Source organism: Kribbella sp. CA-245084 (assembly GCF_050942355.1).
Classification (GTDB): Bacteria; Actinomycetota; Actinomycetes; order Propionibacteriales; family Kribbellaceae; genus Kribbella.
Map to the genome: position 1 here is coordinate 2,706,256 of NZ_CP192053.1, position 55,876 is coordinate 2,762,131.

The window sequence follows — 55,876 nt, forward strand, 5'->3', positions numbered from 1 at the left end:
GGCGGTGCCCGGTGATGCGTATCCGTACACCAGGCGTCATGCGCCGAGCTCGACGCTGCACTCGAACCTGGTCGAGTTGTCCCGCGGACTGATGGCGTACTTCGAGTCGGGTGCGACGCTCGACCTGATGTCCGAGCCAGTCGTGCAGGTGGGCAATCCTCCCTGGGGGGAGGCGATGGCGCTCGACTGGGCCGTGGGCAGCTATCTCGGGTATCGGACGTTGAGCCACAGCGGACTCGATCCCGGCTTCGGAGCGCGTCTCGTGCTCGTGCCTGATCGGCGTACCGGCGTCGTCGTCCTGGCCAACTCCAACACCGTCCCCGCCTCGTCGATCGCGAAGGCGGCACTCGACGTCGCACTCGGTGGCGGAGACCTGGGACTGACGGAGCTGCGCACCACCAAGCGCTCGATCGCAGGCCCCGTCGCCGAGGCCCTCGCAACGTCGGGTCCGGATGCCGCGCGGGCGGCGTACCACCAACTGCCAGCGGAAGAGTACGACCCCGACGACGAGGGATTCGATGACGCCGTGTGGGGAGCGATCGAGCTCCACCGCACCAACATGGTCTGGCCGCTCCTGCGCCTCTGGACCGACCTACGCCCAGACTCGCCCGCCGCCTGGACGATGACCGCCTGGGCCCACGAGCTGGACGACCACCCGGACCTCGCAACCACCGCCGCCCACCGCGCCCTCACCCTCGACCCCACGAACGACGACGCCGCGGACATCCTGAGCAGACTGCAGACCTAACGCTTCGCGGTGAAGCTGAGGTGGGTTATTCCGGTCGGGGTCGAGACGGGCTCGATGGTGTAGGTCTGTTCGAGGGAATCGAGGCCGTCCCAGAGGCGGACGCCGCGGCCCAGGAGGATGGGGACCTGGGCGACGTGCATGTAGTCGATCAGGCCTTCGGCGAGGAAGTCGCGGACCACGGTGGGGCCGCCGCCGATGCGTACGTCGGCGCCGGCGGCAGCCTCGCGGGCCTGGGCGACGGCTTCGGCCGGGGTGGTGTCGAGGAAGTGGAACGTGGTGCCGCCGTCCATCTCGATCGACGGGCGCGGGCGGTGGGTCAAGATGAAGACAGGTGTGTGGTACGGCGGATTCGGGCCCCACCAGCCCTTCCAGTCGGGGTCGTCCTGCCATCCGGGCGGGCCGAACTTGCCGGCGCCCATGATCTCGGCGCCGATGCCGGGGTTGTGCTGTTCGGCGAACGCGTTGTCCGCGCCCTGCGTGCCGCCGGACAGGTTGTCCTGCGCGCGGAAGAACTGTGTGCCGACGAACCACTCATGCAGCCGCTCACCGGCGTGCCCGAACGGGGCCTCCAGCGCCTGACCCTCGCCGGTCGCAAAACCGTCCAGCGAAATCGAAAGATTGTGAACTCTGACCTCGGACATGGTGTCGCTCCTTCAGCTCGTTGGGAGATGCTCACCAACTGGTCGGAGCCGACAGAGCCGCCTTGACATGACGAGAACGAATCACCGTTTCGAGGTGGTGCAGGTCAGGTGAGTCACCCGGGGCGACGCGACCGAACGCGTCTGGTCGAGCGCGATACGGTCCGGATCCACGTGGTCGAACAGACGGATCCCGGTGCCGAGCAGCACCGGCGAGAGGGAGATGGAGAACTCGTCGATCAGACCGCCGTCCAGGTACTGCTGGATCGCCTCGGCGCCGCCGGAGATCGGCTGCCAGGCCCTCATCGGTGGGTGAGCAATTAAAGGCCGTCGTGTAAAGCGTTATCAGGTATAGTGGTTCACAGAGCGGTCATTAAGATTGTAGGTGGAGTGATGGCGAGGCCGGTGTCGACTCGGGCTCGGTTGGGGGCCGAGAGGATTGGTGGGCATCTCGCGGCGTGGCGGAAGCTTGAAGGGCTGACTGCCGCGCAGGTTGCCGAGCGCGCGGGAATCTCGCGCGGGACGCTGCGCCGACTGGAGAACGGTGAGACGACTGTGGGGCTCGACGTTATGCTGAACGTGGCGCGGGCTCTCGGCGTGCTTGACCGCGTGGTCGACGCCTTCGATCCGTACGAGACAGATCTGGGGCGGGCGCGCGCGGACGAGGTGCTTCCGAAGCGAGTGCGGCGATGACTGGTTCACTCTTGGTCTCTGTCGACATCGACGGCGAGCCTGTCGAGGTCGGATCGGCGTACTTCAGTCGCCGTCGAGGTACGTCGTCGGCCTCGTTCCAATATGCTCCGAGCTATCTCGCCGACAGACGTGCCTATGCCATCGACCCTGTCCTCGGGTTGTTTGCCGGGCCTCAACAAACCGATGGGCTTCCGGGTGCGTTCGCAGATTGTTCGCCGGACCGGTGGGGCCGGGGTCTCATCACCAAGCGCCTTCAAGCGCTCGCGCTTCGGGAGGTGCGCACCGCGCCGTCGCTCGGCGATGCGGACTTCCTTGTCGGCGTCAGCGATCTGTCACGCCAAGGCGCGCTGCGGTTCAGAGCTATTGCCGACGGCCCCTTTCTCGATCCGGATCTGAACGTACCGAAGTTGGTCGAGTTGCCGCGCCTGCTGCAGGCCGTTGATCAAGTCGCCGGCGATGGTGATGACTTGGCCGCGGTAAAGGCGCTACTGGACGCGGGTTCGGGTTCACTCGGTGGGGCGCGACCAAAGGCATCGGTCCGCGATGGAGATCGCTTGCTGATCGCGAAGTTCCCGCACCGCGGTGATGACTGGGATGTGATGGCCTGGGAGAAGACAGCGCTGGACCTGGCGGAGCGGGCCGGGATCGAGGTTCCGGGGAGTGAGCTGCTAGAGATCGACGGTCGGCATGTCCTGGTGCTCGACCGGTTCGACCGTGACGGCGTACGGCGTCGCGGGTACATCAGCGCGATGACCTTGATCGAAGCACGCGACGGCGACGTACACGACTACGTCGAAGTCGCGGAGACGCTGACCGAGCATGGTGCGCGGGTCAAGACCGACCTCCACGAGTTGTGGCGGCGGATCGCTTTCTCGGTCGCGATCCACAACACCGACGATCACCTGCGCAATCACGGGTTCCTCCGTGAGGCAGGCGGATGGGGTCTGTCGCCGGTCTTCGACATCAACCCGAACCCGATCGTTTCCGAAGCACGTGTGACCGGAATCGGCGGCGCGCGCAGCCGAGCGGATGAGCTCACTGGACTGATGACGTACGCCGAAACCTTCGACCTGAGCGCGCGGGATGCGCAGCGGATCCTCCGCGAGGTCGGCGATGCGACGGGCGACTGGCGCAGAGTCGCTGCCGCACATGGGATTGGCGAGGCCGAGCGTCACCGCTTCGAGCCGGCATTCGACGGGCTCCGCGAGGAGCTCGCGACTGTCGCGAACGGCGCAGCGAGCGCCGACGGAGCGAGGCCTCGGGCGAGTGGCCAGCCCCGCGTGCAGAAGGGCTCGAGGCGTGGCGGTCAGTTCGCCGCCCGCCCCGAGCGAGAGCGCCCATCCTCGTAGCTGAGTCGAGGCGACCGAGGCGCCTTGCCGGCCACGAGCTCGCCGACGCTGCAAGGTGTCGTGCGCTGATATGGCGTGCCAGCGGCCTGTCCGGGCGGTGTCAGTGTCGCGTGCGCGGCCCGTGTCACGGTGAATGTGTGCCTCAGGCAACAAGCCGTGGAAGGGAGCAATTCATGTACGACGTAGTCATAGCTGGTGCCGGTCCGGTCGGGCTGTTCTTGGCGTGCGAGCTCGGTCTCGCGGGCTGTTCTGTGCTGGTGATCGAGCGCGATCCGGAAGGCCCGTCGCCGTGGCGGACCCAACCGCTCGGGATGCGGGGTCTGTCAGCGGCGTCGATCCAGGCGTTCTACCGCCGCGGGATGCTCGAGCCGTTGATGGACGGCAACGATGCCCCCGATCGTCCACGCATGGTCGGCCACTTCGCCGGCATGATGCTCGAGGCGGTCAACCTCGACGAGACCGCCTTTCCGTACCGGCTGCCCACCCCGGCGCCGGATGTCCTGCTGACAAGCCTCGAAACGGTCGAATCGCTCCTCGCCGAGCGGGCCGTCAAGCTCGGCGTCGACATCAAACGCAGTACGCCGGTCACAGGCATCACGCAGTACGACGAGGGCGTGGTCGTCCGCGCCGGCGACGAAGAGTACGCCGCGCGCTGGCTCGTCGGCTGCGACGGCGGGCGGAGCGCAGTACGCGGGCTCGCCGAGTTCGAGTTCGTCGGCACCGAGCCGGCGTTCACCGGCTACACCATGCACGTAGGCATCGCGGATCCCGAGAAGCTGAAGCCCGGCTTCAACCTCACGCCGACGGGCATGTACATCGAGATGATGTCCGCGGGCCACTACGGCATGTTCGACTTCGACGGCGGCGCGTTCGATCGCACGCAGGAGTCGACGCTCGACCACCTCCAAGAGGTACTGCGTCGCGTATCGGGCACCGACGTGACGTTGACCGACGTACACCTCGCGTCGAGTTTCACCGATCGCTCGATGCAGACGACGACGTACCGGAAGGGACGCGTCCTGCTCGCCGGCGATGCCGCGCACATCCACTCGCCCCTCGGCGGGCAGGGCCTCAACACCGGCCTCGGCGACGCGATCAACCTGGGCTGGAAGCTCGCCGCGACCGTGCGCGGGGACGCACCGGACGGACTGCTCGATACCTACACCAGCGAGCGTCATCCGATCGGCGCCTCGGTGCTCGACTGGACCCGGGCGCAGGTGGATGTGATGAGGCCGGGTCCGCAGTCCGAGGCGGTCCGCGGGCTGATCCGCGACCTGCTCGACACCCGCGACGGTACGACGTACGTCGTCGGCAAACTGTCCGGGTACTGGATCCGGTACGACCTCGGCGACGAGCACCCGCTGGTCGGCCGGCTCGCGCCGGATTTCTGCCTCGAGGACGGCACACGCCTCGGCGATCTGATGCAGGACGGCCGCGCCATCCTCCTCGACTTCACCGGAAGCCTGCGGGAACAACCCTGGGACCTCCAGTACGTCGCCGGCGCCGCTCGCAACGACCTCGGACTGCCGGCCGTCTTGATCCGCCCTGACGGCGTCGTCGCCTGGGTGGGTGATCCCGAGACGTTCGAAACCGCAGCCAGCCAGTGGTTCGCGCCTGGGCAGCTCGACAGGTAGTGCACCTCCGGGACGCTGTACGCACGCACCGATCCACGCTCAGGTGTACTACACGCCGGCAGACACATCCTGTCGAGCTGCCCACATCAGGCGCGACGGACGGTGATATTGCCGCCGTGAGTGCGGGCGCGTACGGCGATGGTGCGGTCGGTCGGCTCGGCGGCGTCCAACTCGTTGAACACGCGGCCGATCGAGGTGTGGGCATCCAGTTGGGCGGCGGTGCCGGCCGGTACTCCGACCGCGACGAAGCCGGTGGCGGTGTAGAGGTCGGCTGCACCGCTGCCGAGCTGCCCGACCTGGATGTCGCCGCTGGCGGTACGGGCGTTGACCGCGGCCCCGGCCACGTCGACGCTGATGTTGCCGGTGGCCGACTTGGCTCGCAGGTCGCCCACGACCTTGCCGACCTGGATGTCGCCGTTCGCGGTCTTCAGCTGGCAGGAGCCGACCTCACCCTCCACGACGTAGTCGCCCTTCGCCGTGTAGCCCTGGATGTCGGACCCGGTCGGCAGCTCGATCAGGACGGCCACCTCGCCGTACTTCTTCGCGAACAGTGTCCGCAGCTTCGGGTGCTTGACCTGCAGTTTCCCGTCGGTGAACTCGATGACGACCTGCTCGGCGGCCTGTACGTCGAGGTCCCAGGCCGGGTCAACCGGGCGGACCTCGACGACCGTGTCGGTTCGGTCGCCGGCCTTGACTGTGACGTTGCCGAAGATGATGTCGACGTCGGCGGAGATCGGCGCGGGAGTGGTGAAGGTCGGCATGATGGCTGTCCTTTGCGGGAGTCGGTGATGACAAGGACGACTCTCGCCGGGAGCCCTGACACCGCACCGCCATGAGCGCACGACGGGCAATGTCACGGGCGCTGACACGGTGTAGGCGGCGTGTCAGGTGCGTGTCAGGGCGGCTGCCGAAGGTAGTCCCATGACAACTTCGGCGATCGCGGTCTCAGGACTGCGCAAGACATTCGGCGACAAGATCGTGCTCGACGGCATCGACTTCGAAGTACCCGCGGGCACCGTCTTCTCGCTGCTCGGCCCGAACGGGGCCGGCAAGACGACAACGGTCAACGTGCTGACCACGTTGATCAAGGCCGACAGCGGCACGGTCCGGGTGGCCGGGCACGACGTCGCCGCCGACGCCAAGGCGGTCCGCTCGGCGATCGGGGTCACCGGCCAGTTCGCGGCGGTGGACGAGCTGCTGACCGGCCGGGAGAACCTCCAGTTGATGGTCGACCTGAGCCCGGTGCCGGCCAAGGACGGCAAGCGGATCGTGACCGATCTGCTCGAGCGCTTCGACCTGGTGGAGTCGGCCGACAAGTCCGCTGCGACGTACTCCGGAGGGATGCGGCGCAAGCTCGACCTGGCGATGACGCTGGTCGGCAACCCGCGGATCATCTTCCTGGACGAGCCGACCACGGGTCTGGACCCGCGCAGCCGGCGGACGATGTGGACGATCATCCGCGAACTGCTGGCCGACGGCGTGACGATCTTCCTCACCACGCAGTACCTGGACGAGGCCGACGAGCTCGCCGACCGGATCGCAGTACTGAACCAGGGCAAGTTGGTTGCCGAGGGCACCCCTGAGGAGCTCAAGCGGCAGATCCCCGGCACGCATGTCCGGTTCCGGTTCGCCAGCTTCGACGACCTCGACGTCGCCGCCGGAATCATGCCGGAATCGACCCGTGACGACGACGCGCTGACGCTGCGGGTGCCGAGCGACGGGGGTACCAAGTCGGTCCGCGCGCTGCTCGACCGCCTCGACGAGCACTCGCTCGACGCCGAGGAATTCTCCGTCCACACCCCTGATCTCGATGACGTTTTCCTGGCCCTGACCGGCCACGACACCGTGGAGGTAGTCGCGAAATGAAGAACCCCTCGATGGTGATGCTGCGCCGCAACTTCAAGCACATCGCCCGCAACCCAACCTCGGTCTTCAATGCGGTACTGATGCCGGTCGTGGTCATGCTGATGTTCGTCTACATGCTCGGCGACGCCTTCAGCGTCGGTGTTCCGTACGTCGATTACGCGACGCCCGGCATGCTCCTACTCGCGGTCTGCTACGGACTGGGATCAGTGGCCACGTCGGTGAACTCCGACATGACCAAGGGCATCATCAACCGGTTCAAGGTGATGGACGTACCGCGTGGCGCGGTGCTGACCTGTCACGTGATCGCCAGTCTGATGACGAACCTGATCGCGATCGCGGCGATCATCGGGGTGGCCTTCGCGCTCGGGTTCAACCCGTCGGCGAGCTTCGTCCAGTGGCTCGGTGTGATCGGCATCGTCGTACTGCTCGGTCTGGCGACCGGTTGGCTGACCGTCGCTCTCGGGCTGTTCGCGAAGACCCCGGAGACCGCGGGCCTGGCCTCGGTGCCGTTGATCATGCTGCCGTTCTTCAGCAGCGCGATCGTGCCGGCCGACAAGATGGGTCCGGGCGTGAAGCAGTTCGCGCAGTACCAGCCGTTCACGCCGATCATCGAGTCCCTGCGTGGACTGCTGAACGGCTCGGCGGCGACCGGCGACCTGCTCGCCGCACTCGCCTGGCTGGTCGGGATCGCGGTCGTCGGCTACATCTGGGCGACCTCGACCTTCAAGAAGCGAGCGTGACCCGGACCAACTCGGACCAGTCCGCCTGCCGTCCCTCTTCAGTCGCCTCGGTGAACCGCGTGTCACCGAGGCGACTGCGCGTTTCCTGCTCGATCCGGGTCAGGTCGGGGTTGGACAGGTCCGGCAGACCGCCGACGACGGCGCTCGCCGCGAGGAGCCGGGCGGCCTGCTCGTCCTGATCGGTGCGCAAGGCGAGATCCGCGATCCCGACCAGCACCTGCGCGATGCTCGGGATGTGGCCGGTCTCGGTCGCCGCCTGGACCGCGGCGCTGCGGTGCTCCCAGGACTCGTCGAGATCCTCGGCCAGGTAGCCGAGCACGTCGTGCCGGACGGTCCGCAGGCTGGCCCGCTCGGCCTCCTGTCCCAGCATCGTCGTCGCGACGGCGAGTTGGCGTCGCGCCTCGTCGTTGTTCCCACTCCAGCGCGCAAGCTCCGCCTTGCACAGCGCCAGCTCGACCAGCGCCTCCGGCCACGCGACCCGCTCCGCCTGCCGCTGTGCCTCCACCATCGCGGCGGCGCTCGACTCCAGGTCACCGGCCAGCCAGTACAGCTGCGCCTGCCGCGACCGCATCCGTACGACGTCCTCGGTGGCGCCGACCTCCGTGGCGACGGCGATCGCCTGTTCGCAGTACTCGCAGGCCTCGGTGAACTCGCCGCGGACGGCGACCCGGTCGGCCAGTTCGGTCAGCGCGAACGACATGCCCCACCGCTCGCCGATCGCGCGGAACTCGGCGAACCCGGCCTCGAGCAGGGCATCCGCCTCCGGGTCGCCGTCGCCGAGCATGATCCGCATCTTGCCGGTCTGCAGGCGAGCCAGTGCCCGTACCCAGGGATCGTCATCTTCGAGCAACGGCTCGAACGCCGACACGAACGCGCTCGGTCCGTCCAGCAGACGCTCCAGGGCGGTCGACAGCTTCACGGCCGGGTGCGGGTTCTGGACCCGGCGGCTGACGTCGGCGGCCTTCCGGATCCAGTCCTCCGCGTTGTACTGGTCGCGCCCTCGCCCGGACGTCATCAGGTTCGTGACGAACGCGTACACCACGGCCAGGGTCTCGTCGGCGACCTCACCCGGTACGGCGGGCGCAGCCATCAGGTACTCGTTGCCCTCGACCTTGTGTCCGGCGAACCACCAGTACCAGCCGGCCGCCGCGCCCAGCCGCATCGCTCCGTCGGCCTCCTGCGCCACGAGCGCGCCCCGCATCGCCGCGGCGATGTTGTCGTGCTCCGGCTCGAGAATGGCCAGCCATTCGAGCTGTTCGGCGCGGCGCAGATGCGGGTCCGCGGTCTCGGCGAGCTCGGTGAAGTACGCGAGATGCGTATGACGGGTCAGATCTGACTCGCCCGCTTCATCGAGACGCTGCTGCGCGTACTCCTTGATCGTGCCGAGCATGCGGTAGCGCGGAGCGCCCTCGTCCTTCGTGACCACGAGCGACTTCTCGGTCAAGGCAGTCAGCAGGTCGAGCACCTCCCACGACTCCACTTCGCCGCCGGCGCAGACCTGCTCGGCCGCCTCGAGGCTCGCGCCGCCGGCGAAGACCGAGAGTCTGCGCAGTACCGATCGCTCGGCGTCGGACAGCAGCTCCCAGCTCCAGTCGATCACCGCGCGCAACGTGCGATGCCGGGGGAGCGCCGTACGACTGCCGCCGGTCAGCAAGCGGAATCGGTCGTCGAGGCGGTTGGCGAGCTGCTCCAAGGACATCGTGCGCAAACGGGCTGCGGCAAGCTCGATGGCAAGCGGCATACCGTCCAAAGCCCTGCAAATACGGGCCATCGTGGCCAAGGTCTGCGCATCCGACGCGAGGTCTGCGCGTACTGCGCCGGCGCGATCCTGCAGGAGGCGAACGGCCGGCGATGAGTTGATCTCGCTGCCGTCCGCGGGGACGGCGAGCGGTGCGACCGGCCAGAGCGCCTCACCGGTGATGCCGAGCGGCTCGCGACTCGTTGCCAGGATCCGCAGCCGCGGGCATTCGCCGAGGACCCGGTGGGCGAACGCCGCCGCCGACTCGATCACGTGCTCGCAGTTGTCGAGAATCAGCAACATTGCCCGCTCGCGGACCGCGGCGATGACGCGGTCCGTCGGATCCGCCTCCGGTACGTCGCCGAGCAGCGCGTCCCGGAGCGCGAGCGCGGAGAGGGTCGCCTGCGCCACGTCGCCGTCGGGGCCTATCGCTGCGAGTTCGACCATCCAGGCTCCGTCGGGCAGGTCTTTGAGCAGGGTCCGCGCGGTCTCCGCGGACAGCCGGGTCTTGCCCGATCCGCCCGGCCCGATGAGCGTGGTGAGGCGGTGCTCGGCGATGAGATCGCGGACAGCGCTGACGTCGGCGTCTTTCCCGACGTACGTCGTGAGCTCTTCGCGCAGGTTGGTGTTGCGTCTCTCGTCCCGTCGTACGAGCTCGCCGCGGAGGAGGGCGACGTGGAGTGCGGACAGCTCGGGCGACGGGTCGACGCCGAGTTCGTCGGCGAGCGTTTCTCGGGTGCGCTCGTACACGCGGAGCGCTTCGGTGTCGCGGCCGGAGGCGACCAGGGCGCGCATCAACGCGGCGACGAGGCGTTCGCGGACCGGGTTCGCCGCGACCAGGTCGGTCAGCTCGGTGACCATCTCGGCGCCGCGGCCGAGCGTGATCTCGGCGTCGTACCGATCCTCCATCGCGGTCAGCCGGAGGCCGTCGAGCCGGGTCACAGCTGCGTCGAACGCACCGCTCTCAGTGAGACCGACGTCCTGCATCGCGGCACCGCGCCACAGCTCGAGTGCCTCGCGGAGCAGCCGCACGCCCTGCGGATCCTGGTCGGTGCGAGCCCGGGCAACAAGCCGTTCGAACCGTACGGCGTCCACCGCGTCGGGATCCACCTGCAGCCGGTAGCCGTCCGTGTGCCCTTCGACGGATCCTTCCGGGAGCACCTTTCGGAGCCGGGAAACCAAGCGCTGCAAGGCGTTCGCCGCGTCGGCCGGCGGCTGCTCACCCCAGATCCAGTCGACCAGCGTCGCCTTCTGCACCACGCGCCCCGGGTCGAGAGCCAGGGCAATCAGCAACGCGCGCAACCGCGCGCCCGGTACGTCGGCGATGCCGCCATCGTCCGCACGAACCTCGAATGGCCCCAACATCCCGATCTGCACCCGGCAGATTGTGCCACGCGACGCTAACCCGCCTTTGTCACCTGCTTCGCCCGGCTCGGGAGCGTGGCAAGGCCCGCCTCGATCAGCCGGGCCGCTCTCTCGACATCGCCGGCGGCGGCGTCGACTGCGTCCTGGACCGGCCGCTCTGGGCGCAGGTGAGTCCGAAGTGCGCGGAACTGGATCTTCCACAGGCCGAGCAGCGCGGCCGCCGCGACCTGGGGCTCCGGATCTCCGGGCTCGAGTCCGAACCGGGAGGCGAGTACCTCGGCGGCAACGTCGGCGAACCGCTCGGCGACGTCGCTCTGGTACGCCCGCAGCGACGGCGTCTCGTGAATGAGGTCCCCGAATTGTCGGTAGCGGGTCACAGCCTCGGCGGTGGTCAGGCTCGCGCTGATGCCCTGGAGCTCATCGTCCAGAACCTTGAGCATCGCGGCTACCGGGGGGATCGCCGGGTCGGCCAGGTGGGTGCGCAAGGCGTCGGCGGTCGGCTCCAGGCGGTCCAGGACCAGCGCCTCTTTGCTCGGGAAGTAGTTGAACACCGTCTTCTCGGAAACCCCGCAGGCCTCGGCGACATCAGCCACACGTACGGCGTCGTAGCCGCGCTCGAGGAACATCTGCGCGGCGGTGTCGGACAGCTGCTGACGCATCGCACGCTTCTTCCGCTCCCGCAGCCCCTCCATGCTCATGGCCGCAGACTACTACAGTCACCAGAAAAATACTGTTACTCTATTTTTCTAGTCACTGAATTTTCCATGGGAGGGCTGTCATGGCTGAGATCAAGATCGTGTGCGACTACCCCCATTCGCCGAGGAAGGTCTGGCAGGCAATGACCGACCCGGATCTGATTCCGTACTGGACCTCGACCGGCCAGGGCGGCCGCGCGGTCGGCTTCGAGCCCGTGGTCGGCAACCGGTTCCAGTTCGTCGCCAAGCCGGTGCCGGGCTGGCGGGGCATCGTCGACTGCGAGGTGCTGGAGGTCCGCGAGCAGGAGCTCCTGCGCTACACCTGGGTCGGCTCCGAGGGTGAGACCCCGAGCTACGTCACCTACCTACTGGAGCCGACGCCCGACGGCACCCGCTTCACCTACCACCACACAGGATTCGTCGGCGTCAGCGGCTTCGCGATGTCCAAACTCCTCGGTGCGGTCCGGAAGAAAATGCTAACCATCGGTCTGCCCGCCCTGCTTGCCAACTTGGACGAGACCGGCGTCCTGCGCAAGCCGTTAGCTGGTGCCTGAGGCAACTTCTTGGATGCATTCGGCAACCAGGTCGGGGCGATCGATGTGGAGATAGTGCCCGGAGTCAGGGACTACTTGGTGGCGGGCGCCGGACTGAGCGGCCAGGCAGTCCTGGACCGCGATCACCTGCGGAGTGAACTCCGCCGGCCTGCCCTTGGTGGCGGTGAGTACGACGATCGGGATCTTCGGCCAGACGGCTCGCGTACGGCGGGCGGCTAGCTCGTCGACGTGATCGAGGATCATCGGCAGCTCGTCGAGGTAGGTGAAGAGCTGGTCGTCGGTCTGCAGGTAGGAGCGGCAGGCCTCGGTCAGCAGGTGCTTCAGGCGCCGATCGGCCTTCACGCTGCGGGAGACGTCAGCAGCCAGTTCGTCGCCGAAGGCTAGGACATCTTTGGCTCGTGGGTCGTCCGCAGGCGGGCGGGTGCGGTCCGCGTGTGGTTCGGGCTCGGCGTCGCGCCAGAAGGTTTCGTGCGACGGGTCGAGGAGGACGAGCCCGGTGAGAAGATCGGGCCGGCTCCAAGTGGCCAGCTGGGCGAGCAGCCCGCCCCAGCTGTGCCCGACGACGGCGGCCGGCCCGACGTCTTCCAGTACGGCGATGAGGTCGTCGACCTGGAGCTCCAAGCTCAGGGGAGCGGGTTCGCTCGCGCCGTACCCGGCTCGGTCGTACGCGATCACGCGGAAGTCGGCGACCAGTTCCTGGACGACGGCCGCATACCCGACGACCGGCGACATCGCCCCCGCCTCGAGCACGACGCTCGGGCCTGCACCCGCCTCGATCCAGCGGAGTGCGCGACCTCCGCGGTCGAGTTCTCGGCGGGTGGCACCACCTCCGGCCAGTGCGTCGAACGCCGCGAGGACTCGGTCCGTCATTACGACCGGACGGCCTTCTTCACGAGTGCGATGAGCTTCTTCTCGATCGCCGGGGTGAGCTTGTTGACGGCGTACGACGTGGGCCACAGGTCGCCGTCGTCGATCTTGGCCTCGTCGCTGAAGCCGAAGGTGGCGTAGCGGGCCTTGAACTTGGCAGCGTCCTGGAAGAAGCAGACATTCTTGCCGCCGAGCGTCCAGCCGGGCATGCCGTACCAGAGCTTCGGCGACAGCTCCGGCGCCTCGGCCGCGATCAGGTCGTGCAGCCGCTGCGCCATCTCCCGGTCACCGTCAGCCATACCCGCGATCTTCTCCAGCTGCGCCTCGGTCGGGTCCTGCTTGCTCTTCAGGTCCTTCGCGTGCTCCTTCATCGCGGCGACCTCGTCCTCGGTGAACCCGTCGTACGACTTGCCCTTGGCTGCTGTCTTCTTCGTGGTGGCCATCGCAGTGTCCTCTCGGTCGGTCTGAACACTCCACACACTAAGAGCCGTCGTACGCCGGGCGCTTCTTGAAAACTGATCGATCAGGTCAAGGCGGTCAGAGCGGGGTGGCGCTGGGCGAGGTACGCGCTGCGCACGATCGTCTCCTTGTAGCGGGCCGCGGCCCGGCCGGTGAGCACCGTTTTGCGAGGCGAGTCGTCCGCATGGACGAACTGGATCAGTGCGTCGTTGCGCCCGAGGCTGATGCACTGGTTGATGTAGCGGAACCGCAGCGGCTTCGGCTCATGACCCTCCAAGCGAGCCTTCAGCGACCGTACGGCGTGGGCCGCCGCCGGCAGACCGGTTGCGCAGGCCATCCGCAGCTCCTGACCGCTTGTACGACGTACCGCTGCTGCATCTCCCACCGCGTAAACGTCCGGGTGGGACGTGGACCGCAGCGTCGCGTCGACCTGCATCCGACCGTGCGCGTCGACCGCGAATCCAGCCTCGGCCGCCAGCGGGGACACCTCGAACCCAGTCGTCCACACCACGACATCCGCGGCCACGCTATCCCCGTCGTCCAGCTTGAGACCGTCCGCGTCCACCGCGGCGACGCGGGCGTTCTCGACCAGCTCGATGCCGAGGCGGTCGAACGCGTGGTGCAGGTGCTTGCGGCCACGCTCCGAGAGAGCGGAGCCGAGTCGACCGCTGGTGACGAGTCGCACGACCCGGTCCGGGTACGTCTCGGCGAGCTCGGTCGCCGCCTCGATCCCGGTCAGCCCGCCGCCGACGACAGCGATCGTGCCACTGGTGCGGAGGCGGTCGCGCAGCTCTCCCGCGTGGTCGACATCGGCCACGGTGAAGGCGTATTCGCTTGCCCCCGGCACCGAGTTGAGATCGGCCCGGCTCCCCAGCGCGTAGATCAGTACGTCGTACCGCAGCTCGCGATCGCTCAGCACGACGGTCCGGTTCTCCGCGTCGATCCGCTGCACCCGATCGGCGACGAACTGGACACCCGTCCCCTCGAGCAGGTCCTTGATCGGCCGCTCCGGCAGCTGCTGCCCGGACGCGAACTGGTGCATCCGGACCCGCTCGACGAAGGTCTCCCGCGCGTTGACAAGCGTAACGGCTGAATCCGTACGGCGGGCTGCCAGCTTGGCCGCGACGAGCCCGGAGTACCCAGCTCCTAGTACGACGATGTGCATGTCCGCACTCCTTTCGACGAACACCAGACACCGCCCACCACCGCGGATGTGACGTGACGCCGGTCACGTCACCACCATCCGCGCCATCCTCCACCCCGACAAACTCACCTACCTCCGGGGGCAACTAGGTTGAGGGAATGTATGAGGACCTGCCTGCGGAGCTGACCACCGAGCGACTCCACCTGCGGCGGTGGCGGCCGTCCGATGCCGCGGACTATCGCAGCCTGTGGACCGAACGGGACGTCCGTGCGGTCCATCGGATCGATGCCGAGGGGCGCCCGACGGTCGAGGAGATCCGCGGGTGGTTGAGCGAGAATCCGCTGGCCGCCGCGCCGGGGCTCGGTTTGTTGCCGATCGAGGTGCGGGCGACGGGGGAGTTCATCGGGTACTGCGGGTTGGCGGTCGGGCAGGGGACCTTCGACGAACCGGAGATCGCGTACGAGTTGGCGGCGCGCGCTCACGGGCACGGATACGCCACCGAGGCGGCGCACGCGGTGGTCGAGGCGGCCCGGGCTACTGGTCGGCGGCGGCTGTGGGCGACCGTGCGGGAGTGGAACGCGGCGTCGTTCCGTGTGCTCGAGAAGGTGGGATTCGAGCGGAGCGGTCGGGTTACCGAGGATGCTGAGCGGGGCGCGTTGGTCTGGATGAGGCGGGACCTGGATCAGCCGTTGGCGTAGAGGCAGAAGGGGTGACCAGCCGGGTCCAGTAGGACTCGGACCTCGTCCTGGGGTTGGAACTCGGCGAGTGTGGCGCCGAGCTCCACGGCGTGCTGGACTGCGGAGTCGAGGTCGCCGACTTCGATGTCGAGGTGCATCATCATCTGCTGTTCGCCCTCGGCCGCCGGCCAGACCGGGCGGGCCCAGGGCGCGGACGTCTGTGCCTGGAACGCCAGGTACGTCTCAGAGTTGCCGGGGACCGCGAGCGTGAACTCGTCGGGCTCGTTCTTGTGGATCTCCCAGCCGAGCACCGCGTGGTAGAACATGCCGAGCGCCTGCGGGTCCGGCGCGTCGATCACCGTCCCGAACCAGTGTCCCTTCTCCGAACGTCCTCGCAGCATGTGCAGTACCTCTCCTCGGTCTCCTCGGTCGCAGCTTGCCCGACACTAGACCCGTGAACCGACAGAACGATCTCGCCGCCGAGGGGGAGCCGGAGAAGGAGTTCAACCCCGGCATCGCCGCCCGCCTACCCCGCAAGACGGCAGCCGGCGGCGCCCTCATCCGCGACCGCGCAGGCCGCATCCTCTTCCTCGAACCCACCTACAAACCCACCCTCGACATCCCCGGCGGCATCGTCGAGCACGACGAATCGCCGTACGACGCCTGCCGCCGCGAAGTCAAAGAAGAAATCGGCCTCGACCTCCCAATAGGCCGCCTCCTGGTAGTCGACTGGGTCCCCGCCCTAGGCCCCTGGACCGACGCCCTCAACTTCGTCTTCGACGGCGGCATCCTCGACGAAGTCCCCCTAACCCTCGACCCCACCGAGGCCAAAGCCCACCACTACCTAACCCTCGAAGAAGCCACCCCCCACCTCCGCCCCTCCATGACCCGCCGCCTATCCCTAGCCCAACACTCCCTAACCACAGGCATCCCCATGTACTCCGACTTCGGCCGTGCCCTCAGCTGATGGCGCTGGTGAGTAGGGCGGTGTAGTCGCCGGCATCCGCGGCGCGCAGCGCGTCGAGGTAGTAGCGGCGAGCTTCACTGGCAGGTACTCCGGAACGACTGCCCCAACTCAGGTGGTCGGCTCCGAGTCCGAGGGAGTCTGCGAGCGCACCGGCCGCGAGGCGTGCGTGCCGGCCGTTGCCGTTCACGAACGGATGAATGAACACGAGCCGATGGTGGAAGCGAACGCAGATCTCCGACGACCCAAACGTTTCCTGCTCGATCCAGAACGCCGCATCGCCCAGCAGCACCTGCAATTCTTCCTGGATTCGCGAGGGTTGAACGCCGATGGTGGTGTCGCGCTGCCGCAGTTTGCCCGCCCAGGTCCACACCTCACTGAACATCTGACGGTGCAGTTCCCGTAGGAAGGTCTGGTGAAGCAGGTCGCCGGGCTCGAGGACCTGGTCGCCGAGCCAGAGCAGTCCGTCGGCGATGTTCGACGCCTCGGCATCGTTCAACTCGTCCCGGGTACGGATCCAGGCGTAGTCGTCGTTCAGGTACTGCGCGTCGTCCGCATCGACCGGCGTCTGACCGTCTTCTGAGCCGCCGAGTCCCGTCACGCGGCGGAGCGTGCGACGCGGTGCGCGACGATCTTGCGCAGTACCTTCCGGAAGCCTTCATCGGTGAGCGGCTGCGCCTCCAGGGCCATCGTCCAGGCGACCTTCTGTGCCTTGGAGATGTCTGCCTGAGTGGGCTGCTCGTCCTTCGCCAGCAGGCTGAAGTCAAGCACCTGCAGCACACTCAGGACCTTGTCCGCCTCCAGCCGACGAGCGCCATGCTCCAGCCGGCCGAGCCATTCACGTGAGACGCCGGCCTGCGCTGCGAGCTTGGCCTGCGACAGCCCGAGTCGGCGGCGCTCGACACGAACGGCTGCACCGAGGTCAGCCATCTGTCCGATCATGGTGAGAGCCCTTCGATGTGACGGTACTGTCACAGCCTATCTCACCACACCCGCACCTAGTCTCCATCAACCAAAACACTAGCCATGTACATAGTAGCCATGTACTGTATTCGGCATGAGTGAGGCGACTCCGGGGCATTTGGTTTGGCGGCTTTCTATGAAGTGGCGGGTGGCGGTCGATCGGGGGTTGGCTCATAGGGGGTTGACTCATGCGCAGTATGTGATGTTGGCGTCGTTGTATGGGCTGGAGCGGGATGGGCGGGTGCCCAGTCAGCGGGAGTTGGCTGATCACACGGGGCTGGAGGCGTTGTACGTCTCCAAGCTGGCTCGCAGTCTTGATGCTGACGGGCTGATGCAGCGGACCCGGGATGCCAAGGACACCCGCACCATGCGGCTCGAGCTGACTGCCAAGGGGCGCGAGACCATCGAGCCCGCCATCGCGGAAGTCGCCGCCCTGCTGGACAAACTGCTGGCGCCGCTCGGAGGACGTCGCGGCGCGCGGACGAAGAGCTTCGTGCGCGATCTCACCGAACTTCTCGACACTCCACTGTGAGGAACAGTCATGCCTGATATCGATCTGCTCGACTCCACAATCCACTACGAAGACACCGGCAGCGGTACGCCGATCGTCTTCCTGCACGGCAATCCCGCGTCGTCGTACGTCTGGCGCAACATCACCCCGCTCGTCGGCGAAGGGCGCCGGCTCGCGCCCGACCTGATCGGGATGGGTGGCTCCGGCAAGCCCGACCTCGAGTACAAGTTCGCCGACCATGCCCGCTATCTCGACGCCTGGTTCGACGCGCTCGAGCTCGACGACGTGATCCTGGTCGGCCACGACTGGGGCGGTGCGCTCGCGTTCGACTGGGCCGCGCGCCATCCCGAGCGCGTGAAGGGGATCGCGTTCTTCGAGAGCATCGTGAAGCCGATGGCCTGGGAGGACCTCTCGCCACAGGCCGCGGAACGCTCCCGCCTGATCCGTACGACGGGCCCTGGCGAAGACCTGGTCCTCGAGCAGAACCTCTTCGTTCGCCAAGCCTTCACCGGCGGCGTACTCACGCCCGTCCCCGACGACGACCTGCAGACCTACCTCGCGCCGTACCCGACGCCCGAGACCCGCAAGCCCATCCTCGCCTGGGCGCGCCAGATCCCGCTCGGCGGCGACCCGGCCGAGCTGGTCGCCAGGATCGAGGCGTACGACGCGTGGCTCGCCGCGAGCGTCGGCGTACCGAAGTTGCTGCTCACGTTCGAAGGCTCGCCGACGCTGCTCATCGACGAGGCCTACAAGAACTGGTGCGAGACCAACGTCGCCGCGCTCGACATCGTGCACGTGGGCAAGGCCGGCCACCACGCCGCGGAGGATCGCCCGGAGGAGATCGGGACCGAGATCTCCAGCTGGATCGACAAGCGAGGTCTGCGCTAACCGGAGAGCATCTCTCCACTTCGTGCTACGCTAATAACCGGAGAGCAGATCTCCGTTAAGCATGAAGGTGGAGAAGATGGCTGAGACGGTGCTGGTGACGGGCGGGACCGGGTACGTCGGCGGCTGGGCGATCGTCGCGCTGATCGAGCGCGGGTACGACGTCCGTACGACGGTCCGGAGCCTGGCGAAGGCGGATGCGGTGCGCGCTGCGGTGGGCTCGGCCGTTGAGCCCGGGGCCGTCGACGGGCCGGGGGAGCGGCTGACGTTCGCCGTCGCCGACCTGCTCGACGACGACGGGTGGGATGCGGCGATGGCAGGCGTCGACTACGTGCTGCACGTCGCGTCCCCGCTCGGCGACGAGACCTCCAAGGACCCCGACGCCCTGATCGTCCCGGCCCGCGACGGCGCCCTGCGCGTACTCAAAGCCGCAACCAGAGCCGAAGTCAAACGAGTAGTGATGACCTCCGCCGCCAACGCAGCCAGCCCGGCGTCGTACGCCGAGGACGGCATCACGGACGAGACGCTGTGGACTGTCGATGATCCCAAGCTGCCCGCCTACAGACGCTCGAAAACCCTTGCAGAAAAGGCAGTCTGGGACTTCATGGCGTCGTACGACGGCCCGACCGAACTCACCACGGTCCTGCCCGGCGCCGTCCTGGGACCGATCCTCAGCGCGGACAACGTCGGTACGACGCGGATCATCCAGCGGATGCTGTCCGGCAAGATGCCGGGCGCGCCAAAGATCGGCCTCGAGGTCGTCGACGTACGCGACCTGGTCGACCTCCACATCCGAGCCATGCTGTCGCCCGAAGCCGCCGGCGAACGCTTCCTCGGCACCGGCGAGTTCGTCTGGATCCGACAGATTGCGGCAGCGCTCAAGGCAGAACTCGGCGATAGCGCCAAGTCCGTTCCAACCCGCGAGCTCCCCAACTTCGTCGTACGGCTTGCGTCGCTCACCGACCCGTCGCTGCGGGCGCTGACGATCTCGCTCGGCCGGCGCAATCGGCACAGTACGGCCAAGGCGGAGAACATCCTCGGCTGGAAGCCACGCCCGGCCGCGCAGACGGTGGTCGAGTGCGCCGAGAGCCTCATCGCCCACGGAGCGGCCCGTGACAGGATGGCTGGATGACCGAGCCCACGCGCCCCGCTCGGCGGGACTCAGTTCGCAATCGCGAGCGCTTGGTCACGGCGGCGCGGGAAGTCTTTGCCGAGCATGGCTTCGGCGCAACGCTCGATGACATCGCGCGGCAGGCCGGCCTCGGCACGGGTACGGCGTACCGGCACTTCCCGAACAAGCACGCGATCGCCGCCGAGGTCCTTCGGGAGGCGACCGAGCAGATCGTCGTCGATGCCGATGAGGCGTTGAGCGTCGACGACCCGTGGGACGGACTCGTCCAGTTCTTCGAACGCACCGCCGCCCGACAGGCCGCCGACCGCGGACTGTACGAAACCCTCACCGGCCAAGGCGATGACGACGAGCAGGCCCGCATCTGGCCGCGGATCGTTGCCTCGGTCACCGAACTCTTCAACCGCGCCCAAAGCGCCGGCGTGATCCGCGAAGACGCCGCTCCGCAAGACGTTGCCGCGATCTTCGCGATGCTCGGCCCGGCGTTCGCGATGAGCCGGGCCATCGACCCCGATCTGTGGCGCCGCTACCTGGCCCTGATGCTCGACGCCCTGAAACCAACCGACAGCCGGCTCCCGATAGGCCCACCACCGGCCGAGGCCCTCGACGCCATCCTGCGCAGCAGCAAGAACTGACGTCGAGGGCCAAACAGCTAAGAGAACTTCAGCCGGACGATCACATTGTCGATCGTGCTCGGAGTTCCACCGTTCTTGTCGTCGTTCGTCGACGTCAGCCACAGCCCGCCGTCCGGCGTACGCGTGACACTACGCAGGCGTCCCCACCGACCGGAGAACACGGCCTGCGGCGTCCCGACACCGTTGCCTGCGGCATTGATCTTCGTGACCCAGAGCTGCTCGCCGGTGACGCCGGCGATGTAGATCCAGTCGTTGACGATCTCGATACCGCTCGGCCCGGCCTGCGACGTCGACCAGGTCCGCTTCGGCGCGATGTACCCGGAGCAGTCGCCGATCGTGCCCTCGCACGCCGGCCAGCCGTAGTTCCCGCCCTTCTGGATCAGGTTGAGCTCGTCCTGGCTGTTCTCACCGAACTCGGCGGCCCACAGTTGGCCGCGCGAGTCCCACGCCAGGCCCTGCGGGTTGCGGTGACCCCAACTCCAGACGTACCGGGCGTTGCCGCCAGTGCTGTAGAACGGGTTGTCGCTCGGCGGCGTACCGTCCGGGTTCATTCGTAGGATCTTGCCGTTGAGCGAGTTCTTGTTCTGCGCGTTGCCTGAGTTCTTCGCGTCGCCGACGGTCGCGTACAGCTTCCCGTCCGGACCGAAGGCGATCCGCCCGCCGTTGTGGTACCGGTTCTTGGCGAGACCCGTCAGCACCGGCGACGAGGTCGTGGCCAGCTTGCCGTCCTCGTACTTCATCCGCACGATCCGGTTGTCGCCGGAAGCCGTGTGGTAGAAGTACACCCAGTGGTCGGTCGCGAAGTTCGGCGACAGCGCGACACCGAGCAGGCCGCCTTCACCGCTGGTCGTCACCACTCCCGGCACCTTCCCGAGCGTCGTCTTCTGACCGGACGCCGTCACCCGCAGTACTTCGAACCGGTCCCGCTCCGTCACGAGCGCAGACCCGTCCGGCAGGAACGCCACGCTCCAACCGAGATCGACCTTCGCGATGTCCTTGTCGTACGCCGGAATCCCGCCGGCGCCACCGGTCGACGTACGAACCGTGACGGCGTTGCTCGCGGCGGATGCGTTGCCGTCAGGGTCACGCGCTTTGACGGTGAACGTGTACTCCGTGTTCGCGGTCAACCCGGTGACCGTCGTGGTGAGTGAGCCGGTCGTCGCGACCTTCGCCGAGCCCTGGTACACGTCGTACCCGGCGATGCTGCCGCTGTTGTCGGTCGATGCATTCCACGTCAGTGAGACGCTGTTCGCGGAGACGCCGGTCGAGTGCAGGTTGCCGGGCACGCTCGGCGGCGTCGTATCGCCGCTGCCCGGCGTGGTGAACGTGACCACATTGCTCTGCTGTGAAGCGTTGCCCGCAGCATCGAACGCGCCGACCGAGATGTCGTACGCCGTGTTCGCCGTCAATGTGTCGACCGTCGCCGAGAGAGTGTTGCCGTCGACAACCTTCAGGACGTTGCCGCCCCGGTTGATCTCGTACCGGACGACGCCGACGTTGTCGGTTGCGGCACTCCAGTGGAACGTCGCGGCGTTCGACTTGAGGTCGCTGACGGTCAGGTTGCCGGGTGCCGACGGTGGCGTGGTGTCGTCGGTGGTGGGCGTGACGGTCAGCTTGTCGGCGTTCGGTCCGCCGTCGGCGCTGGTCGCGCGGGCGCGGATCTTGTTCGTGCCGGCGGTGAGTTGGAGACGAACGGTCTTCGTGTTCCAGGTCGTCCACGCACCTGTGCCCGGGAACGTGATGCCGACAGCGCCGGGCTGTCCGTTGACGGTGAAGTCCATCGGCCGGATGGCCGCCGTACCGTTCGCGTAGCGAAGCGTCACGTCAGCCGGCCCGGCCGGAGCCGTCACCGTCCACTCGACGTAACTGCCAACGAGATTGTCGTAATTGACGAAGCCGCTGCCGGTGTACCCGGCATGGTTGGACTCGACCACACCTTGCGAGATGGTCGCGTCCTCGGCCTGGTAGTCGGTCGACGCCGCGGTGGCGGAGGGTGCTGCGCTGAGCCCGAGCGTGGCGACGGCCAGCGCGGTGACAGCCCAGATCAAGCGGGGTCTCATGAGGTCTCCTGGATTTCCGGGGCGGAGGAGTTGCAGGGGACTAACTATTAGGAAAGCTTCCTAACGATAATCCGATCTGTCAACAGCACGGATCCGCAGGCCATCACAATGCCGCCGCCCCCGTCACGGCGAGCGTGGCGGGGGCGGCGGACTTTGATTGTGATGGCCTGCAGATCCGGATCCGTCAGACGACGGCGAGCACCGCCGGACGGTACAACGTCAGACCCGAGGTCTCGTCGACGACGGCGACGCGGACGGACTCCGGGGTGGTGTCACCGTGCGGTACGGCGAACACCGCGGTCGCTCGGCGGCCGTCGTACCTGGCGACATAGCTCAGGTAGCGCCAGTCGTCGTCGTCCCAGTAGTCGTGGATGTCGGACCGCAGCATCCCGTCGACCGCGCGGTACGCCGGGCTGAGCAGGACGCGCCGCTGGGTTGCGGCGAGTGGTGCGGTGCTGGACGCGGTACCGGCGTACGGATGGCTGAGCCTGATCCGGAATCGGCGGATCGGGAGCAGCCAGTAGCGATCGAGCTCCGCGGACAGCATCACGAACGCTGCTGCCTCGACCACGAGCACGGCCAGCGCCGGACCTGCCGACCACCAGCCGACCGTGGTCGTCGTCGCGACCACCGCAGTTGCCAGTAGCAACAAGGCACGGGCGATCGCCCGATAACCAACGGGTTTCGCCGACTTCCCTGCACATCCACAGGACGCCTCGGGCACGACGACCTTCGAGTAGACGAGGAAGACGATGAAGCCGGCAGCCAACGCGGCAGCGGCGACTGCCTCGATCGCCCAGGAAGGCGGTGCAAGTAAGGCGAGGGCGATGAAGGCTTCGAGTGCGGCTACGGCCACGTAGGCAGGTTTGGCGCGTGAATCGCCTACCAGGCGGGGGAGTGCGGTGCGGTCCGCCTGCTCTGGGGCCCTGAACTTGCTATAGGACGACCAGAGTAGGAGCAGGCCGATCAGAAGCGGCTGGGCGGCCGCTACGTGTTCGGTACCCATGTCAGTTCGACGTGTAGATCGTCGCGATGTCGATCTCGTTGGTGCCCGGACGCCAGGCTCCGATCACCTGGGCGTGCCGGCCGACCTTGAGCATCGACAGGTCCGAGACGGCCGGCGTGCCGTTGTACACGGCTGCCGTCGTACCGGGCTGGACGTGTCCGACGACCTTCTGCCCGTGATGGTCGAACTGCACGCCGGAGCGGGCGATCGACGTGATCGCGACGGTCAGGTTGACGATGTTGACCCAGACCGCCTCGGCGGCGAGTACTCCGTCCGCGAGCAGCACGCCACGCGCGTACAGGCCGTCGCCGATCATGGCCTGATCGATCGTGGTCGGGCGGAGCTTCCAGACGCTGGTCACACCGGTCAACTGGATCCGGTGCATGCGGCCGTCGGATCCCTGTACCTGCAGGAGATCCTGGTTCCGGCCGGTGATCAGGCCTTCGGCGAAGTTCGGGTCCGGCTGGCCGGCATCCGCGAATTGGGAGCCGGCGGCGAACGCGGTCTCCGGGGCGAGTGAACCCAAGGCGGTGGCGGCGACCAGGCCGGTCGCGCCGAGGGCTGCGCGGGAAAGCAGGGAACGACGGTCCATCGTGGTAGTCATCTCGGCTCTCCTCTCACGCCACGTCGATCGATACGGGGGACAGGCCGCTGTTCAGGCTGAGGCCGAGCGCGCTGAACGCGGCCGGCGTGAAGTCGATGACCCGGTTCGAGGCACAGTTCCCGCCGCAGCAGGTCCGTTCGCCGCAGAACAGGTCCGTCTGCGGACCGCAGTCCGCGATCGACGTGACCACCCGCTTGCCTGTGCACAGGCTGGTGGTCGCGTGCCTGAAACCGCAGGTGCGCCGGGACATCGAGGTGATCCCGCAGGTGTCCGGATGGGTGATGGCGTAGCACGAGTCCGAGGTGTTCGGCCAAGCGTGCTGCATGCTTCCCGAGTTGCATGTCCCGCAGGCGCCGTGCCCGGCGCTTCCACAGGGACCCCATGCGTTCCCACAACAGAACCATGAGGCTTCGGCAGTGATTCCGGCCATGACAAATTCCTCCTAGGCCTAGGGGCGGTAAGACCTAACAGGAACTGTTTGTACTCCGTTCCGGCGGAACCTCCCATAGCTCAGCGCGGAAATGGAAACTTTTTGCCTACTGTTCGTGCGTGCTCAGCGTTTGACCGCGCAGCAGGAACCACGCCGCGACCGCCGTTGCCAGCAGGACCGCAGCGCCGACCCCCGCCGCGGTCGCGACCCCGCTCGCGAAGGACTGGCGGGCCGCGTCCAGCAGTGCGGCACCGGCCTCGGGTGGCAGCTGCGCCGCGACCTCCACGGCCCCACCGAGTGACTCGTGCGCCGCATCCGGCGTACCGACTGGGCTCGGGAAGCCGCGGTAGATGCCGATGACGATCGAGCCGAGCACCGCGATACCGAGCGCCGCGCCGAGCTCGTACGCCGTCTCGGACACCGCACTCGCTGCACCGGCCTGCTCCTTCGGCACTGCGGTGAGGATCACGTCAGCCGTCACGGTGAACGACAATCCAGCTCCTGCCCCGACCACGAGCAACGCCGCACCGAGCAATGGATACCCGGTCGTTTGGCTGATCGTGGTGAGCGCGGCCAGCGCCAAACCGATCGCAGCCAGGCCGCCGGCGACAACCGCACGTACGGAGAACCGCCGTGCAACGCGACCCGCCAGCAGACCGGCGACAACCGCCCCGATCGCGGCCGGAAGCTCGGCGAGTCCGGCCTCGATCGGTGGGAGACCCTGCACCAGTTGGAGGTACTGCGAGAGGAAGAAGATCAACCCGGACAGCCCGAGAATCGTGAGCAGATCGGCCAGGACCGCGCTGCTGAATCCACGGCTGCGGAACAAGCGCAGATCCAGCAACGGGATCGGCAGGCGACGCTGACGTCGTACGAATCCGTAGAGCCCGGCCACGCCGATGATCAACGCCGCAACGGCAATCCAGCCGAAGCCGTGTGCCGCGAACTCCTTGATCGCGTAGACGACACCGATCATGCCGACCATCGACAGGACGACGCTGACCAGATCCCACGGACCCGGCTCGGGGTTCCGCGACTCCGGCAGCAGCTTGGCGCCGACGGCGACGAGCACAGCCATCACCGGCAGGTTGATCAGGAAGACCGAACCCCACCAGAAGTTCTCCAGCAGTACGCCGCCGACGATCGGACCGACCGCCATGCCGGCAGATGCGGCCGCGCCCCAGATGCCGATGGCGAGGCTGCGTTCGCGCGGGTCGTGGAACAGGTTGCGGATCAACGCGAGCGTGGCCGGCATCAGCGTCGCGCCGGCGACACCGAGCAGCGCCCGGGCCGCGATCATCAGCTCGGCCGAGTTCGCGTACGCGTTGAGGACCGAGATCGCGCCGAACGCCGTCGCGCCGATCAGCAGGATCCGCTTGCGGCCGATCCGGTCGCCGAGGCTGCCCATCGAGACCAGCAGCCCGGCGAGGACGAACGAGTACGCATCGCCGATCCACAGCAGCTGCGTGCCCGACGGCTGTAGATCCTCGGTGAGGAAGGGAGTTGCCAGGCCGAGGACCGTCGCGTCGACCGCGACGAGCAGCACGGCCAGCACGAGTACGCCGAGTGCCAGCCAGCGCCCCGGCCGGGTGACCTGCTGCTTCATTTCGTTCTCCGTACTGCGCCACCGAGTAGCAACTCGGTGACGTTCGAGGTGAAATCCTTGGAGGCGACCCGGCCCTCGTAGACCGTCCACGCCGCGGAGACCAGCAATCCGTAGAGGGCCTCGCTCAACCAGACCGGGCTGAGGTCGATCCGGAACTCGCCGGCCTCCTGACCGCGCCGGAACAGCGCGACCATCCGGGCGTCCAGGCGGGCCCAGCCCTCGTTCTGCCCGTCGCCTTCGAAGAGCTGGTTCTCGGAGTACAGGAACGCGAGCAGGCCTGCGGCCGGCTCCAGCGCTCGCACCAGCCGGCGTACTGCGTCGGAGGCCGGACCGTCGTCGACGCCGGCCCTCTCCAGCGCGCGCTCGCACTCGGCGAGCCCGAGTTCCTCGAGTGCGCGCACCAGTGCGTCCCGACCGGCGAACTGCCGGTTCAGCGTCGCGCGACTGATCCCGGCCGCCCGCGCGACCTCGTCCATCGTCGCCCCGGACTTCCGCACCAGCAGTCCCGCGGCATCCCGCAGTACTCGCTCCCGATCGACAGCCATGAGACAAGAATAACCCATTTGAGACATTCTTGTCTCACCCCTAACCTCCCTCCCTTCTTTCCTTCCTTCCCGTCTCTGGCATTGGAGTCAGTATCCGGTATACGATCGTGGCGAGCGGGACGGGTGTGGCCGGGAATAAATCAGGACCGGATACACTTCTACCGTTTGTGGAGGGGAGTATTCCGCCACGGCAGTGTCGTCATCACGGGAGGCCTCGCGGCCGAACCGGTGCTGCCGGCCCAGGGTCACCTGGGTGGAAGAGACCTCCGGACCGAGCTAGCGGTATGCCCACGTCCGGAGGTTCGTTATGGTCTCTGTCATGCCACCCGTTGTCTGGGTGCTCACGATCATCGGGTTGCTCGCGATCGTCGCGTTCGACCTGATCGTGATCGCGCGCCGCAACCACACCGTGACGATCAAGGACGCGACCCGGTGGGTGCTGTTCTACGTCGGCCTCGCGGGACTCTTCGCGCTCGGTCTGTTCCTGTTCAGTCCGGGGCAGACCGGCAGCGAGTTCGTCGCCGGCTATATCACGGAGTACAGCCTCAGCGTCGACAACCTGTTCGTGTTCGTGATCATCATGGCGCGCTTCGCCGTACCGAGCCTGGCGCAGGACAAGGTGCTGTACATCGGCATCGTGGTCTCGATGCTGCTGCGGGCGATCTTCATCCTGGCCGGCGCGGCGGCGATCTCGGCGGCGAGCTGGGTGTTCTACATCTTCGGCGCGTTCCTGGTCTATACCGCGGTCCGGCTGGCGCTCGAGGGTGAGAACGACGAGACCGACTTCCAGGAGAACGCCGTACTGCGGGGGATGCGCAGGATCCTCCCGATCTCGCACGACTACGACGGCGACAAGCTGACCACCCGCATCGACGGCCGCCGGCTGGTGACGCCGCTGGTGATCGTGATCGCCGCGATCGGGATGGCGAACGTGATCTTCGCGCTCGACTCGATCCCGGCGATCTTCGGGCTCACCCAGGACGCGTACATCGTGCTGACCGCCAACGCGTTCGCGCTGATGGGTCTGCGCCAGCTGTACTTCCTGATCGGCGGTCTGCTCGAGCGGATCATCTACCTGAACGTCGGCCTGTCGGTGATCCTCGCGTTCATCGGCGTCAAGCTGATCATCGAGGCGCTGCACGGCTCGCACATCGACGACATCGGCGCGATCCACCTACCGCATATCGGCATCCTGACGTCACTCGGCTTCATCATCGCCACGTTGTTCGTCACCACGGTCGCCAGCCTGGTCAAATCGTCGTACGACAACCGCCGGGAAGCGATCCGCGTCAAGATCGACGACTGACCTCCTCCGCAGGGGTACGGCGTACGTCCTTGAGGCGCAGGTACAACACGGGGATCGGCGTCCAGATCAGTCCGGACGCCAGCAACGCGCCGCGCAATGACGAGCGGCCCAAGGCACCCAGCGGCGGGCCGCCGACGACCTGGCCGATCGCGTTCGCCTGGGAGACCATCGAGATCACCGTCGCGCGCGACTTCGAGTCGACGTGGCGGTTCAGCCAGGCGGATTCGATCGGGTAGGCGAGGGTGCCGGCGACCGTGTTCAGCCACATGGCGGCGAGCGCGAGCCAGAGGTTCCCGAGCAGGGCGAAGGAGCAGATGCCGACGACCTGCAGCGTCGCCAGCGTCGCGAGGATGCCGGTCGGGTGTGCGGCGGACAGCCGGTCGGGGGAGAGCCGGTTGAGTACGAGGGACGTGAACAGCGACAACAGCGTCCCGACGAGTGCGAGCACCGTGAACCAGAACGCTGGGTCCGACGTACCGAAGACCGTTGGGAAGGTGAAGTTCAGGATCTTCACCGACCACAGCCGGTCGAACGCCTCGCTGGCCAGACCGGAGATCAGGCTGATGATCACCAGCGTGCGTACGACGGGACGCCGCCGGGCCGCATCGAGGCCGCTCTTGAACGTCTCGGCCATCTGCCGGAACGTGTCGCGCTCGTCCTTCGGAGTCCGGTGGAAGTTCTGTTCGCGCATGAAGACGCCGAGCATCAGCGCGAGCAGGATCATCCCGCCGCCGGAGATCGCCATCGGCAACGGGAGGCTGATGAGACCGAGTGCGCCGGCGCTGACGATTCCGGCGATCCTGCCGCCGAGCTCGAACTGCTGCGCCCGGACGAAGACCGGAGCGGCGCGCTCGGTGCCGATCTCGTCGGTGATCCAGGCCTGGTCGGCGCCCGAGGTGAACGTGAAGCCGACGCCCCAGAGCACCTGTGCGGCGAGGATCGCGAGGAACGCCGGCACCAGGCCCTGGAGCAGGAAGCCGGCGCCGATCAGCACGAAGCCGATGATGATCGAGAGCCGGCGGCTGTAGAGGTCGGCGACGATGCCGGTCGGGACCTCGAACAGGAAGCAGGCGAGCTCGAGCGTGGTCCCGACCAGGACCATCTGCAGCGGGTTCAGGCCGGCGTCGCGGACGTAGTACACCGCGCTGAGAGTGAAGGACAGCGCGGCGAGGAACGACCAGGCCGCGTTGTAGACGTAGTACGTCCTAACAGGGTCCGCAGACCGGTAGACAGACATGGCGAAATGCTCCCGAAAGCGTGTGCGGGCATGGCGAAGCGCGACCGGCGGTCAAGCGCTTGACGTGACGCACGACGGGGGCCCGGATCGGGCCGCGGAGGTGCGCTTTCAGGAGCGGGATTGCATGTCGCTCAGGGTAGAGGAGACCCGGCGCGTCCGCCTCCGAATTTGCCGACCACAGGCGGTGATCCGGGGTACTATCGTTGTGCCTGGCCCGGCCGTTCCCCCGTGATGGTCGGGTCAGGTTTTTGCCGCATTGCGTAAGTAGATTCTTACGCGTAAGGTCTGGCTTACGCGATTGAAGGAGTGCTGTGGCGATCGAGGTCGGCGCGGTCCTGACCGCCCTGGCCGATGCGTCCCGGCGGCGGATCGTGACGCGGCTGGCGCAGGGTCCGGCGACGACCGGGCAGCTGGCCGAGCTGTTCCCGATCAGCCGGCCCGCGGTGTCGCAGCACCTCAAGATCCTGCAGACGGCCGACGTCGTGCGAACCACTCTGGTCGGTCGGCACCGTTGGCACGAACTGAACCCCGACGCACTCCACGCCCTCGCACACTGGGCCGTCGACGTGGCCGCCCGTCACGACAAGGCGCCGCCGCTGCGCCGCACCCCTGGAGATGGATCATGAGCCAGCCGGTCAGCTACGTCGAGTTCAACAGCCCTGATCTCGAGGCCACGAACACGTTCCTGAGCGACGTCTTCGGCTGGCAGTTCCAGCCCTTCGCCGCCCCCGACTACCTGGTCGCCCCACACGGCACGTCGCCCGGCGTAGACACCGGCCTCATGCCGTCCCGCGACGGCCAACCCCGCACGATCCCAGTCATCCGCGTGCCCGACCTCGACACCGCCCTCGAATGCGTCCGCACCCACGGCGGCACCATCGCAGTACCCCCCTTCACCATCCCCGACGTAGGCCGCGGCGCCTACATCCTCGACCCCACCGGCCTCCTCCTCGGCCTCCACACCTACGACGCCTGAAGCCTCCTTCGTCGGACGCGGTTCGGCGAGGCGATGGTCGGTCGGCGGCTGGGCAAGTTCAGGTCTTGACATAAGGGTCGGGGGGCGGGTTGACTGCTATATAGTTAACCGAAGAAATAAATTGTGGATCGGTCCGGTGTCGGTGGCTCAGAGCGACTCCGGGCTTGATCGGTGTGTGCCCGGATCCGATGGCTGGCCATCGGATCATTCGGCGTTTGCCGTCCGGTAGTTGCTAGAGGCAACACTGAGGACGCCTTGTTTACAAGGGATGCGGGCGCATCGGTCACCGTCCGGTATCGACCGGGCCGGGAACTCTTCCGCTCCGGAGGGGTTGTGTGTCATCCTCCGGGATAGCGAAACCCGAGATCCTATCGGATATCGGTTCCACTCCAGCGCGTGAGGGAAAGGATGCGGAGTGAGCGCAACCTTCGAGGTGAAACCGGCGCCGGCGCCAGCGGCGTCGCGGGCAGGTGAGACGACTGCCCGGAAGCCACCGCGAACGTCCCGCCGGACCCAGGCCGGGCGGAGCCTGCGGCGGCATTGGCAGCTCTACCTGCTGATCGTCGTACCGCTCGCGTACTTCGTCATCTTCAAGTACATCCCGATCGCCAACGCGGTGATCGCGTTCAAGGACTACAGCCCGGTCAAGGGCCCGTGGGGCAGCGACTGGGTCGGGTTCAAGAACTTCGAGCTGTTCTTCCAGAACCCGGTGTTCTGGACCCTGGTGAAGAACACCTTCCTGCTGTCTGTGTACACGGTGCTCGCCAGCTTCCCGATCCCGATCATCCTGGCGATCGCGCTGAACGAGATCCGGAACGGCCGGTTCAAGAAGACCGTCCAGCTGGTCACCTACGCGCCGTACTTCATCTCCACCGTCGTCGTGGTCTCGATGACGATCCTGGTGCTGTCGCCGCGGCTCGGTTTCGTGAACGACGCGATCGGGCTGTTCGGCGTACCGTCGGTCGACTTCCTTGGGAACCCCAACTACTTCCGTCACATCTACGTCTGGTCCGACGTCTGGCAGACCACCGGGTATTCCGCGGTGATCTACCTGGCCGCACTGTCCGGTATTGACCCGGCGCTGCACGAGTCGGCGCGGATCGACGGCGCCAGCCGGCTGCAGCGGATCCGGCATGTCGACCTGCCGGGGATCATGCCGACCGCGGTGATCATCCTGGTGCTCGGCGTCGGCAACATCATGTCGATCGGGTTCGAGAAGGCGTTCCTGCTGCAGAACCCGCTGAACACCTCGCAGTCCGAGATCATCGCCACCTACGTCTACAAGACCGGTCTGCTGAACGCGGACTTCAGCATGGCGACCGCTATCGGGCTCTTCAACTCGGTGATCAACCTCTTCCTCCTGCTCGGCGTGAACTTCGTCGCCAAGCGCATCACCGGAAACGGACTCTGGTCATGAGCATCACCTTGCAAGGCTTCCGGCGTACGGCGGAGAAGCGGCCGGACACCTCGAAGCGCACCGCGATCGAGGAGACGCGGACCGACAAGATCTTCCTGGCCGGCGTGAAGATCATGCTCTGGCTGGCACTGATCGTCGTCGCGGTCCCGCTGATCTACATCGTCGCGAACTCGTTCAGCAGCCCGTCGGCGGTGAGCGCCGGGCGGGTGCTGTTCTGGCCGATCGAGCCCAGCATCCGTGCGTACAAAGAGGCCTTCAGCGATCCGCTGATCATGAAGGGCTACCTGAACTCGTTCATCTACGCGATCGGCGGGACCCTGATCAGCGTCACGCTGACGATCGCGATCGCGTACCCGCTGTCCCGCCGGACGTTCTTCGGCCGCAACGTGATCATGAGCGTGCTGATCTTCACGATGCTGTTCTCCGGCGGCCTGATCCCGACGTACCTGGTGGTCCAGGACCTCGGGATGCTGAACACCCGCTGGGCGATGGTGATCCCGAGCGCGATCGGGGTCTGGCAGGTGATCATCGCCCGGACGTTCTTCCGGTCGACGATCCCGGACGAGCTGTACGAGGCGGCCACCATCGACGGCGCCAGCGACCTGCGGTTCCTGTGGTCGATCGTGCTGCCGCTGTCGAAGCCGGTGATCGCGGTGATCGCGCTGATGTACGCGATCTTCCAGTGGAACAGCTACTTCGACGCCCTGATCTACCTCAAGGACCCCGGTCTGTACCCGCTGCAGATCGTGCTCCGCAACGTGCTGATCCTGAACACCCTCACCGGATCCACCACCACGACGAACCTGGCCCAGCAGCTCGAACAGCAGCAGCTGGCCAACGTCCTCAAGTACGCGCTCATCGTCATCTCGAGCCTGCCCGTACTGATCATCTACCCGTTCGTCGCCCGCCACTTCACCAAGGGCGTAATGGTCGGCGCGGTCAAGGGCTGAAATCGGCCCACTTCAGAGAGGAACACAGCAATGCGCTCATCCGTGAGCAAGGTCGTCGCGCTGGCGGCCGCCGGTGCGCTCGCCCTGGCGGCGTGCAGCTCGGACAAATCGTCCAAGGGAGCGGCGAACGAGACCTCGGCCGACGGCAAGGTCATCATCGACACGTTCACGCCGTCTGACTCCAGCACCAACCTGACCACCAACGCGGTCACCAAGATCATGAGCGACAAGTTCAAGATCCAGTTCCGGTGGCAGACCACGACGTACGACGCCGGGCCGGCCAAGGAGAAGCGGCAGATCGCGCTGGCCAGCGGCGATTACCCGGACTTGTTCTTCCTGATCCCGTGGGTCGACGCGTTCACCCAGGCCGAGGTGCTCAAGCTCGGCCAGCAGGGCGTTGCGCAGCCTCTCGAGGGCCTGATCAAGGACAACGCGCCGAACATCCAGAAGGTGCTCGACACCAACAAGGAATACAAGGAGATGGCGACCGCGCCCGACGGTCACATCTACGCGCTGCCGCAGTGGGCCGACTGCTTCCACTGCACCTACCCGGACAAGCTGTGGATCAACAGCACCTGGCTGAAGAAGCTCGGCCTGCAGGTGCCGAAGACCACCGATGATCTGCGCAACGTGCTCGAGGCGTTCAAGACCAAGGACCCGAACGGCAACGGCAAGGCCGACGAGATCCCGATGACCACCGACGTCCAGGACAGCAGCCTGATCGCGTACCTGATGAACGCGTTCGCCTACGACCCGGTCGGCGCGAACAACGGCGTACGGTCGCTGCTCACGCTGAACGGCGACAAGGTCGTCACGCCGGTCGCCTCGGACCAGTGGAAGGAAGGCCTGAAGTACATCCACGGCCTCTACAAGGACGGCCTGATCGACCAGGCCGCGTTCACCCAGAACGCGCAGGCGCTGCAGGCGCAGGGCAACGACCCGAAGGCGGTCAAGCTCGGATCGGTGCCGGTGCTGTGGCCGGGCATCTTCGTCCAGCTCGACTCGAAGGACGGCCGCGACAAGCAGTACGACTCGGTACCGCCGCTGACCGGTCCGGAGGGCAAGAGCTACACCGGGTACAACCACCCGACCTCGACCGGCTACACGTTCATGCTGACCAACAAGGCCAGCAAGGAGGCCCAGGTCGCGGCGATCAAGATGCTCGACTGGATCTACAGCGACGAGGGTCAGATGATCACCAACATGGGCCCGGAGGGTGTCGGCTGGACCAAGCCGGCCGCCGGTGACATCGCGCTCGACGCGAGCACCAAGCCGCTGTACAAGCCGACGCAGAACGCGCCGAAGAACATCAACTGGGGCGCGCTCGGCCAGTACAACAACACGTTGGCCTTCCGGAACGCGCAGGTCGTGCCGAAGGACATCTACTCGGGCGCCGGCCTCGAGCGGCGACTGTGGGAGGCGACCAAGCAGTACGAGGGACATGTCGACAAGGCGCAGTGGTTCCCGCAGGCGTTCATGTGGCCGGACCCCAGCCTGAGCGGCGAGATCGCCACGCTGCAGACCAACCTGAACACCTACGTGAACCAGAACCAGCTGGCCTTCATCACCGGTTCGAAGAACATCGACACCGACTGGGACGCGTACGTGAAGGGTCTCGAGAGCACCGGCATGCCGCGGTACCTGGAGATCAACCAGCAGGCGTACGACAAGTACAAGTCCGGGAGCAAGTAACTCTTCATGTCGCACGAACTGTGGTTCCGCACCCCTGCACCTGATTGGTTCGAGGCGTTGCCGGTAGGCAACGGGCATCTCGGCGGGAAGGTGTTCGGCCGGGTCGGCGAGGAGCGGATCGCGCTCAACCTCGACGATGTCTGGTCGGGCGACGGTCCGCGCACCTTGACGGTGCCGGACGGGCCGGCGGTGCTGGCCGACGTACGACGGTTGTTGCTGGAGGAAGGTGATCGGCTGGCGGCCACCGAGCGGACCCGTGCATTACAGGGTCCGTTGGTGGAGTCGTACCAGCCGCTCGCCGACCTGGTGATCCGGTCGGTCGGCGTGGGTGCGGACTACAGGCGGAGTTTGGATCTGCGCACCGGCATTGTCGGTGTGGAATACACAGTGGATGGGACGCGGTTCCGGCGTGAGACCTTCGTGTCCACGCCGGACCAGGTGATGGTGTGGACGATCACGGCCGACCGGCCGGGTGCTGTCGATCTCTCGGTCTCGTTGGAGAGTCAGCATCCGGTCGCGGCGGAAGTTGCTGATGGCACTTATGGTGTGGTCGGGCAGGCGCCGTCGGATCTGACGATCGAGTACCGGGATCGGCCGGACCCGATCCGGTACGAACAAGGGCGCGGGATCGGGTTCGGTGTCGCGCTCCGGGCTCTTGCTGATGGTGGGACGGTTGTTGCCTCGGACTCCGGCGTTGTGGTCCGTGGTGCATCCCGTGTGACGGTCGTGTTGTCGGCGGCAAGTACTTTCGCGGGGTGGTCGGTGCCGCCGGGACGGGATCCGTTAGTTGCTCTGCGGTCTGCGGTTGAGGTGTTGGATTCGGTTGCTGTGGACAAGCTTCGTGAGCGGCACGTCGAGGACCATGTCGCCTTGTATGACCGGGCGTCGCTTTCGTTGGGTGTGCCAAGTGATCTGCCGACCGACGAGCGGATCAAGGAAGTAGCTGCCGGGGGCAACGATCCGGATCTGGTCGCGCTGATGTTCAACTTCGGACGATACTTGTTGATGGCGTCCTCCCGCCCGGGGACGCAGGCGGCCAACCTGCAAGGCATCTGGAACCAGGACCGCCGGCCGATGTGGGCCAGCGACTGGACCAACAACATCAACACCCAGATGAACTACTGGCCGGCCGACCTGACCGGCCTTCACGAGTGCTTCGACCCATTGGTCGACTTGATCGAGGGCTTGGCCTCATCCGGTGCCGAGACTGCTCGGATTCTGTACGACGCACAGGGCTGGGTCTCGCATCACAACGCGGACCTGTGGCGCGCGACCTGGCCGGTCGGCGCGGGTGGTGACGATCCCGTCTGGGCGATGTGCGCGACGTGCGGGGTCTGGCTGACTGCGCATCTGATGGAGCACTACCGGTTCACGGTGGACGTGGATTTCCTGCGCGACCGCGCGTACCCGTTGATCGCGGGCGCCGCGGAGTTCGTGCTCTCGATGCTCGTCGAGGACGGCGACGGGGTGCTGCAGTTCATCCCGTCGACGGCGCCGGAGCATCACTTCATCTTGCCGTCGGGTTCGAAGGCTTCCGTTGACCTGACCTCGACGTACGACATCTGGCTGATCCGCGAGCTGTTCGCGAACCTGGCTGAAGCCGCTGCGGTCCTGGGGCTCGACTCATCGTTGGTTTCGCGTGCTGCGGCGGCTCGTGATCGTCTGCCTTCGGTGCGGGTGACGCCGGACGGGCGGCTGTTCGAGTGGCCGACGGACTGGCCGCCGTCCGAGCCGCAGCATCGGCATCAGTCGCATCTTTACGGGTTGTATCCGGGCGCCGAGATCGACCCGGCCCGTACGCCGGAGTGGGCCGCGGCCGCTCGAGCTTCGTTGGACCTGCGTACTGATGGTGCTGTGAATGGTGGGTGGACCGCGGCCTGGTTGGTGGCGCTGTGGGCCCGACTGTTTGAGCCTTCGAAGGCGGCGGAGGTGATTCAGGACTACTTGAGTCGGCTGGTGTCCGACAACCTCCTGCACCGCGACGGCGACATCTTCCAGATCGACGCGAACTTCGGCATGACCGGCTGCATCCCGGAGCTACTGCTACAGAGCCACACCGACGTGATCCGCGTCCTGCCGGCGCTGCCGTCCGAGTGGCCTGACGGGTCGTTCCGCGGTTTGCGCGCACGAGGTGGTCTGACCTTCGACGTCACGTGGCGGGGAGGCGTACTGGCGGAGGCCGACGTACGCGCGACGCGGGCCGGCACACACCGCATCGCGCTGACGCCCGACAACATCGTCACCATCACCCTCGCCGCCGGCGAGCAGCGCACCCTCACCTGACCACGGCCTCTTTGAGCACCGACCAACCGTTTCCGCCGTCCTGGCGTGGTTGATCGGTGCACAAAGTGGACCTGGTTAGGACTGCCTAACCTTGGTTGTTGTAGGCTCAACGTTCGTGAAGAAGCTGATAGGGATCGTCGTGTCGGCCGCCGTACTGCTCGCGGCGGGCTGCGGTGGTGGTGACACCACCAAGAGTGCGGACACCGGGGTCGGGGACAAGGACGTGGCGACCGGCGGGCGGTTGTTCAGCACCGCCGACGCCGAGACCGCGAAACTCGGCTCGGACGCCGCGCCCGGTGCGTTCCCGCGGACCGTCAAGGGCGCGCTCGGCTCCGTGCAGATCCCCGCGAAGCCGTCGCGCGTGGTCGTGCTCGACAGCGGCGAGCTGGACGACGTACTCGCCCTGGGCATCACGCCGGTCGGCATGGCCACGACCGCGGGGCAGAACGGCGTACCGTCGTACCTCGCGGACAAGGCGCAGGGCATCAAGACGGTCGGCGGCATCAGCGAACTCAACCTCGAGGCGATCGCCGCACTCAAGCCCGACCTCATCCTCGGCAGCAAGCTGCGCGCGAACGACCTGTACGACAAGCTCAGCGCGATCGCGCCGACGGTGTTCAGCATCCGCCCCGGGTTTCCGTGGAAGGAGAACTTCCTGCTGGTCGCGGACGCGGTCGGCGAGGAGGCCAAGGCCACCGGAATCCTGAACGACTACCAGAAGCGCGCCAACGAGGTGAAGTCCAAGGTCCAGGGTTCGCCGACCATCTCGCTCGTGCGCTTCCGGCCCGGGGAGATCCGGCTGTACGGCAACCTGTCCTTCATCGGTGTCATCCTGAAGGACATCGGCCTGCCGCGCCCCAAGATCCAGGACGTGCAGGACCTCGCGGTCGAGGTGTCACAGGAGAACATCGGCAAAGCCGCCGGCGACTGGATCTTCTACTCCAGCTACGGAAAGCCCGACACCACCGACGAAAACAAGGTCGTCAACGGCAACCTGTGGAAGTCCCTGGCTGCGGTCAAGGCCGGCCAGTCGGCACGCGTCGACGACGAAGTCTGGTTCCTGGGCCTCGGCCCACTAGGCGCCATGGACGTCCTCTCCGACCTCGAGAAACTCCTCGGCCCTAAGGGCTAGCCAGCTTCGCGGATCGCCAGCCCATCACAACTGTGAGGTCGACGACGATCGCAGCCTGGCAGCGGCACGGTTCACGCGATTGTGATGGCCTGGCGATCCGGCCTTAGTTCTCCTTGACCGGCAGTAGGTTGCGTTCGGTGAAGATTCGTTTGGCTACACCGATCGCGTTGAGGGCTCGGGGGAAGCCGGTGTAGCCGGCCGCGTGGGTGAGGGCTTCGACGATTTCGGTTGGGGTTAGGCCTACGTTGAGGGATGTGCGGATGTGGACCTCTAGTTGGGGTTCGCAGCCGCCTAGGGCGGTGAGGATGCCTAGGGTGACGAGTTGGCGTTGCTTGGGGTCCAGGCCGGGGCGTGAGTAGATGTCGCCGAAGCCGAACGCGACGATGTGGTGGGCCAATGCCGGGGCGATGTCGGCGAGGTTTTCCATTACGGCGGGGGCGGAGCCGCCGTCGACGGCGTTCATCACCTCCAGGCCTCGTTGGTAGCGGAGTTGCTCTTCGGGGCTGTTGATGTCTGGAGCCGTCATGCATCCGACGCTAACCCGCGACCGGCCGACGAGCAGTCCTAGTACCGGCGTCGACCGCGCTGGTACGGCGTGAAGTCGGCGGGCTCTTCGTTGCCGATCCAGTCGCCGGACTCGAGGCGGCGGAGGCTGGTCTCGAGATCGAGGGTCAGCCAGCCGGCGAGCTGCGGATGGACAGCGTGTTGCCAGAGGCCGTAAGGCCCGCGGAGGCCCTCGATGTAGTCGACCAGGTCGTGGATCCGGCGGTCCTGCGGGGAGACGCCGCATCGTGAGGCGAGGTCGAGCAGGAAGGCGAGGTCGAAGGTGGCGTAGAACGTGATCTGTCCCATCGCACGTTCGAGACCGACGAGCCGCGACACCTCCCAACCGATCGTCGACGCATCTCGGGTCTCGCGGGCGAGCAGATGGTCGACGCCGATCCGCGCAGCATCGGATCGCCGTCGCTCGGGATGCATCGCCAGGCAGGCGACAGCGCCGGTCGTCGCCGATCGGCAACCGAGCCCTCGGGTCAGCCGGCGGTACTCCTTCTCTGGCGGAGCTGGACGACCCGCCTCTCCGAGGTCGGCTTTGGGCCCGGCCGGCCACGATCCGTCGTCGAGGCGTGCGCCGAGCAGCCACTCATAGGCACGCTCGGTCTGCGGATCGGTCGCGAAGCCCGCGGCGGCGATCCCACGCAGCGGTACGACGGTGTGCATTGTGATGAAGCGAGGACCTTCGATCGGGCCGGGAACCGACCACGAGCCATCCGATTGCTGCAAACCGAAGATCTTCTCGACCGCGCTCGCGATAGCCGGCCCGCGATAGCCGAGGTACGCCAGCTGGCACAGCAGATGGCCCGCGTCGTAAGGCCCGGCTGCCGCCAGCCGCGAGACGAGTGCCTCGACCTCCGGGCTCCGATCAATCTCGGTACGCCATGAGGCAACCTCGGCGTCCTCGGCGCCTTCCAGTTCGCGCGCCGCCCGCCATCGCAGGGAAGGGGACGGATCCCCGAGCAGTAGGGTGCCGACGTTCATGACAGCATCCCCCGAAGGTAGGGCGCGGTCGCGGTGGCTGCTTCCACAAGAGCATCGGGTGGACCCTCGAAGACGATCCGGCCGCCGTCCGGTCCGGCGCCCGGTCCGAGCTCGATCAGCCAGTCGCAGGCGGCAAGGAAGGCCGGATCGTGCTCGACCACGAGCACGCTGTTGCCCGCAGCAACGAGTGTGTCGAGCGTGCCGACGAGTACGGCGACATCCGTGGCTTGGAGGCCGACCGTGGGTTCGTCGAGCACGTACAGCGCGGTTGCCTTCGTCGTACGGGCGAACTCCTTGGCAAGCTTGAGCCGCTGCGCTTCGCCACCCGACAGGCTCCAGCCTGGTTGCCGCAGTACGAGGTAGCCGAGTCCGAGCTCGACAGCGGCGCCGCCCATCCGGCGTACGGCGTCGAGGTCGCCCCACTCGTCGACCAGTTCGGCGATAGTGAGCGCTTCGATGTCGGTGAGGCTCCGGCCCCGATCGAGGAGGGCGGCGGCCTCGTGGCGATAGCCGGATCCGCCGCAGGCATCGCAGGTCTGGCGAACCGACGGCAGGAACGACATGTCCTGCTGCCACACGCCTTTGCCCTTGCAGGCGTCGCAGCCGTAGCTCAGGTCCTTGATCGTGATGCCCTGCTCGATCGCGGCCTTGCTCGCGGCGAACTCCTTGCGTACGGCGCCGATGAGCCCGAGGAACATGCCCGGTGACGTGATCTCGGCGCGGGACTGGTCGGCCACGACCGTTCGCGTGGGCGCACCGGAGATGGTGTCGTGGTCGCCGGGCCGTAGGCGGATCGCACCGCGGCCGGGAATGTTGGTCTTCGGCCGGGCGAGACCCAGCGCGACGGTGTCGACGACGAGCGACGACTTCCCCGACCCGGACACCCCGCAGACGCCGACCAGGACGCCGAGGGGTACGTCGGCATCGAGTCCGTGGAGGTTGTTCTCCCGCGCTCCGGTCACCTTCATCCAACCGGTCGGCTCCCGGCGGCGGTCGCGGCGTACCGCCGGAACTTGTCCGTCCATAAGAGCTCGCGTCACCGACTGCGCGCTGTCCAGCCCGACCAGGCGACCGCCGGACGGCCCGGCGCCGGGGCCGATCTCGATCACGTCGTCGGCCGCGCGGATGATGATCGGGTCGTGTTCGACGGCGATCACCGTGTTGCCGGCGGCCCGCAATTCGGTCAGCGTCCGGGCCAATGCGCTTACTTCGGAGGGATGCAGGCCTCTCGACGGTTCGTCCAGCAGCACCGTCATGCCGACCAGTCCGTCGCCGAGCACCGACGCCAGCTTGATCCGCTGCGCCTCGCCGGCCGAGAGCGTCCAGGTCGAACGGTTCAACGAGAGGTACCCCAGCCCGACGGCACGCAAGAAGCCGAGCCGGCGCAGCGCGATCGTCCGGGCGTCCGCGGCCTGTGGATCGTCGGGCACTTCCATCGAGGTCAGTACGACCTCCAGCTCGGCCAGCGAGGTTGCAAAGAACTCGTCCCGCGCGAGTCCCTGCAGGCGGATCGTCAGGTACGGCGTACGCAGCCGCCGGCCAGCGCACGCCCGACACGGGAACGCGGTCGATTCCTTGCCGCCGACATCGTTCGCGGCCCACGCGTTCAACCCGCGCCAGGACGCATCGCCGTACAGGACGGCGTGTTGGGCCTCGTCGCTCAACGCCTTCCAGGGCGTGTGATCCAGGTCGAACTGGTAGCGCTCGGCCAGCGACCGGATCGGCGGCTCCTCGCCGACGGTCGTGCCGAACCATGCCAGACTGCCGCCGAAAACGCCGCCGAGGGTAGGCACCTCCGGATGCACGATCAGCTTGGCGAATTCGAACTCTCGCTCGACTCCGAGACCCAGGCACTGCGGACAGATCGACGCGGGTGACCCCACCAGATGCCGCGGCTCGATCGGCACCGCGCTGGTGCCGCATTCGGTGCAGCTCCACGGTGACTCCGGCTTCGGGGACGTCCGGCGTACGGCCTCATGTCCGCAGGCAAGGCAGGTGCGGACGCCGGCCTTCGCGATGACCACGGCGAGCAGGCGGTCGAGGTCGCTGGACCGGCCGACGGTCACCCGGTCGGCATCCCAGACGTAGAAGCCCGGCCCGCGCCCGTCGAAGCCCAGGCCGGACGGGTCGATGCTCATCGTCGTACCCAGGCCGGTCAAGGAGTCGACCGGAGCCTCCGGACCCTCGCGGACCGACTGCCGCTCATAGACCGACAAGCATTCGAGCAGCCGTCGGGTCGCCTCCGACTCGAGGACGTCGTGGACCAACGACGACTTGCCCGAACCCGATACGCCAGTGACGACAGTGAACCGGTCCTTGGCGAAGTCGACGTCGACTCCCTGCAGGTTATGCGCGCGGGCGCCTCGTACCCGGATGGCGTCGCTGGAACGACGATCAGTGCGCGGCTTGGCGCGAGGCCGCACCGGCGGTTGCTTGTCGGCAACGGATGGCCCGCAATGCTGCAGACGTCCGCCGTCGGGACCGCCGCCCGGGCCTAGATCGATGCGCCAGTCTGCGGCGGCAATCACGTCAGGCTGGTGTTCGACGACGACCACCGTGCAACCGCTGCCCGTCAGCCGGTCGAGTACCGCGAGCAGCCGATCGAGGTCGCCGGGATGCAAGCCTGTCGTGGGTTCGTCGAGCAGCACGAGGTCGCCAGACCGCGCCTTGGCCACCTCACGAGCGAGCCGTACGCGTTGAGCCTCCCCACCGGACAGGCTCGGAGACGGCTGCCCGAGCGTCAGATAGCCAAGCCCGACCTCCTGCAGGGGTTGAAGAATCCGGTTCACCGCGGGGTGCTCGGCGAACACCCCGATGGCCTCGTCGACGCTCAGAGCCAGTACGTCGGCGATCGACCGGCCCGCACAGGTCGCATCGAGGACCTCGGGACGGTAGCGCCGGCCGTCGCACGCCTCGCACGGAACCCAGATCGGCGCCAGATAGCTCAGGCCGATCGCGACCGCTCCCATGCCCTCGCAGTCCGGGCAGGCACCCTCCGCGCGGTTGAAGGTGAAGTCCGACGGTGATCGTCCGGTCTCGTTCGCGAAGACGTCGCGGATCCGGTCGAGCACCTTGGTGTACGTCGCCGGATTCGACCGCGGGTTGTTGCCCAGCGGAGCCTGATCCACCGCACGAGCGCGCGTCGCCGGCGCGTCGAACGCCGTACATCCGATCGGGCCGCGATCCCTTAGCGACGCCAGCAGCACCTTCTGGGTGAGGGTGGTCTTGCCTGCTCCCGACGGCCCGGTGATCACGGTCAGCGAGCCGAGCGGGATCTCGCAGTCGACAGCGCGGAGGTTGCGCAGGTTCGCGCCCGTGATGCGGATCCGGTCGTCGGATACCGGGCGTTGTGCTCGCTGTCGGCGTGTGCCACCTGAGAAGCCGATGCCCGAGGCTGTGCCGGCTCGCCACAGCTCTGCGGGCGGACCCTGAAAGACCAACCGTCCTCCGCCATCTCCGCCGCCGGGACCGATCTCCACGACGTCGTCGGCCATGGCGACGGCCAGCGGGTCGTGTTCGACCATCAGCACCGGTCCGGGGAGAGCTGCGATGGCGTCGAGGAGTCGGCTGAGATCGTTGTGGTGCAACCCGATCGTCGGCTCGTCGAGAACGTGCAGCAGGTCTTCGAGGCGGCCCGACAGTACGACGGCGAGCCGGGTTCGTTGCGCCTCACCGCGCGACAGCGTCGGCATCGGCCGGTCGAGGGCGAGGTACCCGAGGCCGAGCTCTTGTAGCGGACGCAGGCGTCTGAGCAACTCGTCCTGGATGCGTCGAGCGCGCGACTCGAGCTCTTGCACGAACTCGAGGACCTCGGTCACGGATCGAGCGGTCAGCTCCTGAAGGGTGACACCGGCGATGCGGTGTGACGAGGTGTCGTTGTCACCCCGGAACGCCGACGGTGCGAGCGGCCGGACCCATGCGCCACACTGCGGACAGATCGGCGCGCGCAGTACCGGCGTACCACCGAGCAGCACCTCGGGCCTGGCCAATGCGTCGGCTCGCTCCAGCGTCGCCCGGACCTCGGCTGCTGTCATGCCCGGTTGGAGTGTGGCCACTCGTACGACGATGTCGTGGGGGAGGGCCGGGTCCAGACGGGTCCTTGAGGTCGCTGAGCGGGGTCGCCCGTCGACGGTGACCTGGGCGAACTGTCCTCGGATGCCGGCGAGCAGGCGCGCGTGGCTTCCCGTCAGTCCGCGTACGATCGCGACCTCGACGTCGAGATCGTCGTTGTTGGCGAGCAGGTCCAGGGCGGTGGTCAGGCGCTCCTCGGCGGAAAGCGCCCGGACCGGCACGTGGCAGTGCGGGCATTCGACCTCGGCAAACCGCGAGTACAAGATCCGCAAGAACGGATGCAGCCCGACGGACGTAGCCAGCGTCGAGGCCGGGTTCGTGTTGAGCACGTTCTGAGCCACGGCCACCGCCGGCCCCAGCCCCTCGATCCGCCGAACCCGCGCAGCCGGAACCCGCGCGCTGTTCCCCCCAAGCGCCAACGAGTCCAGGAACTGCCGCCGCGCCTCGGCATAAACCACATCAAACGCCAACGACGACTTCCCCGACCCCGAAACCCCAACAACAGCCGTCAACCCCGGCCCGAAAGCCACATCAACATCCCGCAGATTGTGCTCAGCAGCCCCCCGTACGTCGACCACCCGCCCACGCAGGCGCCCCTGACCACGAGCACGCCGAACCGCGTCGTCTCCCACGCGCCGCCGCTCCACCCCGCCATCCTCGCAGCTATCACCTACAGGAACGACCCCTTTGCGTTTCGCTCAGCGTTGCAGCCGCTGCAACCCGAATCACCTGGCAGACACAGGAAACCCACCCCTCCCCGTTGCTCCAGGCAACCACCACGGCACGCTTCACCCGCCGGGGCACGCTTTACCCACTGCGGCACGGGTCACCAACCACGGCACGCGTGACGCGCCAAGCCATGTCCGCCCACCATGGCACGCCTCACGCCTCACGCCTCACGCCTCACGCCTCACGCCTCACACCTCACGCCTCACGCCTCACACCTCACGCACCATGCCACCTCCGTCGACCACGGCACGCGTCACCCACCGCGGCGCGCGTCACGCGCCAAGTCACCTCCGCCCACCACAGCAGGCTTCACTCACCGCGGCACCCTTCATATGCCAACTCACCTCCGCCCACCACGCACGCATCACCCACCACGGCGCCCTTCACGCGCCAATCCAGCTCCGCTCACCACGGCACACGCCGCCCTCCGTACGGGCGCACCCCGACGGCGCCTCATCTACGACAGCGGCCGCACCCACGACAGCGCCTCACCTGCGACAGCGCCTCACGCAGGATCCGGCCGCAGTCGACCGTCGGCGGCAGCCGGCAGCTCCCGGCGGTAGCCGGAAGGGGTGCACCGGCGGCAGCCGGGGGTGGGTGGGGGCACGCGTAGCGGTTGCGCTGAGGAGCGCCGCGACGAAGGTAGCGACTGCGCAGCGCGCGGGGGTGGACCACCCTCGCGCCATCTCCAGCCCGCCTTGACCCACCAAGCACGCGGGGGCAGGCTCAACACGCGTTCAGTCGGCGACTCGGCCGCGGTTGGTTACTTGGATGTGGGGGGCTCGTTGGGCGACGGCTGTGACGAGTTCGTCGTACGGGAGGGACCGGCCGAGGATCTCGTGACTACCCGGCCACGGGCACGACGGGCCCCACGCCTTCGTGCTGCGCGGAAGTGCCGCCTCGTCCAGCAACATCACGACCAGCCGGGGTTCCCAAATCTCGTCGCCCGCGTCGTTGACTTCGTGGCGTTCCAGCCGGCACACCCCGCGGATCTGCCCCCAAGGGATCGCTCGCGGCTGCTCGCCGCCCAGATAGATCCCCGACTCGTCAACAGTCAGCAGTACGTCGTCATCGTCCGACTCACGCCGCTCCTCCAGCGCCGTGATCGCCCCCACAAGCAGCAAGATCGGCAGCCCGACCGCAAAGATCAGCGGCGTACCGCCCCACGCCAGCCACACGGCCTCCAGCGGCTCCCGGATCGATTCGCCGCGGATCGCCTGCACGACGACGATCACCAGAGTCAGCGCCACCATCAGCCCGAACACCACAGTCCCCAGTGCGAGCGCGGTCGTCGTGGTGCCGATTCCGTGGCGTTTGACGACGAACGGCTCGCTGAGTTGATGCGCTGTCGGCATACGGGCATTGTCGGCGCTGTCACGCAGCGGCACCAGAGCTCTCACAGATTCCTCATCAGAACGGTCGGAACGGTCCTCCGGACGGATGAAATCGCCGTACTTGACTGCGCACGGACTTTGGTCCGGACCCGACGTCCGCAACAATCGCTGCATGCCGGACCGCCAGACCGCAGTCGCCACCCGCCAACCGCCGCCGTCGCGCAGCACGCGCCGACGGAGAAAGGGCGGTATGTGGCGTCGTGGCTGGTTCATCGCGGTGCTGGCGATCCTGTCCGCGGCGACGCTGATCTTCCATCGTTACGTTCCGAACTCGATCGGCAACCTCGGCAGCCTGCTCGACACGTTCCTGCCCTGGGTCGGCCTGGCCGTGCCGATCCTCGGCGTCGCAGCTCTGGTACGGCGTTCCGCGACGGCCGGCGTCGCCCTGCTCGTTCCCGCGCTCGTGTGGGGCGTGATGTTCGGCGATCTGCTGCTCCCGGGCAAGGGCTCCGGCGGCGCATACGACCTGCGCGTCCTCACGCACAACGTCGACGCCGCCAACCCGGACCCGAAGGCGACTGCGAGCGATCTGCTCGGCGCCGACGCGGACGTGATGGCGCTCGAGGAGCTCACCGCGTCGGACCTCAAGATCTACAAGGCCGCGTTCGCCTCGAAGTACCCGTACGAGGTGTCCCGCGACACAGTCGCCCTCTGGTCGAAGTACCCGGTGGTGGAGACCAAGTCGGTCGATGTCGGCTTCGCCTGGACCCGCGCGTTGCGGGCAGAGGTCAGCACGCCGGAGGGCAAGGTCGCGGTGTACGTCGCCCACCTCGCCTCCGTGCGCGTCGGCACCAGCGGCTTCACGTCGGATCAGCGCAACAACACGATCAAGGCGCTCGGCCGCCAGATCGCCGACGAGACGCTGGCCGGCGTGATCGTGATGGGCGACTTCAACGGTACGGCGAACGATCGAAGCCTCGCCCCGCTGACGGCCGGACTGCGCTCGGCGCAAGGCGCGGCCGGCACCGGGTTCGGCTTCACCTGGCCGTCGAAGTTCCCGATGGCGCGGATCGACCACATCCTCGTACGCGGCGTCACCCCCACAAAGGCCTGGGTGATGAAGCCGACGGGCAGCGACCACCGCCCCGTCGTCGCCGAGCTACGAATTTAGAGGGGGTCTGAGGCGATCCCCTTCCGATAGGCGTACCGGACCGCCTCCGCGCGGTGCCGCGCGCCGATCTTCGCGAACGTGTTGTTGATGTGCGTCTTCACGGTCGCCTCGCTGATGAACAGCTTCCCGGCGATCTCCGGATTGCTCAGCCCGCGCGCGATCAACCGCAGTACTTCGGTCTCCCGCGCGGTCAGCCCGTCGTTGCCGGACGACTCGGGCGCCAGCCCCGCGATCAAGCGCTTCGACACCTCGGGATCGAACGTGGACTGCCCGGCAGCGGTCGACCGCAGCGCGGCACCGATCTCGGCACGGCCGGCGTCCTTGGTCAAATACCCGCGAGCCCCGGCACGCAGGGCATTCGCGATCGACGCGTCATCGGCGTACGTCGTCAGCACCAGTACGGCGACGTCCGGGAAATCGGCCGTGATCCGCGCGGTCGCCTCGGTGCCGTCGAGCACCGGCATCCGCAGATCCATCAACACCACGTCAACGTTGCCCTCAGCAACAAGAGTGGCAACCAGCTCGACGGCCTCGACACCGTTCGCGGCAGCGCCGACGACCTCGACACCGTCGATCAGCCCGAGCAGCGCCACCAGACCTTCACGCATGACCTGCTGATCGTCCGCCACCACCACACGGATCGCGTCACTCATCCGGCACCTCCGCGACCACCAGCCAGTCGTCCCCGTCCGGACCCGCCATCAGCGTCCCACCGACGAGGGCGAGCCGCTCGCGCATCCCAGCGAGCCCGAATCCTTCGCCAACTGTCGCCCCCTTGTTCCGCACGGACAACCGCACACCGTCCGAGTAGGCGAGCACCATCTCGATCGGCTGACCAGGTGCGTGCCGAGCCGCATTCGTCAGCGCCTCCCGAGCAGCGTTGAGCAAGGCAACAGTCACCCCGGAGTCGGTCCGCGCGACCGTGCCTGTGACGCCCATCCGCACCGCCGTACCGTGGTCGTTCTCGTGCTGTTCCGCCAGCGCGGCAACCGCCTGCGCCAAGTCCGGCACCGAATCGGCCCGCAGCGCAGCGACCGCGTTCCGTGCCTCCGTCAGCCCTTGTACGGCGAGCCGCCGCGACCGCCGTACCCGCTCCAACGCCCCATCCACATCACCGCGCTCGTCGAGCAGCGCCTCGGCCACCTCGAGCTGAACGCTCAACGCACCCAGCGAATGCGCGAGTACGTCGTGCAGATCCCGTGCGATCCGCCCGCGTTCCTCGAGCGTGGCGGCCCGGGCGTGCTCGCTCTGCGCCAACCGGGTCTGCTCCAGCAACTGCTCGGTCTGCCTGGCCTGCACCTCGTACTGTCGCCGGTTCAACCCGAACGCGACGAGTACGGCGGTCCAGAGCAACTGCGTGAAGTACCAGGTGTCCGGCTGGCCGAACCACCACGCCGACCCGGCGTAGCCTGCCGCGACACCGATGCTCGCGGCAACGATCGGCCGATTGCCGTGCCGCTTGAAGTCGATCACGGCGATATCCGTGATCGCGACGAGCACCAGGGCCAGCGAGTTCGACTGCGGGTAGCCGGCGATCAGGGCGTTGGCGACGGCGACCGCTGAGAGCAGCGCGAGGGCGACGTACGGACGAGACGCCATCAGCACCGAGCCGACCGCGAAGACGACGAAGCTCACGCTCAGCATGACCCAGACCCACGCGTCCGCGGGGCGCGCGGTCGCGAGTACGGCGACCACGACGCCGGCGGTGAGGACCCGGCCGACCCAGCCGCTCTCACCGTGCGCCCGCGTCGGCAGCAGCGCCTTCAGATTCACCGGGTGCTGTACTCCTCTGCCTCGCGATGGGCCTTGTTCTGGATGACCACAGACTGAGTCAACAGGTTCGCACCCATCGAGACCATCAGCGCGGGGCCACCGGACATCGAGGCGCCGAGCAGATGCCCGACTCCAGCGAGCCCGAGCCGCACGACCAGGTAGGCCACCATGATGCCGAGTCCGGGCATCCCGAGCCGGAAGAACACCTTCCCGGCGCGCCGCTCCACCTGCGCGACCCGGCCGGAGGCGGTGCCGGCGATCAGGGCGACCGCGGCGCCGATGACCAGCAGTACGACGTCGATGAAGCCGAGGCCGGTGTGCCGGTCGTACAGCTGGTAGACGCCGACCCCCATCAGGACGAGCGGGCCGCGCCAGACGTCGGTATCGGAGTTCTCCAGCTCGGACCAGGACATCCGCCGGGCGAGGACGAGGACGACGACCGCGATGACGACAAGTGCGTTGGGTAACGTTCCGAAGCTCATGTCACGGACGGTAGGTCTGTCCGGTCCCTACACAGGACCGACCAAGGGTGGAGATCCGGGTGGAGAACCATCCGGCGCCGGTGTCGCCGCCCGCATGGTTGAAAGTAGGAGTAACGTTCCTCACCGGTAACACCACGCTGCGTCACACGCGACGATCCGGAGGGACGATGCTTCCGCAACAATCCATCCTGAGACTGGATGCCACGGCGATCGACTACATCATCATCGCCTTGTACTTCGTCTTCGTGCTCGGCATCGGGTACCTGGCCAGACGCGCGGTCTCGAGCAGCCTGGACTTCTTCCTGTCCGGCCGATCGCTGCCGGCCTGGGTGACCGGCCTGGCCTTCATCTCGGCCAACCTGGGCGCGATCGAGATCATGGGCATGTCGGCGAACGGTGCGCAGTACGGCATCCCGACCGTGCACTACTTCTGGATCGGCGCGGTCCCGGCGATGCTGTTCCTCGGCGTCGTGATGATGCCGTTCTACTACGGCTCGAAGGTCCGCAGCGTGCCGGAGTTCATGCTGCGCCGGTTCGGCAAGCCCGCGCACCTGGTGAACGCGATCAGCTTCGCCCTGGCGCAGGTGCTGATCGCGGGCGTGAACCTGTTCCTGCTGGCCACCATCGTGAACGTGCTGCTGGGCTGGCCGATCTGGGTGTCGGTGATCGTTGCCGCGGCCATCGTTCTGAGCTACATCACCCTCGGCGGCCTGTCCGCGGCGATCTACAACGAGGTGCTGCAGTTCTTCGTGATCGTCGCCGCGCTGCTGCCGTTGACGCTGGTCGGCCTGCACAAGGTCGGCGGCTGGCAGGGCCTGGTCGACAAGGTGAGCGCGTCGCCGGGCGGTTCCGAGCAGATGTCCGCGTGGCCGGGCAACGCGCTGAGCGGCTTCAGCAACAGCTTCCTGTCCGTGATCGGCATCGTGTTCGGCCTCGGCTTCGTGCTCTCGTTCGGTTACTGGACGACGAACTTCACCGAGGTCCAGCGCGCGCTGGCGTCGAAGAACATGTCCGCGGCCCGGCGTACTCCGATCATCGGCTCGTTCCCGAAGATGTTCATCCCGTTCATCGTGATCATCCCCGGCATCATCGCCGCGGTGATCGTGCCCGAGCTGGCCCAGTTCAAGGCGAACGGCACGGGCGAGGTCGACTACAACGACGCGTTGCTGCTGCTGATGCGCGACCTGCTGCCGAACGGCATGCTCGGCCTGGCCATCACCGGTCTGCTGGCGTCGTTCATGGCCGGTATGGCGGCCAACCTGAGCTCGTTCAACACGGTCATGTCGTACGACATCATCGAGCGCTACCTCGTCAGGGACCGGCCGGACGAGTTCTACCTGCGGACCGGCCGGATCGTGACGGTGGCCGGCACGCTGGTCGCTATCGGGACGGCCGCGATCGCCTCCGGTTACAGCAACCTGATGGACTACCTGCAGCAGCTGTTCTCGTTCTTCAACGCGCCGCTGTTCGCCACGTTCATCCTCGGTATGTTCTGGAAGCGGATGACCGCGACGGCCGGCTGGATCGGTCTGGTCAGCGGTACGGCGACCGCGATCCTGGTCTTCATCCTGTCCGAGAACGGCGTGATCGACCTGCCGGGTCAGGGCGCCAGCTTCGTCGGCGCGGGTGCGGCCTTCGTGGTCGACATCGTGGTCAGTGTGGTGGTCAGCCTGGTGACGATACCGAAGCGGGAGACCGAGTTGATCGGCCTGGTGTATTCGCTGACGCCGAAGGAACAGCGCACCGAGGTGGCGGTCGCGGGCGACGGCGGCTGGTACCGCCGGCCGGTCCTGCTCGCCGGCATCTCACTCGCGCTGACCATCGTCCTCAACATCATCTTCGCCTGAGGGAGGGTTCGACATGGCAGACAAGAAGAAGGCCGGTGCCTTCGACATCCGGATCGTGATCGCGGCCCTGGTCGGCATCTACGGGGTGGTGCTGACGATCCTCGGCATCGTCGAGAAGCAGGCGGAGATCGACAAGGCCGCCGGCATCAACATCAACCTCTGGGGCGGCCTCGGGATGCTCGTGTTCACCGCCCTGTTCGTGCTCTGGACCCGGCTGCGGCCGATCGCCGTACCGGTCGAGGAAGACGCGACCGAGGAGTAGCCGGCCGCAGCCGCATGTCCGTTTGACGAACATCGGCGTCCGGGCGGGTCCTCCCGTCCGGACGCCGGCGTTCGTAGGCTCGAAGTACCCGATCAGGAGGAACTTCGAGATGACGATCACTTCTGACAGGCCCGACCTGTCGACTGCGGCACAGCAGTACGCCGAGCAAGGCTTCGTACTGGTGAAAGGCCTGCTCAGCAAGGAAGAAGCGGCGTACTACCGGCAGCGCAGCCACGACCTACTGGCCCAGCTGAACCGGTCCGACGATCCGACCTGGGGAGCCGCCCGGGGGATGACCGAGGCGCCGACCAAGCTGCAGCACCTGCACGACGCGCAGTTCTACGACGCGGCGTTCTCGAAGCTGCTGGTGGACCCACGGTTCACCGACGTGGCCGCTGCGGTGATGGGTGTCGACAACGTGCAACTGCACCACACCAAGCTGTTCGTGAAGCCGCCGGAGAACGGATCGCCGTTCCCGCTGCACCAGGACCACCCGTTCTTCCCGCACACGCACCACCGGGTCGGTGCGGCGATCTTCCACTTCGACGACGCGCCGATCGAGAAGGGCTGCGTGCGGATCATTCCCGGCAGCCACAAGTCCGGTCCGCGCGAGCATGAGGCCGAGGGGTCGTACCACCTTCTCGAGCCGGCCTTCGAGGAGGCGACGCCGCAGCCGGCCGAGGCGGGCGACGTCCTGTTCTTCACCTATCTGACCGTGCACGGGTCCGGGGTGAACGTCAGCGACCAGGCGCGGACCACCTGGCTGGTCCAGTACCGCGACCCGGCCGACCCGCCGATGGTCAAGACCCACGACTGGTCGCTCGGTCAGGGCATGATGCTGCGAGGAGTCGACCCCACTGGCAGGAGCGCTGTTTGAGCCTCGCTGATGTTGCCGGCGCGGACCGGTTCGTCGACCTCGCGGGACTACTGGAGTCCTGCGAGGTCGACGGCTTCCACGCGGACTTCCTCAGCTGGGGTCACTACCGGCCGGAGTACTGGCGCAACTACTGGCACACCCACTCCTTCCACGAGGTCTGCCTCGCGTACTCCGGCGAGGGCCGCTTCAACTCAGGCACTGCCTTGTACGACGTCACGCCGGGCTCAGTCTTCCTGGCCCGCCCCGGTGACGTACACGAGATCGAGTCGTCGCACTCGTCTCCGCTGGGCATCGCCTTCTGGGGCTTCACCTTCCGCCCCGCCTCCTCGGGCGGCCGGGCGGGGGAGAGCGGGCGGACTGGGGAGGGTGGGCGGCGGCGGGCCCGCGACAGCGTCGGCTGGTGGTCCGGTCTGACTCGGCCCGACGGGCCGGTCATGTCCAGCCGAGCCGGTGCGATGCCGTCGCTCATCTCGGCGCTCGCCGCCGAGGCGGCAGCTCCGGTTGCTGGCTACAGCACTGCACTCAGCGCCCTGGGCGCCACTCTGGTGTTGGAAACCGCTCGTGCCTTCGCACTGGACGAAGACCTAGCTGTTGAACCAGTCCGGCGTGACCGTGGCCCCCTGGTGGTGGAGGCGATGCAGCGCCACCTGCGGGACAACCTGTCGCGTCCCATCACAGTCCGGGACGTTGCCGCGGCCGCCCACCTCTCCGAGCGTCACGCCGAGCGCCTCTTCACCCAGCAGACCGGCGCCTCGATCATGTCGACCCTGCGCCGCCTACGCCTCGAGTTGGCCGCTCAGCTCCTCCTGGACCCCAGCCTGACCATCACCGAGGTAGCGCGGTCCTGCGGCTACTCGGACGTCCGTCCGTTCTCCACAGCCTTCCGCCGCAAGTACGGCCGCACCCCCGGCGACCACCGCCGCGCCGGTGGCACCGAGTTCATCTAGATCGATCGGTACGACTGGCAGTGGTAGCCTGGTGGTATGCGAGTGAGCCTGCTCCTTAGTTAGCCGTACTGGCGCGGTCAGTACGGCATCCCCTCCTGCGTGAGGGGCTTTTTTATGTCTCGGGTGCCGTCTGGCACATTAAGGCTCAACAAACACACGAAGTATGGAGTAGGACCGTGAGCGAGCAGGTGGAGGACGCCCCCATCGACAGGGGCGGCTACGACTTCAACGCCATGCAGGCCAAGTGGCGTCCGGTGTGGGAGAAGCTGGACCCGTTCAAGGCGAAGGACGACGGCTCGGCCGAGCGGCGCTACGCGCTCACGATGTTCTCCTACCCGTCCGGCGACCTGCACATGGGGCACGCCGAGGTGTTCGCGCTGCACGACGTGCTGGCCCGCTACTGGTTCCAGCAGGGGTACGACGTGCTGAACCCGATCGGCTGGGACTCCTTCGGCCTGCCGGCCGAGAACGCCGCGATCAAGCGCAACGAGCACCCGGCGACGTTCACCTACGCCAACATCGAGACGCAGGCCGAGTCGATCCGCCGGTACGCGATCAGCTTCGACTGGTCCCGCCGCCTGCACACGTCGGACCCGGAGTACTACCGCTGGACGCAGTGGCTGTTCCTGCGGCTGTACGAGCGCGGTCTGGCGTACCGGAAGGCGTCGTACGTCAACTGGTGCCCGCACGACCAGACCGTGCTGGCGAACGAGCAGGTCATCCAGGGACGCTGTGAGCGTTGTGGACACGAGGTCACCAAGCGCGAGCTGACGCAGTGGTACTTCAAGACCACTGACTACGCCCAGCGGCTGCTGGACGACATGGAGCTGCTGCAGTGGCCGGAAGAGATCCTGCTGATGCAGCGCAACTGGATCGGCCGGTCCGAAGGCGCGTTCGCGAGCTTCGAGGTCGAGGGTCGTGACGAGCCGATCAAGGTCTTCACCACTCGTCCGGACACGCTGTTCGGCGCCACCTTCATGGTGGTCGCGCCGGACGCGAAGCTGGCTGCCGAGCTGGTCACTCCGGACCAGCAGGCCGCGTTCGACGAGTACCTGACCGCCGTCAAGGCGTCCACCGAGATCGAGCGGCTGAGCACCGAGCGCGAGAAGACCGGCGTCTTCCTGGGCTCGTACGCGATCAATCCGGTCACCGGGCAGCGGATCCCGATCTGGGCCGCCGACTACGTGCTGGCCGACTACGGCACCGGCGCGATCATGGCGGTGCCCGGTCAGGACACCCGCGACTGGGAGTTCGCGGAGAAGTTCGACCTGCCGATCGTCCGCACCGTTGAGCCGCCCGCCGATTTCGACGGCAAGGCGTACACGGGTGAGGGCGCCGCGATCAACAGCGCCAACGACGAGATCAGCCTGGACGGGCTGGACATCGCCGACGCGAAGTCCCGGATCATCGACTGGCTGGACACCAAGGGCCTGGGCGAGCGGACGATCAACTACCGCCTGCGCGACTGGCTGCTGAGCCGCCAGCGGTACTGGGGCTGCCCGATCCCGATCATCCACTGCCCGTCCTGCGGCGAGGTGCCGGTTCCGGACGACCAGCTGCCGATGGAGCTGCCCGACCTGCGCGGTGCGGATCTGCAGCCGAAGGGCGTCTCGCCGCTGGCCGCGGACCGCGAGTGGGTCGAGGTCGACTGCCCGAAGTGCGGCGGCAAGGCCGAGCGGGACACCGACACGATGGACACGTTCGTCGACTCGTCCTGGTACTTCCTGCGCTACCTGTCCCCGCAGTACACCGACGGTGCCTTCGACCAGGATGCAGCCGACCGCTGGATGTCGGTCTACCAGTACGTCGGCGGCAAGGAGCACGCAGTACTGCACCTGCTGTACGCACGCTTCTTCGTCAAGGCGCTGCACGACATGGGCCTGCTGAACGCCGTCGAGCCCTTCACCCGGCTGCTGAACCAGGGCCAGGTGATCAACAAGGGCAAGGCGATGAGCAAGTCGCTGGGCAACGGCGTGAACCTGGGCGACATGATCGACGAGTACGGCGTGGACGCCGTCCGGCTGACCATGGTGTTCGCCGGTCCGCCGGCGGACGACATCGACTGGGCCGACATGTCGCCGGGGGGCTCGCTGAAGTTCCTGCAGCGGGCCTGGCGGCTGGCTGCTGCGGTCGAGGCGCCGCTGGGCTCGGATCCCTCGACCGGCGACGTCGAGCTGCGCAAGCTGACCCACCGGACGGTGGCCGACGCGACCGAGCTGATCGACTCGCACCGGTTCAACGTGATGGTGGCCCGGATCATGGAGCTGGTGAACGCCACCCGGAAGGCGATCGACTCCGGTCCGGGCGCGGCCGACCCGGCTGTCCGCGAGGCGGCTGAGACGGTGTCGATCCTGCTGAGCCTGGTCGCGCCGTATACGGCCGAGGACATGTGGGCCGAGCTGGGCCACGAGCCGACCGTCGCCAAGGCCGGCTGGCCGAAGGTCGACCCGGCGCTGCTGGTCCAGGACACGGTCACCTGCGTGGTCCAGGTCGCCGGCAAGGTGAAGGACCGGCTGGAGGTCGCGCCGGACATCTCCGACGCCGACCTGGAGAAGCTGGCGCTGGACTCCGAGGCGGTGCAGAAGGCGCTGGACGGTCGCGGTACTCGCAAGGTGATCGTGCGGGCGCCGAAGCTGGTCAACATCGTGCCCGCCTGATGGATTCCGTTGTACTGGATGTTCACACCTGCTCGTGAGGTCGTCATGGACCTCACGAGCAGGTGTGAGCAGTTCGTATTGGGGCGCGGTGATGGGCTGCTGCACGTCTTCGTCCCGCACGCGACCGCCGGCGTCGCGATCCTCGAGACCGGGGCGGGCAGCGACAGCGACCTGCTGGCCGTGCTCGAGGATCTGCTGCCGCGCGACTTCGACTGGCGGCACCGGCACGGTTCGCCCGGCCACGGCCGTGATCATGTGTTGCCCGCGCTGATTCCGCCGTACGCGACCGTTCCGGTTCTCGCCGGCCGGTTGACGCTCGGAACGTGGCAATCGATCTGCCTCGTCGACACCAATCGCGACAATCCCGACCGGCATGTCCGGTTGTCGTTCCTGGCCGGTTAGTGGACTACCCGGTAACTCCCGGCGGACGTATTTTGGTGACTTATCGTGATGTTGCTGATCGCGTTACGTTTGCGAAACACGACTCCGCTTGAATTGCCGCATGGCAGCCCTGGACACCCTGCGCGACGTCACTGTTGAGCTCTTGGTCCGCGCCACCCGAGGGGTTTGCGACGGCAGCTTGCTGAATGCCGACGCGGGTCGCGTCGACACGCATGCACGCATCGACGACTGGACCGATGTACTTTCTCTGTACTCCGCCGAAAATGAATCGCACTCGGTTCGCGCAACTG

Annotated in this window: 54 protein-coding genes (2 of these 54 running past the window's edge); 29 read left to right on the forward strand and 25 right to left on the reverse strand. The window is 67.2% G+C overall.

Going from position 1 to position 55,876, the window contains the following annotated elements:
- A protein-coding gene (locus ACQPYH_RS13160; protein ID WP_432890619.1) for a serine hydrolase crosses the window boundary here: on the forward strand, positions 1 to 748 show its 3' portion. It extends 638 nt beyond the left edge of the window; 748 of the gene's 1,386 nt are visible here — the last part of the coding sequence; its start codon lies off the left edge, out of view; the stop codon is at positions 746 to 748.
- Here ACQPYH_RS13160 and ACQPYH_RS13165 read toward each other — a convergent pair.
- Together ACQPYH_RS13165 and ACQPYH_RS13170 are read right to left on the reverse strand one after the other, a co-directional pair.
- The gene (locus ACQPYH_RS13165) at positions 745 to 1,389 is read right to left on the reverse strand and encodes a dihydrofolate reductase family protein (RefSeq protein ID WP_432890622.1); all 645 of its coding nucleotides are present in this window, start codon (positions 1,387 to 1,389) and stop codon (positions 745 to 747) included. The genes ACQPYH_RS13160 and ACQPYH_RS13165 overlap by 4 nt on opposite strands.
- 81 nt (positions 1,390 to 1,470) lie before the next feature.
- Positions 1,471 to 1,692, reverse strand: coding sequence for a dihydrofolate reductase family protein (locus tag ACQPYH_RS13170; RefSeq protein WP_432890624.1), 222 nt, complete (start codon positions 1,690 to 1,692; stop codon positions 1,471 to 1,473).
- A gap of 87 nt (positions 1,693 to 1,779) precedes the next feature.
- Between ACQPYH_RS13170 and ACQPYH_RS13175 the strand changes: the two genes are divergently transcribed.
- The 3 genes from ACQPYH_RS13175 (at position 1,780) to ACQPYH_RS13185 (ending at position 5,062) form a co-directional block, all read left to right on the forward strand.
- Positions 1,780 to 2,079, forward strand: a complete 300-nt coding sequence (locus ACQPYH_RS13175) for a helix-turn-helix domain-containing protein (RefSeq protein WP_432890627.1) — start codon at positions 1,780 to 1,782, stop codon at positions 2,077 to 2,079.
- A complete protein-coding gene (locus tag ACQPYH_RS13180) occupies positions 2,076 to 3,428 on the forward strand; it encodes a type II toxin-antitoxin system HipA family toxin (RefSeq protein WP_432890629.1) in 1,353 nt (450 codons plus the stop codon). The genes ACQPYH_RS13175 and ACQPYH_RS13180 overlap by 4 nt, the downstream gene beginning before the upstream one ends.
- A 173-nt stretch (positions 3,429 to 3,601) precedes the next feature.
- On the forward strand, positions 3,602 to 5,062 hold the full coding sequence (locus tag ACQPYH_RS13185) for an FAD-dependent monooxygenase (RefSeq protein ID WP_432890632.1): 1,461 nt from the start codon (positions 3,602 to 3,604) through the stop codon (positions 5,060 to 5,062).
- A gap of 86 nt (positions 5,063 to 5,148) precedes the next feature.
- Here ACQPYH_RS13185 and ACQPYH_RS13190 read toward each other — a convergent pair whose 3' ends face one another.
- A complete protein-coding gene (locus tag ACQPYH_RS13190; protein ID WP_432890635.1) occupies positions 5,149 to 5,823 on the reverse strand; it encodes a DUF4097 family beta strand repeat-containing protein in 675 nt (224 codons plus the stop codon).
- A 160-nt stretch (positions 5,824 to 5,983) separates the two neighbouring features.
- Between ACQPYH_RS13190 and ACQPYH_RS13195 the strand changes: the two genes are divergently transcribed.
- A complete protein-coding gene (locus ACQPYH_RS13195) occupies positions 5,984 to 6,928 on the forward strand; it encodes an ATP-binding cassette domain-containing protein (protein ID WP_432890638.1) in 945 nt (314 codons plus the stop codon).
- Complete coding sequence (locus ACQPYH_RS13200) at positions 6,925 to 7,668, forward strand: ABC transporter permease (RefSeq protein ID WP_432890640.1); 744 nt, start codon at positions 6,925 to 6,927, stop codon at positions 7,666 to 7,668. The genes ACQPYH_RS13195 and ACQPYH_RS13200 overlap by 4 nt, the downstream gene beginning before the upstream one ends.
- Here ACQPYH_RS13200 and ACQPYH_RS13205 read toward each other — a convergent pair.
- Positions 7,652 to 10,783: a BTAD domain-containing putative transcriptional regulator gene (locus tag ACQPYH_RS13205; RefSeq protein ID WP_432890642.1), complete on the reverse strand. Its 3,132-nt coding sequence runs from the start codon at positions 10,781 to 10,783 to the stop codon at positions 7,652 to 7,654. The two genes, ACQPYH_RS13200 and ACQPYH_RS13205, sit on opposite strands and share 17 nt — an antisense overlap.
- A gap of 23 nt (positions 10,784 to 10,806) precedes the next feature.
- Complete coding sequence (locus ACQPYH_RS13210; RefSeq protein ID WP_432890645.1) at positions 10,807 to 11,469, reverse strand: TetR/AcrR family transcriptional regulator; 663 nt, start codon at positions 11,467 to 11,469, stop codon at positions 10,807 to 10,809.
- An 80-nt stretch (positions 11,470 to 11,549) separates the two neighbouring features.
- Between ACQPYH_RS13210 and ACQPYH_RS13215 the strand changes: the two genes are divergently transcribed.
- A complete protein-coding gene (locus ACQPYH_RS13215) occupies positions 11,550 to 12,020 on the forward strand; it encodes an SRPBCC family protein (RefSeq protein WP_432890647.1) in 471 nt (156 codons plus the stop codon).
- Here ACQPYH_RS13215 and ACQPYH_RS13220 read toward each other — a convergent pair.
- The 3 genes from ACQPYH_RS13220 to ACQPYH_RS13230 form a co-directional block, all read right to left on the reverse strand.
- Entirely contained in the window at positions 12,006 to 12,890 is an 885-nt protein-coding gene (locus ACQPYH_RS13220; RefSeq protein WP_432890650.1) for an alpha/beta fold hydrolase, read from the reverse strand. The genes ACQPYH_RS13215 and ACQPYH_RS13220 overlap by 15 nt on opposite strands.
- A complete protein-coding gene (locus tag ACQPYH_RS13225) occupies positions 12,890 to 13,330 on the reverse strand; it encodes an iron chaperone (protein WP_432890652.1) in 441 nt (146 codons plus the stop codon). Before ACQPYH_RS13225 ends, ACQPYH_RS13220 begins: the two co-directional genes overlap by 1 nt.
- Positions 13,331 to 13,410: 80 nt before the next feature.
- Entirely contained in the window at positions 13,411 to 14,511 is a 1,101-nt protein-coding gene (locus ACQPYH_RS13230) for an NAD(P)/FAD-dependent oxidoreductase (RefSeq protein ID WP_432890654.1), read from the reverse strand.
- 137 nt (positions 14,512 to 14,648) lie between these two features.
- Here ACQPYH_RS13230 and ACQPYH_RS13235 point away from each other — a divergent pair, with 137 nt between their 5' ends.
- Positions 14,649 to 15,188, forward strand: coding sequence for a GNAT family N-acetyltransferase (locus tag ACQPYH_RS13235; protein ID WP_432890657.1), 540 nt, complete (start codon positions 14,649 to 14,651; stop codon positions 15,186 to 15,188).
- On the opposite strand, the gene ACQPYH_RS13240 is transcribed toward ACQPYH_RS13235, so the two are convergent.
- Positions 15,173 to 15,568, reverse strand: coding sequence for a VOC family protein (locus ACQPYH_RS13240; RefSeq protein WP_432890660.1), 396 nt, complete (start codon positions 15,566 to 15,568; stop codon positions 15,173 to 15,175). The two genes, ACQPYH_RS13235 and ACQPYH_RS13240, sit on opposite strands and share 16 nt — an antisense overlap.
- 53 nt (positions 15,569 to 15,621) lie before the next feature.
- On the opposite strand from ACQPYH_RS13240, the gene ACQPYH_RS13245 reads away from it, so the two are divergent.
- On the forward strand, positions 15,622 to 16,134 hold the full coding sequence (locus ACQPYH_RS13245) for an NUDIX domain-containing protein (protein WP_432890663.1): 513 nt from the start codon (positions 15,622 to 15,624) through the stop codon (positions 16,132 to 16,134).
- On the opposite strand, the gene ACQPYH_RS13250 is transcribed toward ACQPYH_RS13245, so the two are convergent.
- Together ACQPYH_RS13250 and ACQPYH_RS13255 are read right to left on the reverse strand one after the other, a co-directional pair.
- Positions 16,127 to 16,732 (reverse strand): mobile mystery protein B, encoded by a 606-nt coding sequence (locus tag ACQPYH_RS13250; protein WP_432890666.1) that lies wholly within the window; start codon positions 16,730 to 16,732, stop codon positions 16,127 to 16,129. The genes ACQPYH_RS13245 and ACQPYH_RS13250 overlap by 8 nt on opposite strands.
- Positions 16,729 to 17,061, reverse strand: coding sequence for a helix-turn-helix domain-containing protein (locus tag ACQPYH_RS13255; protein WP_432890669.1), 333 nt, complete (start codon positions 17,059 to 17,061; stop codon positions 16,729 to 16,731). Before ACQPYH_RS13255 ends, ACQPYH_RS13250 begins: the two co-directional genes overlap by 4 nt.
- Before the next feature lie 127 nt (positions 17,062 to 17,188).
- Here ACQPYH_RS13255 and ACQPYH_RS13260 point away from each other — a divergent pair, with 127 nt between their 5' ends.
- From ACQPYH_RS13260 to ACQPYH_RS13275, 4 genes are all read left to right on the forward strand, one after another.
- Positions 17,189 to 17,626: a MarR family winged helix-turn-helix transcriptional regulator gene (locus ACQPYH_RS13260; RefSeq protein WP_432890671.1), complete on the forward strand. Its 438-nt coding sequence runs from the start codon at positions 17,189 to 17,191 to the stop codon at positions 17,624 to 17,626.
- A 9-nt stretch (positions 17,627 to 17,635) separates the two neighbouring features.
- Positions 17,636 to 18,493, forward strand: a complete 858-nt coding sequence (locus ACQPYH_RS13265) for a haloalkane dehalogenase (protein ID WP_432890674.1) — start codon at positions 17,636 to 17,638, stop codon at positions 18,491 to 18,493.
- A 76-nt stretch (positions 18,494 to 18,569) separates the two neighbouring features.
- Positions 18,570 to 19,622 carry an NAD-dependent epimerase/dehydratase family protein gene (locus tag ACQPYH_RS13270; RefSeq protein ID WP_432890676.1) on the forward strand — a complete coding sequence of 351 codons (1,053 nt, stop codon included), beginning with the start codon at positions 18,570 to 18,572 and terminating at the stop codon, positions 19,620 to 19,622.
- Positions 19,619 to 20,254 (forward strand): TetR/AcrR family transcriptional regulator, encoded by a 636-nt coding sequence (locus ACQPYH_RS13275; protein ID WP_432890679.1) that lies wholly within the window; start codon positions 19,619 to 19,621, stop codon positions 20,252 to 20,254. The genes ACQPYH_RS13270 and ACQPYH_RS13275 overlap by 4 nt, the downstream gene beginning before the upstream one ends.
- Positions 20,255 to 20,271: 17 nt before the next feature.
- On the opposite strand, the gene ACQPYH_RS13280 is transcribed toward ACQPYH_RS13275, so the two are convergent.
- The 6 genes from ACQPYH_RS13280 to ACQPYH_RS13305 form a co-directional block, all read right to left on the reverse strand.
- Entirely contained in the window at positions 20,272 to 22,314 is a 2,043-nt protein-coding gene (locus tag ACQPYH_RS13280) for a PQQ-dependent sugar dehydrogenase (protein WP_432890682.1), read from the reverse strand.
- Between the two features lie 184 nt (positions 22,315 to 22,498).
- Positions 22,499 to 23,320, reverse strand: coding sequence for a MauE/DoxX family redox-associated membrane protein (locus ACQPYH_RS13285; RefSeq protein ID WP_432890684.1), 822 nt, complete (start codon positions 23,318 to 23,320; stop codon positions 22,499 to 22,501).
- Between the two features lies 1 nt (position 23,321).
- Complete coding sequence (locus ACQPYH_RS13290; RefSeq protein ID WP_432890686.1) at positions 23,322 to 23,924, reverse strand: cell wall protein; 603 nt, start codon at positions 23,922 to 23,924, stop codon at positions 23,322 to 23,324.
- Positions 23,925 to 23,937: 13 nt separating this feature from the next.
- Positions 23,938 to 24,249 carry a hypothetical protein gene (locus tag ACQPYH_RS13295; protein WP_432890689.1) on the reverse strand — a complete coding sequence of 104 codons (312 nt, stop codon included), beginning with the start codon at positions 24,247 to 24,249 and terminating at the stop codon, positions 23,938 to 23,940.
- A 211-nt stretch (positions 24,250 to 24,460) separates the two neighbouring features.
- Entirely contained in the window at positions 24,461 to 25,960 is a 1,500-nt protein-coding gene (locus ACQPYH_RS13300) for an MFS transporter (protein WP_432890691.1), read from the reverse strand.
- Complete coding sequence (locus ACQPYH_RS13305) at positions 25,957 to 26,505, reverse strand: TetR/AcrR family transcriptional regulator (RefSeq protein ID WP_432890694.1); 549 nt, start codon at positions 26,503 to 26,505, stop codon at positions 25,957 to 25,959. The genes ACQPYH_RS13300 and ACQPYH_RS13305 overlap by 4 nt, the downstream gene beginning before the upstream one ends.
- Before the next feature lie 319 nt (positions 26,506 to 26,824).
- On the opposite strand from ACQPYH_RS13305, the gene ACQPYH_RS13310 reads away from it, so the two are divergent.
- The gene (locus ACQPYH_RS13310) at positions 26,825 to 27,811 is read left to right on the forward strand and encodes a TerC/Alx family metal homeostasis membrane protein (protein ID WP_432890697.1); all 987 of its coding nucleotides are present in this window, start codon (positions 26,825 to 26,827) and stop codon (positions 27,809 to 27,811) included.
- Here ACQPYH_RS13310 and ACQPYH_RS13315 read toward each other — a convergent pair.
- Positions 27,795 to 29,048: an MFS transporter gene (locus ACQPYH_RS13315; protein WP_432890699.1), complete on the reverse strand. Its 1,254-nt coding sequence runs from the start codon at positions 29,046 to 29,048 to the stop codon at positions 27,795 to 27,797. The two genes, ACQPYH_RS13310 and ACQPYH_RS13315, sit on opposite strands and share 17 nt — an antisense overlap.
- A 311-nt stretch (positions 29,049 to 29,359) precedes the next feature.
- Here ACQPYH_RS13315 and ACQPYH_RS13320 point away from each other — a divergent pair, with 311 nt between their 5' ends.
- The 7 genes from ACQPYH_RS13320 to ACQPYH_RS13350 all read left to right on the forward strand — a co-directional run bounded on the left by ACQPYH_RS13320 (position 29,360) and on the right by ACQPYH_RS13350 (position 37,498).
- Positions 29,360 to 29,674: an ArsR/SmtB family transcription factor gene (locus ACQPYH_RS13320; protein WP_432890701.1), complete on the forward strand. Its 315-nt coding sequence runs from the start codon at positions 29,360 to 29,362 to the stop codon at positions 29,672 to 29,674.
- Positions 29,671 to 30,024, forward strand: a complete 354-nt coding sequence (locus ACQPYH_RS13325; RefSeq protein ID WP_432890704.1) for a VOC family protein — start codon at positions 29,671 to 29,673, stop codon at positions 30,022 to 30,024. The genes ACQPYH_RS13320 and ACQPYH_RS13325 overlap by 4 nt, the downstream gene beginning before the upstream one ends.
- Before the next feature lie 415 nt (positions 30,025 to 30,439).
- Complete coding sequence (locus ACQPYH_RS13330) at positions 30,440 to 31,441, forward strand: ABC transporter permease (protein ID WP_432890706.1); 1,002 nt, start codon at positions 30,440 to 30,442, stop codon at positions 31,439 to 31,441.
- On the forward strand, positions 31,438 to 32,391 hold the full coding sequence (locus ACQPYH_RS13335; RefSeq protein ID WP_432890709.1) for a carbohydrate ABC transporter permease: 954 nt from the start codon (positions 31,438 to 31,440) through the stop codon (positions 32,389 to 32,391). The genes ACQPYH_RS13330 and ACQPYH_RS13335 overlap by 4 nt, the downstream gene beginning before the upstream one ends.
- Before the next feature lie 30 nt (positions 32,392 to 32,421).
- Complete coding sequence (locus tag ACQPYH_RS13340; RefSeq protein ID WP_432890713.1) at positions 32,422 to 34,083, forward strand: ABC transporter substrate-binding protein; 1,662 nt, start codon at positions 32,422 to 32,424, stop codon at positions 34,081 to 34,083.
- A 6-nt stretch (positions 34,084 to 34,089) separates the two neighbouring features.
- Entirely contained in the window at positions 34,090 to 36,366 is a 2,277-nt protein-coding gene (locus tag ACQPYH_RS13345) for a glycoside hydrolase family 95 protein (RefSeq protein ID WP_432890716.1), read from the forward strand.
- A 115-nt stretch (positions 36,367 to 36,481) separates the two neighbouring features.
- The gene (locus ACQPYH_RS13350; RefSeq protein ID WP_432890718.1) at positions 36,482 to 37,498 is read left to right on the forward strand and encodes an ABC transporter substrate-binding protein; all 1,017 of its coding nucleotides are present in this window, start codon (positions 36,482 to 36,484) and stop codon (positions 37,496 to 37,498) included.
- Positions 37,499 to 37,601: 103 nt separating this feature from the next.
- Here the strand turns inward: ACQPYH_RS13350 and ACQPYH_RS13355 are convergent, their stop codons facing one another.
- From ACQPYH_RS13355 to ACQPYH_RS13370, 4 genes are all read right to left on the reverse strand, one after another.
- Positions 37,602 to 38,024 carry a carboxymuconolactone decarboxylase family protein gene (locus tag ACQPYH_RS13355; RefSeq protein WP_432890721.1) on the reverse strand — a complete coding sequence of 141 codons (423 nt, stop codon included), beginning with the start codon at positions 38,022 to 38,024 and terminating at the stop codon, positions 37,602 to 37,604.
- A gap of 38 nt (positions 38,025 to 38,062) precedes the next feature.
- On the reverse strand, positions 38,063 to 39,034 hold the full coding sequence (locus tag ACQPYH_RS13360) for a hypothetical protein (protein WP_432890723.1): 972 nt from the start codon (positions 39,032 to 39,034) through the stop codon (positions 38,063 to 38,065).
- A complete protein-coding gene (locus ACQPYH_RS13365) occupies positions 39,031 to 43,752 on the reverse strand; it encodes an ATP-binding cassette domain-containing protein (RefSeq protein ID WP_432890725.1) in 4,722 nt (1,573 codons plus the stop codon). The genes ACQPYH_RS13360 and ACQPYH_RS13365 overlap by 4 nt, the downstream gene beginning before the upstream one ends.
- Positions 43,753 to 44,571: 819 nt before the next feature.
- Positions 44,572 to 45,189 carry a hypothetical protein gene (locus ACQPYH_RS13370; RefSeq protein ID WP_432890728.1) on the reverse strand — a complete coding sequence of 206 codons (618 nt, stop codon included), beginning with the start codon at positions 45,187 to 45,189 and terminating at the stop codon, positions 44,572 to 44,574.
- Between the two features lie 151 nt (positions 45,190 to 45,340).
- Here ACQPYH_RS13370 and ACQPYH_RS13375 point away from each other — a divergent pair, with 151 nt between their 5' ends.
- Entirely contained in the window at positions 45,341 to 46,339 is a 999-nt protein-coding gene (locus ACQPYH_RS13375) for an endonuclease/exonuclease/phosphatase family protein (RefSeq protein WP_432890731.1), read from the forward strand.
- Here the strand turns inward: ACQPYH_RS13375 and ACQPYH_RS13380 are convergent.
- Genes ACQPYH_RS13380 through ACQPYH_RS13390 form a run of 3 tightly spaced genes read right to left on the reverse strand, consistent with a single transcriptional unit; the run spans position 46,336 to position 48,594 of the window.
- Entirely contained in the window at positions 46,336 to 46,992 is a 657-nt protein-coding gene (locus ACQPYH_RS13380; protein ID WP_432890733.1) for a response regulator, read from the reverse strand. The two genes, ACQPYH_RS13375 and ACQPYH_RS13380, sit on opposite strands and share 4 nt — an antisense overlap.
- The gene (locus ACQPYH_RS13385) at positions 46,985 to 48,112 is read right to left on the reverse strand and encodes a sensor histidine kinase (RefSeq protein WP_432890736.1); all 1,128 of its coding nucleotides are present in this window, start codon (positions 48,110 to 48,112) and stop codon (positions 46,985 to 46,987) included. The genes ACQPYH_RS13380 and ACQPYH_RS13385 overlap by 8 nt, the downstream gene beginning before the upstream one ends.
- The gene (locus tag ACQPYH_RS13390; RefSeq protein WP_432890739.1) at positions 48,109 to 48,594 is read right to left on the reverse strand and encodes a hypothetical protein; all 486 of its coding nucleotides are present in this window, start codon (positions 48,592 to 48,594) and stop codon (positions 48,109 to 48,111) included. Before ACQPYH_RS13390 ends, ACQPYH_RS13385 begins: the two co-directional genes overlap by 4 nt.
- A gap of 167 nt (positions 48,595 to 48,761) precedes the next feature.
- Here ACQPYH_RS13390 and ACQPYH_RS13395 point away from each other — a divergent pair, with 167 nt between their 5' ends.
- From ACQPYH_RS13395 to ACQPYH_RS13425, 7 genes are all read left to right on the forward strand, one after another.
- On the forward strand, positions 48,762 to 50,441 hold the full coding sequence (locus ACQPYH_RS13395; RefSeq protein ID WP_432890742.1) for a sodium:solute symporter family protein: 1,680 nt from the start codon (positions 48,762 to 48,764) through the stop codon (positions 50,439 to 50,441).
- 13 nt (positions 50,442 to 50,454) lie between these two features.
- Positions 50,455 to 50,703, forward strand: coding sequence for a hypothetical protein (locus ACQPYH_RS13400; protein WP_432890744.1), 249 nt, complete (start codon positions 50,455 to 50,457; stop codon positions 50,701 to 50,703).
- Positions 50,704 to 50,812: 109 nt separating this feature from the next.
- Entirely contained in the window at positions 50,813 to 51,580 is a 768-nt protein-coding gene (locus ACQPYH_RS13405) for a phytanoyl-CoA dioxygenase family protein (RefSeq protein ID WP_432890747.1), read from the forward strand.
- Positions 51,577 to 52,527, forward strand: coding sequence for a helix-turn-helix domain-containing protein (locus ACQPYH_RS13410; RefSeq protein WP_432890750.1), 951 nt, complete (start codon positions 51,577 to 51,579; stop codon positions 52,525 to 52,527). The genes ACQPYH_RS13405 and ACQPYH_RS13410 overlap by 4 nt, the downstream gene beginning before the upstream one ends.
- Positions 52,528 to 52,760: 233 nt before the next feature.
- Positions 52,761 to 55,184 carry a leucine--tRNA ligase gene (gene leuS, locus ACQPYH_RS13415; protein ID WP_432894388.1) on the forward strand — a complete coding sequence of 808 codons (2,424 nt, stop codon included), beginning with the start codon at positions 52,761 to 52,763 and terminating at the stop codon, positions 55,182 to 55,184.
- 18 nt (positions 55,185 to 55,202) lie between these two features.
- A complete protein-coding gene (locus ACQPYH_RS13420) occupies positions 55,203 to 55,586 on the forward strand; it encodes a YjbQ family protein (RefSeq protein WP_432890753.1) in 384 nt (127 codons plus the stop codon).
- 100 nt (positions 55,587 to 55,686) lie between these two features.
- Positions 55,687 to 55,876 carry the 5' portion of a hypothetical protein gene (locus ACQPYH_RS13425; RefSeq protein ID WP_432890756.1) on the forward strand. The gene runs 5 nt beyond the window's last position, so only the first 190 of its 195 coding nucleotides appear in the window; the start codon lies at positions 55,687 to 55,689; the stop codon falls past the right edge of the window.

Bases quoted from the DNA above. Each gene is read 5' to 3' on its own strand.
- ACQPYH_RS13165 (WP_432890622.1), bottom strand. From the start codon at position 1,389: ATGTCCGAGGTCAGAGTTCACAATCTTTCGATTTCGCTGGACGGTTTT.
- ACQPYH_RS13170 (WP_432890624.1), bottom strand. From the start codon at position 1,692: ATGAGGGCCTGGCAGCCGATCTCCGGCGGCGCCGAGGCGATCCAGCAG.
- ACQPYH_RS13175 (WP_432890627.1), top strand. From the start codon at position 1,780: ATGGCGAGGCCGGTGTCGACTCGGGCTCGGTTGGGGGCCGAGAGGATT.
- ACQPYH_RS13180 (WP_432890629.1), top strand. From the start codon at position 2,076: ATGACTGGTTCACTCTTGGTCTCTGTCGACATCGACGGCGAGCCTGTC.
- ACQPYH_RS13185 (WP_432890632.1), top strand. From the start codon at position 3,602: ATGTACGACGTAGTCATAGCTGGTGCCGGTCCGGTCGGGCTGTTCTTG.
- ACQPYH_RS13190 (WP_432890635.1), bottom strand. From the start codon at position 5,823: ATGCCGACCTTCACCACTCCCGCGCCGATCTCCGCCGACGTCGACATC.
- ACQPYH_RS13195 (WP_432890638.1), top strand. From the start codon at position 5,984: ATGACAACTTCGGCGATCGCGGTCTCAGGACTGCGCAAGACATTCGGC.
- ACQPYH_RS13200 (WP_432890640.1), top strand. From the start codon at position 6,925: ATGAAGAACCCCTCGATGGTGATGCTGCGCCGCAACTTCAAGCACATC.
- ACQPYH_RS13210 (WP_432890645.1), bottom strand. From the start codon at position 11,469: ATGAGCATGGAGGGGCTGCGGGAGCGGAAGAAGCGTGCGATGCGTCAG.
- ACQPYH_RS13215 (WP_432890647.1), top strand. From the start codon at position 11,550: ATGGCTGAGATCAAGATCGTGTGCGACTACCCCCATTCGCCGAGGAAG.
- ACQPYH_RS13220 (WP_432890650.1), bottom strand. From the start codon at position 12,890: ATGACGGACCGAGTCCTCGCGGCGTTCGACGCACTGGCCGGAGGTGGT.
- ACQPYH_RS13225 (WP_432890652.1), bottom strand. From the start codon at position 13,330: ATGGCCACCACGAAGAAGACAGCAGCCAAGGGCAAGTCGTACGACGGG.
- ACQPYH_RS13230 (WP_432890654.1), bottom strand. From the start codon at position 14,511: ATGCACATCGTCGTACTAGGAGCTGGGTACTCCGGGCTCGTCGCGGCC.
- ACQPYH_RS13235 (WP_432890657.1), top strand. From the start codon at position 14,649: ATGTATGAGGACCTGCCTGCGGAGCTGACCACCGAGCGACTCCACCTG.
- ACQPYH_RS13240 (WP_432890660.1), bottom strand. From the start codon at position 15,568: ATGCTGCGAGGACGTTCGGAGAAGGGACACTGGTTCGGGACGGTGATC.
- ACQPYH_RS13255 (WP_432890669.1), bottom strand. From the start codon at position 17,061: ATGGCTGACCTCGGTGCAGCCGTTCGTGTCGAGCGCCGCCGACTCGGG.
- ACQPYH_RS13260 (WP_432890671.1), top strand. From the start codon at position 17,189: ATGAGTGAGGCGACTCCGGGGCATTTGGTTTGGCGGCTTTCTATGAAG.
- ACQPYH_RS13265 (WP_432890674.1), top strand. From the start codon at position 17,636: ATGCCTGATATCGATCTGCTCGACTCCACAATCCACTACGAAGACACC.
- ACQPYH_RS13270 (WP_432890676.1), top strand. From the start codon at position 18,570: ATGGCTGAGACGGTGCTGGTGACGGGCGGGACCGGGTACGTCGGCGGC.
- ACQPYH_RS13275 (WP_432890679.1), top strand. From the start codon at position 19,619: ATGACCGAGCCCACGCGCCCCGCTCGGCGGGACTCAGTTCGCAATCGC.
- ACQPYH_RS13280 (WP_432890682.1), bottom strand. From the start codon at position 22,314: ATGAGACCCCGCTTGATCTGGGCTGTCACCGCGCTGGCCGTCGCCACG.
- ACQPYH_RS13285 (WP_432890684.1), bottom strand. From the start codon at position 23,320: ATGGGTACCGAACACGTAGCGGCCGCCCAGCCGCTTCTGATCGGCCTG.
- ACQPYH_RS13290 (WP_432890686.1), bottom strand. From the start codon at position 23,924: ATGACTACCACGATGGACCGTCGTTCCCTGCTTTCCCGCGCAGCCCTC.
- ACQPYH_RS13295 (WP_432890689.1), bottom strand. From the start codon at position 24,249: ATGCAGCACGCTTGGCCGAACACCTCGGACTCGTGCTACGCCATCACC.
- ACQPYH_RS13300 (WP_432890691.1), bottom strand. From the start codon at position 25,960: ATGAAGCAGCAGGTCACCCGGCCGGGGCGCTGGCTGGCACTCGGCGTA.
- ACQPYH_RS13305 (WP_432890694.1), bottom strand. From the start codon at position 26,505: ATGGCTGTCGATCGGGAGCGAGTACTGCGGGATGCCGCGGGACTGCTG.
- ACQPYH_RS13310 (WP_432890697.1), top strand. From the start codon at position 26,825: ATGCCACCCGTTGTCTGGGTGCTCACGATCATCGGGTTGCTCGCGATC.
- ACQPYH_RS13315 (WP_432890699.1), bottom strand. From the start codon at position 29,048: ATGTCTGTCTACCGGTCTGCGGACCCTGTTAGGACGTACTACGTCTAC.
- ACQPYH_RS13325 (WP_432890704.1), top strand. From the start codon at position 29,671: ATGAGCCAGCCGGTCAGCTACGTCGAGTTCAACAGCCCTGATCTCGAG.
- ACQPYH_RS13335 (WP_432890709.1), top strand. From the start codon at position 31,438: ATGAGCATCACCTTGCAAGGCTTCCGGCGTACGGCGGAGAAGCGGCCG.
- ACQPYH_RS13340 (WP_432890713.1), top strand. From the start codon at position 32,422: ATGCGCTCATCCGTGAGCAAGGTCGTCGCGCTGGCGGCCGCCGGTGCG.
- ACQPYH_RS13345 (WP_432890716.1), top strand. From the start codon at position 34,090: ATGTCGCACGAACTGTGGTTCCGCACCCCTGCACCTGATTGGTTCGAG.
- ACQPYH_RS13355 (WP_432890721.1), bottom strand. From the start codon at position 38,024: ATGACGGCTCCAGACATCAACAGCCCCGAAGAGCAACTCCGCTACCAA.
- ACQPYH_RS13360 (WP_432890723.1), bottom strand. From the start codon at position 39,034: ATGAACGTCGGCACCCTACTGCTCGGGGATCCGTCCCCTTCCCTGCGA.
- ACQPYH_RS13370 (WP_432890728.1), bottom strand. From the start codon at position 45,189: ATGCCGACAGCGCATCAACTCAGCGAGCCGTTCGTCGTCAAACGCCAC.
- ACQPYH_RS13375 (WP_432890731.1), top strand. From the start codon at position 45,341: ATGCCGGACCGCCAGACCGCAGTCGCCACCCGCCAACCGCCGCCGTCG.
- ACQPYH_RS13380 (WP_432890733.1), bottom strand. From the start codon at position 46,992: ATGAGTGACGCGATCCGTGTGGTGGTGGCGGACGATCAGCAGGTCATG.
- ACQPYH_RS13390 (WP_432890739.1), bottom strand. From the start codon at position 48,594: ATGAGCTTCGGAACGTTACCCAACGCACTTGTCGTCATCGCGGTCGTC.
- ACQPYH_RS13395 (WP_432890742.1), top strand. From the start codon at position 48,762: ATGCTTCCGCAACAATCCATCCTGAGACTGGATGCCACGGCGATCGAC.
- ACQPYH_RS13400 (WP_432890744.1), top strand. From the start codon at position 50,455: ATGGCAGACAAGAAGAAGGCCGGTGCCTTCGACATCCGGATCGTGATC.
- ACQPYH_RS13405 (WP_432890747.1), top strand. From the start codon at position 50,813: ATGACGATCACTTCTGACAGGCCCGACCTGTCGACTGCGGCACAGCAG.
- leuS (WP_432894388.1), top strand. From the start codon at position 52,761: ATGCAGGCCAAGTGGCGTCCGGTGTGGGAGAAGCTGGACCCGTTCAAG.
- ACQPYH_RS13420 (WP_432890753.1), top strand. From the start codon at position 55,203: ATGTTCACACCTGCTCGTGAGGTCGTCATGGACCTCACGAGCAGGTGT.